Origin of the sequence: Hydrogenophaga sp. (assembly GCF_965657535.1) — a bacterium.
Taxonomy (GTDB): Bacteria; Pseudomonadota; Gammaproteobacteria; order Burkholderiales; family Burkholderiaceae_C; genus Hydrogenophaga.
Genome location: NZ_CBFHOP010000012.1, coordinates 1 through 55358, shown reverse-complemented (window position 1 = coordinate 55358; position 55358 = coordinate 1). Strand labels below are relative to the sequence as shown.

The window sequence follows — 55358 nt, the reverse complement described above, 5'->3', positions numbered from 1 at the left end:
CAGAAAACGGCGGTGTTGGGCTTCGTCTTCCGGGCGAATGGGGCGCAGCGTGATCGCTTCGCCCTGCCAGGCCCAGCTTTCCACCAGATGCTGCGGGTAGGGCTGAATGGCAAAGTGCGCCGCACCCGCCGGCCGTGCGGCCGACAGGCGCACCCGCGCGTCCAGCGCCACTGCGCCCTCGTGGTTGGCCAGCAGGGGGTTGATGTCCAGCTCGGCCAGTTCGGGCACATCAACCAGCAGCTGCGAAACAGCCACCAGCACCTGTGCAATGCCGTTCACGTCGGCGGCGGGCTCGTCTCGGTAGCCCTTCAGCAGTTTGGCAATGCGGGTGCGCTGAATTTGCGCCAGCGCCAGCGGGGTGTTGAGCGGGGGCAGGGCGAGTGCGCGGTCGGCCAGCACTTCCACCGCCGTGCCGCCAGCGCCAAACAAGATGACGGGGCCAAAAATGGGGTCCACGCTGGCGCCGATGATGAGTTCGTGGGCGTGTTTTTTGCGCACCATGGGCTGCACGGTGAAGCCCTGCACTTCGGCATCGGGCCGCAGCGCGCGCACACGCTCCAGCATGGCGGCGCACACCTCGCGCAGCTCGCTGGCGTTGCCAATGTTCAGGCGCACGCCACCCACGTCGCTCTTGTGGCTGATGGTGTGCGACAAAATTTTGACCACCACGGGGTAGCCCATGGCGTCGGCGGCGGCCACGGCGTCAGTGGGGTCGGTGCCGACGATTTGGGTGGGCACCACCGGCAGGCCAGCTGCCGCCAGAAAGTCTTTGGCTTCGGGCTCGGTCAGCAGTTCGCGACCGCTGCTGAGCACGGCTTCGACGATGGCGCGCAGGCGCGGCAGGTCCACCGGCTGGGCGGCGCTGCGCGCGGGTGGGGTCTGCAGCAGCGCTTCCTGGTGAAGGCGGTAGGTGCGCAGAAACGAAAACGCGCGCACCGCTTCTTCGGGCGTGTTGAAGTCGGGCACGCCCGCCTGGCGAAAGGTGTGGCGCGCCTGGGCCACCGCGGTGTCGCCCAGCCAGCAGCCCATCACCCGCCGGGGCTGCGCCGTGACTTGCGGCAGCAGCGCCTGCGCAATGTTGGTGCTGGGCACGATGGCGGTGGGTGCGTGGATGAACAGCACGGCGCTGTCGGTCTCGTGCGAGAGCGCTTCCAGCGCAGCCTGGTAGCGCGTGGCGGGCGCGTCGCCAATGATGTCCACCGGGTTGGCTCGCGACCAGTTGGCGGGCAACACGGCATTCAGGCGGGCCAGCAAGGCGTTGTCCAGCTCGGCCAGCGGCACGCCCTCTGCGGCCGCAGCGTCGGCCGCCATCACGCCGGCGCCGCCGCCGTTGGTGAGCACGATCAGTTGGCCGGAGGGGCCGTCGCGAAAGCGCGAAAGCGTTTCAGCAGCCAGAAACAGCTCGTGCAGCGTGTCTACGCGCAGCATGCCGGCGCGGGCAATGGCCGCGTCAAACACGGCGTCAGACCCGGCGAGCGCGCCGGTGTGCGAAGCGGCGGCCTGCTGGCCCGCCGCCGAGCGCCCGGCCTTGACCACGATCACCGGCTTGTTGCGGGCGGCGGCGCGCGCGGCCGACATGAATTTGGGTGCCTCGTTGATGCTTTCGATGTAAAGCAGGATGGAGCGGGTTTTGGGGTCGCTGCCCAAAAAGTCGAGCATGTCGCCAAAGTCCACGTCGGCGCGTTCGCCCAGCGAGACGAAATGCGAAAACCCGATGCCGCGCGAGCCGGCCCAGTCGAGCATGGCGGTGACCAGCGCGCCCGACTGCGACACAAAGGCCAGGTCGCCCGGTAGCGCGCCCATGTGCGCGAAGCTGGCGTTCAGGCCCAGGTGGGGCACCAGCATGCCGATGCAATTGGGCCCGAGGATGCGCAAGGTGTGCACCCTGGCGGCGTCCAGCATGGCTTGTTTTTGGGCTTTGTCGAGCCCGGCGGTGACCACAATGGCGGCGCGTGTGCCGCGCGCACCGAGGGCCGCAATGAGCGGCGCCACAGTGCTCGCAGGGGTGCAGATCACGGCCAGGTCGGGCGCCTCGGGCAGGGCTTCTGCGCTGGGGTAAGCGGCGCTGCCATTCAAGTGGCTGTGTTTGGGGTTGACCGGGTAGAGCCGGCCGCGGTAGCCGCCGCTGCCCACCAGGTTGCGCCACACCGTGCCGCCCACGCTACCAGGGCGCTCGGAAGCGCCAAAAACCGCCACCGAGGCGGGGGCAAACAGGGCGTCGAGGTGGCGGATGCTCATGGTTGGGCGCTTTCCTGGGGGGCTGGGTTTCCGCTGCCTTTTTCGCTGCGGTTGGAGGACATGAAGGCGATCAGCGCCGAGCGCATGGCTTCCTCCACCGTCATGTCGATCGGGGTGGTCCAGCTACGTGGCACAAACACGGTGTACCCGCCGATCATGTAACCCATGGGCAGGTACACGGCCACATGGTCTTCCAGCTCGTTCAGCCCTCGGGCCAGGCCCTTCATGGACTGGCGCGTGACCAGGCCCACGGTGGACAGTTCACCACCCGGCATGCGCAGCAGCACCACTTGCTGGGCGTCTTTTTCGTGCGGGGCGAAATAGTCGGCAAAGTTCTTCAGCGACGAATAAATGCTTTTCACCACCGGCAGGTTGGTGAACGGCAATTCCACCCAGGAGAGCAGTCGCGCGGTGTAGGGCTGCGAGATCAGAAAACCCAGCCCCATGATGAGACCGGCGCCCAGCACAATGCCCAGCCCGGGCAGGTAGAACTCCCCGATCACGGGCCGGATCAGGGCCATGGCCACGCCCTCGGTCCAGGTGACAAACAGGAACAGCACGTAAACCGTCAATGCCAGAGGCAAAAACGTGATCAGGCCGCGAAAAAAGTATTGGTAAATCGGTTTCATGACAGGCAGTAAAAAAGCCACGCGCCGAATGCGCGCAGCCATTTCTCAGCATATCAGCCGGTCACCTTGCCCGCATGACAGACCGCTGCGCGGTGCTCTCAAGCACCGCTTACCGCGCCGTCAGGGCGTGCCGCGTACCAGGTCGAGGGTGGCGGTCATGCGCCCGGCAAACACCAGGTCAAGTTGTGCGCCGGTGCGGCTGTTGTTCACCGTGACGCCGGGTTGTCCTGCCGGTTGGGTGGCTTTTAGGCGCAGCAGGCCGTCTGGCCACTGAAAGGCCAGGCGGGCCTGCATGGGCAGGTAGCCGTCGAGGTAGCGGCGCATCAGCGGCCCGGCGTGCAGGCGCCAGGTGTGTTCGTCCACCCGCTCCAGGGCTTTGGAGGTGAGGTTGATGCAGGCGCTGCCGCCGCGCTTGACCTGGGTCAGTTCCACCAGGTGGCCCTGCACCTGCGCACGCTCCACGCCCTCGGTGGACGCAATTTCAATGCGCTGAACCCGCTGGGGATTGAAGGCGATCACGATTTTGGCGTTCGGGTCGAGTTGGTGGTGGCAGGTGGTCAGCTGCACCACGCCGCTGGAGAGGCTGTCGTCGCTGATCTGTACCTGCGAGGCGTAGTGGTAGGCGCCTGGGTCCGGGCGTTCGCCCAAAAAGCGCAGCTCGCCTTCCAGCGCCACATCGGACAGCTCCAGCGCCTGGACCGCCATGGGCAAGGTCAAGGTCAAGGCCAGTAGCAACAGCGGTCGGTAAAGGCGTTCGGGTCGGGCAAGTGCCATGGGAGACTCCAGAAAATGCTTGCAACCGGGGGGCTTGTCCCCATGTAATAGGTGTTTATGCCTCTGAGCGGTCCATTGTTGGACAAATCGGCCAGCCTTGTGCCGATCCTTGCGGAACTCCACTGGCCCGTCGGGCTCTTTCTACTATGAATGGTTTTTCTGACTTTTTGGGCCGCGTGGTCAGCGGTATCTTCAAGCTGGTGCTTGGTCTGGCGTTCACCATCTTTGTACTGAGCCTTTTGCTGGCCTTGCTGGCGGTGGTGCTGGTGGCGTCGCTGTGGGCACTGTTGACCGGGCGCAAGCCGGCGCCGGTGGTCATGTTCAACCATTTTCGCCAGACCTCGCGGCACTACGCGGGCGGTGTGTGGCCGGGTCGCGCTGGCGCAAGCCACCCCACTGCGCGCGGGGCTGACCTGGGCGATGTGGTGGATGTGCAGGCACAGGAAGTGCCTGAGCCGGCGGCCCCCGGCAGTGCCAGCGGTGCGCCGCGTTCGGGCAATGACCCCATGGCGCGCATGTTGCCTTGAGGCTGCGGCGTCTGCGGTGCGCCCAGGCACCGCAGACCGTTCAGTCGGCTTCAGCCTGACGGTCTTTGCGCCGGGCCAGGGCCGCTTCGTACAGCGTGTTGCGTGGCTGGCCGGTGATGTCGGCACACAGCTTCACGGCGGTTTTCAGCGGCAACTCCGTCAGCAGCAAGTCCAGCGTGCGCTGGGTGGCAGTGTCCAGCGCACCGGCCTCGGCTTTGTCGGCGGCTTGCGGATGCACCAGCAACACAAATTCGCCTCGGGTGCGGTGGGCATTGGCCTGCAGCCATGCCGGGAATGACGCGGCGCTCAGGTGCGCCACTTCTTCAAACTGCTTGGTCAGCTCGCGCCCCACGGTGAGCATGCGCTCGCCCAGGGCGGCCAGGTCTTTGGCCAGCGCTTCAATGCGGTGGGGCGCTTCCAGGAGCACGCAGGCCCGGGCGTCGTCTGCCATGTGCTGCACCTCGCGCTGGCGCTCGGCCGCTTTGGGCGACAAAAAACCCGCAAACACAAACCGACCGTCCCAGCCACCGGTGCGCGGTGAGCCCGCCACGCTCAGCAGCGCGGTGATGCTGCTGGCACCGGGAATGGGCACGCAGCGCAAACCCGCCGCCGTCACGGCCGACACCAGTCGCGCGCCGGGGTCGCTCACGCCGGGCGTACCCGCGTCGCTTACATAGGCCACGCGCTGGCCTTCTTGCAGGCGCTGCACCACGGTTTGCGCGGCCTCGGCTTCGTTGTGTTCGTGCAGTGCCAGCAGTGGCTTGTGCAGCCCGTAGCCTTGCAGCAGGCTGGCGGTGTGGCGTGTGTCTTCGCAGGCCACGGTGTCGGCCAGCGACAGCACCTGCAAGGCGCGCAGCCCGATGTCGGCCAGGTTACCGATGGGCGTGGCGACCATGTACAGCGCGCCCTGCGGATAATGCTGGTGAGCGGCTGCCTCGCGCGCGGCGGCCAACAGGGATGGAGTGCTTGCAGACAATGTGGTTTTCCAGAAAACAGGAGGCACCAGAGCCAGCCTTGACGACAACCAAGGGACTGGGCGATGCCGCAGAAGACATGGCGCTGGCGCATTTGCAGCGCCACGGTTTGGCGCTGGTACAGCGCAATTTCAAAACCCCGGGCCGGGGCGGCGGCGAGGTCGATTTGATTATGCGCGAGCCCGACGGCACGCTGGTGTTTGTCGAGGTGCGCCAGCGGGCCAGCGTCCGCCAGGGCGGTGCCGGTGCCAGCATCACCGCCACCAAACAACGCCGCATCGTGCTGGCAGCGCGGCACTTTTTGCTGCGGCTCGGATCAGAACCCCCATGCCGGTTTGATGTGGTGCTGATCCACGGGCGGCTGGCGCCGCAACCTGATGCGCCAGAGCCCCTGCACATCGACTGGCTGCGTGCGGCTTTTGATGCATCCGCAAGCTTTTGATACACCCCCTGACCGCTATGATCGCCCCATGCTTTTGCAACGAATACAACAACAATTCATCGACAGCGCCGACCTGAAATACCAGTGCGCGCAGTCACTTGCCCCGGTGGTCGAATCGGCCACCACCGCTGTGTTGGTCAGTGTCACCGGCGGTGGCAAGGTGCTGGCGTGCGGCAACGGCGCGTCTGCCGCGGCGGCGCAGCACTTTGCTGCCAGCTTCATGGGCCGCTACGACCGCGAACGCCCCGAGCTGGCTGCGTTTTCGCTCTCGGCCGACGCCGCCGTGCTCACCGGCATTGCCAACGATTTCGATGCCCGTGCCGTGTACGCCCGCCAGGTGCGGGCCTTGGGGCAGGCTGGTGACGTGTTGCTGGTGCTGTCCACCAGCGGCAATTCGGGCAACTTGCTGGCGGCGGTGGAAGCGGCGCACGAGCGCGACATGACCGTGGTGGCCCTCACCGGCGGGCGCGGTGGCCGCCTGGCGCAAATGTTGCGCGACACCGATGTGCTGGTGTGCGTGCCCCACGACGTGCCGGCCCGGATTCTGGAGGTGCACCACATGGTGTTGCACTGTATTTGCGACGGTGTAGACGCCCAGCTGCTGGGGCTGCCCGACGCGTTGAGCAACGAACAGGAGAACCCTGCATGAAGTCCATTGAGCCCACCCGCTGGAGCCGTGTCGCGGCCACCACGCTGACCGCTGTGCTGTTGGGGGCTGCGGTGTCTGCCTGTGCACCGCTCATGGTGGGTGGGGCCATGACCGGCGCTTTTGTGGTCACCGACCGCCGCACCTCGGGCGCCCAGGTGGAAGACCAGGGCATCGAACTGCGGGCGGCCAACCGCTTGCGTGAACAGATTGGCCAACGCGGCAACGTGTCCGTCACCAGCTACAACCGCCAGGTGCTGCTCACCGGCGAGGTGGCCAGCGAGCAAGACAAGGCGCTGGCCGAAACCGTTGTGGCCGGTGTTGAAAACGTGCGCAGCATCGTCAACGAACTGGGTGTGCTGGGCGCTTCTTCGCTCACCCAGCGCTCGTCAGACACCTTGGTCACGGGCCGGGTGAAGGCCGCCATGATCGATGCCCGCGATTTGTCGGCCTCAGCCACCAAGGTGGTGACGACCCGCGGCACGGTGTACCTGATGGGCCGCCTCACCCAGCGCGAGGCCGACCGTGCCACCGAAATCACCCGCAACACCCAGGGTGTGCAGCGCGTGGTGCGCGTGCTGGAAATCATCAGCGAAGAAGAGCTGGCGCGTCTGTTGCCCCAGCCAGCGCCAGCGCCAGTGAAAGATGCGACGCCCTCCAAATAAAGGTCCAAGCGAAGCGACGGTCGCCCGAGGGGATGTTCTGCCAAGGCGTCTTGGAACCGGCTTGGCCGGGCCGCCAGCGCCGCCCCCTGGAGGGTGACGGCGAAGCCGGCGAGGGCGCTCCGTTACTTCAAGCGTTTGATCAGGCTGGACGTGTCCAGTCGGTTCCCGCCCATGGCTTGCACGTCGGCATAAAACTGGTCCACCAGCGCCGTCACGGGCAGCCGCGCGCCGTTGCGCTTGGCTTCATCCAGCACCAGCCCCAGGTCTTTGCGCATCCAGTCCACCGCAAAGCCGAAATCAAACTGGTCGGCCACCATCGTCTTGCCGCGGTTGTCGAGCTGCCAGCTCTGCGCGGCGCCCTTGCCGATCACGTCCAGCACCTGGTTCATATCCAGGCCGGCTTTTTGCCCGAACGCAATGGCTTCCGACAGGCCTTGCACCAGCCCGGCAATGCAGATCTGGTTGACCATTTTGGTCAGCTGGCCTGCGCCGCTATCACCCATGAGGGTGAACGCCCGCGAGAACGCCATGGCCACTGGCTGTACCGCATCAAACGCTTGGGCATCGCCCCCGCACATCACCGTGAGCAGCCCGTTTTGCGCGCCCGCCTGGCCGCCGGAAACAGGCGCGTCCACGAAGGCCAGGCCCAGGTTCTTCGCGGCGGTGTACAGCTCGCGCGCCACGTCGGCCGAGGCGGTGGTGTGGTCCACAAACACCGCACCCGGTTGCATGCCGGCGAAGGCACCGTCCGCTCCCAGCGTGACCGAGCGCAGGTCGTCGTCGTTGCCCACACAGCAGAACACGGCGTCTGCACCGGTGGCCGCTTCACGCGGCGTGCCTTTTGCTGTTCCACCAAACTCGGCCACCCAGGCCTGCGCCTTGGCCGGCGAGCGGTTGTACACGGTGACCGAATGTCCGGCTTTTGCCAGGTGCCCGGCCATGGGATAGCCCATGACGCCCAGGCCCAGGAAAGCGACTTTTTTGGGCGCAATGGTTTCGTAGATTTTGGTGGCGATGCTGCTCATGCAAGAAATCCTGAAGTTAAGGCTAGGAGTATCGCGAAACGCGCGTGCCCAAGTCCAGTCGGCGTGAAATGTTTCAGCCAGCACGCGATGGAACAGGCTCAGCCGGGGCACTCTCCGTGCTCCCCTGAGCAGGTCGCGCGAAGCGCGGCCGGGGTGTAGCTCTAAACAATCGTCAGGTGCTCGGTGCCCGCGGCCAGGTCTTGGGTCTTCGCGCGCTGGCTGTTGAGCTTGATCTGCAGACGCAGGTCGTTGAGCGAGTCGGCGTTGCGCAGGGCGTCCTCAAAGGTGATGATGTTGGCCTCAAATGCATGGAACAACGCCTGGTCAAAGGTTTGCATGCCCATGTTGTTGCTCTTTTTCATGATCTCTTTGATCTCGGCCACATCGCCTTTGAAGATCAGGTCGGAGATCAGGGGCGAGTTCAGCATCACTTCCACGGCGGCGTGGCGGCCTTTGTTGTCCTGGCGCGGAATCAAGCGCTGCGACACCAGGGCGCGCAGGTTGAGCGACAGATCCATCAACAGTTGCGGGCGGCGGTCTTCGGGGAAGAAGTTGATGATGCGGTCCAGCGCCTGGTTGGCGCTGTTGGCGTGCAGCGTGGCCAGGCACAGGTGCCCGGTTTCTGAAAACTGGATCGCGTGCTCCATGGTCTCGCGGTCGCGGATCTCGCCCATCAGGATCACGTCGGGCGCCTGGCGCAACGTGTTCTTCAGTGCCGCCTCCCAGCTGTCGGTGTCCAGGCCCACCTCGCGCTGCGTGATCACGCAGTTTTTGTGCGGGTGCACGAACTCCACCGGGTCTTCAATGGTGATGATGTGGCCGTGGGTGTTTTCGTTGCGCCAGTCGACCATGGCCGCAAGCGTGGTGGATTTACCAGATCCCGTGGCTCCCACGATGATGCACAAACCGCGTTTGGACAGCACCACGTCTTTCAGCACTTGGGGCAGGCCCAGCTTGTCGATGGTGGGCAACACGGCGGGAATGGTTCGCAGCACCATGCCGACCTTGCCTTGCTGAATGAAGGCGCTCACGCGGAAGCGGCCGATGGCCGGCGGCGAGATGGCGAAGTTGCATTCTTTGGTGCGTTCGAACTCCGCCGCCTGCTTGTCGTTCATGATGGCGCGCGCCAGCGCCAGGGTGTGCAGCGCGTTCAGTGGCTGAGGTGACACCTTCACCACCTTGCCGTCCACCTTGATGGCGGGCGGGAAGTCGGCGGTGATGAACAGGTCGCTACCGGCTCGGCTCAGCATGAGCTTGAGCAGGTCGTTGATGAATTTGGATGCCTGGTCGCGTTCCATGAAGGACTACCTTGTTTGAAAAACCTTGTTCACGTCCCGGAGCGTGGGACATGCTGGAAGCAGGTACGCCAGCCCAGAACGCGGCGGAACCGGATTTGCCTGGCTGCACGCGTGGCCCCCTGGGGGTATGCGGCTACGCGCAGCGAGCAAGCAACGGGGGATAGCACATCTACCCCGGGAAATTCTCAGGAATCTTGGCCTTGCTGCGCGCTTCGGCTGGGCTGATCACGTTGCGCTTGACCAGTTCCGAGAGGTTCTGGTCCAGCGTCTGCATGCCCACGCCACTGCCGGTCTGGATGGCCGAATACATCTGGGCCACCTTAGCTTCACGGATCAGGTTGCGAATGGCGCTGGTGCCCAGCATGATTTCATGCGCCGCCACCCGGCCACTGCCGTCTTTCACCTTGCACAGCGTTTGCGAGATCACGGCCACCAGGGACTCGGACAACATGGCGCGCACCATGTCTTTTTCTTCGGCCGGGAACACGTCAATGATCCGGTCAATCGTTTTGGCGGCGCTGGAGGTGTGCAGCGTGCCAAACACCAGGTGGCCGGTTTCGGCCGCCGTCATGGCGAGCCGGATGGTCTCCAGGTCGCGCATCTCGCCCACCAGAATCGCGTCGGGGTCTTCACGCAGGGCCGAGCGCAGCGCGTTGGAAAAGCTCAGCGTGTGTGGCCCCACTTCGCGCTGGTTCACCAGGCACTTCTTGGACTCGTGCACGAATTCCACGGGGTCTTCCACCGTCAGGATGTGGCCGTACTCGGTTTCGTTGAGGTGGTTCACCATGCCGGCCAGCGTGGTGGATTTGCCCGAGCCGGTGGGGCCGGTCACCAGCACCAGGCCGCGCGGACGCAGGGCCAGGTCGCCAAAAATCTTCGGCGCGTTGAGCTGCTCCAGCGTGAGGATCTTGCTGGGAATGGTTCGGAACACCGCACCAGCGCCGCGGTTGTGGTTGAAAGCGTTGACGCGAAACCGCGCCAGACCTTCGATCTCGAACGAGAAGTCGCACTCCAGAAACTCTTCGTAGTGCTTGCGCTGGCTGTCGTTCATGATGTCGTACACCATGCTGTGGACCATCTTGTGGTCCAGCGGTTCGACGTTGATGCGGCGCACGTCGCCATGCACCCGTATCATGGGTGGAAGACCGGCCGAGAGGTGAAGATCGGATGCTTTGTTCTTGACGCTGAAAGCGAGCAGTTGCGTGATATCCATCCCGGGGTCCCGTGCTGTGTTGGTATGACGGACTGATTATGACGACGATTGAAGACAATCTCCAACAGGTACACCGCCAGATGGCAGACGCCTGCGCACAGGCGGGCAGGGACGTGAACGCTGTCACGTTGCTGGCGGTTTCCAAGACGTTCGGACCCGATGCGGTGGCCCAGGCGCTGGCCGCGGGCCAGCACGCGTTTGGTGAAAACTACATCCAGGAAGGCGTGGAGAAAATCCAGACCCTGCGCGCCTTGCACCCTGGCGCGGCCTTGGAATGGCATTGCATTGGCCCGGTGCAAAGCAACAAAACCCGCCTGGTGGCGGCGCATTTTGACTGGGTGCAGTCGGTCGACCGGCTCAAGATTGCGCAGCGGCTGAGCGAGCAACGGCCGCCAGAGCTGCCACCGTTGCAGGTCTGTCTGCAGGTGAATGTGGACGGTGGTCCCACCAAATCGGGCGTGACGCCCGCCGAGCTGCCCGCCCTGGCCGAGGCGGTGGCACAGCTGCCCCGCTTGACGCTGCGCGGGCTCATGTGCATTCCCGAGCCAGCCGACGGTTTTGAGGCCCAGCGGGCGGTGTTTGCGCAGGCCAAAGACTTGTTTGACCGGCTGAACGCTCAGGGTCTGGGGCTGGACACCTTGTCCATGGGCATGACCGACGACCTGGATGCGGCGGTGGCGTCTGGCTCGACGATGGTTCGGGTGGGGCGGGCCATTTTTGGCAGCCGGGCTGCACGGGCCTGAGAAAAAAACGCCCAATCGTGCGTGCTTACAGCGGCAGCCGGCTGCTGTTTTTCACCTCTTCCATCACCGCGTAGGTGCGGGTTTCGCGCACGCCGGGCAGCTGCCAGAGCACGCTGCCGGCAAATTCGCGGTAGGCCGCCATGTCGGCCATGCGGGTCTTGAGCAGGTAGTCAAAGCCGCCAGCCACCATGTGGCATTCCATGATGGTGTCGTGCACCTGTACCGCAGCCTTGAACTCGTCAAACACGTTGTGCGTGGTGCGGTCCAGCGATACCTCTACAAAAACCATCATGCCGCGCCCGAGCTTGAGCGGGTTGAGCCGCGCCTCGTAACCCAGGATGTAGCCCTCGCGCTGCAGCCGCTGCGTGCGGGCGAGCACGGCCGTGGGCGACAGCGCCACCGTTTCGGCCAGCTTCAGGTTGGCAATGCGGCCGTCCGTTTGCAGCACCTTCAAAATGCGCAGGTCGATGCGGTCGAGTTCATGGTTGGCTTCGGTCATGGGTGGTGAATTATCCGGTAAAGCCTAAAAATACAGACAAAAATTCGTGTGTATGGACGTCAAGATCGCGGTATTCACCAACGCCTACCGATTTTCGGAGACCGCCATGCCCCGCACCACCGACCGCCTGCCTTTCCCCTACCGGCCTGAAGTCGCCATCGTCGCCCAGCGCCTCGCCGCGCTGCAGGGCGCGCTGGACTGGGCCACCGCTGCGCAAGTGGCTGCGCCCTGGGTGCGCGCCGTGCGCGACAACCCGCCGCCGTTCTGGGCCATGGAAAGCCTGCTCAAGGAATACCCCATTTCCAGTGCCGAGGGTCTGGCGCTGATGCGCCTGGCCGAAGCGCTGCTGCGCGTGCCCGACGCTGAGACCGCCATTGCGCTGACGGCCGACCAGCTGGGCCGGGCCGACTTTGACGGCGCTGCTGATTCGACGCTGGCGCGCCTGTCGTCCACCGCGATCGCCATGTCCAAACACTTCCTCCCCGGCGCTGGCCAAGAAGCCGGCCTGATGGCCAAGCTGGGCGCCAAGACCGTGGTGGCCGCCACGCTGCGCGCGGTGCAGTTGCTGGGGCGCCAGTTCGTGCTGGGGCAGACGATCGAAGAGGGTATGAAGGAAGCCACATCGGCCCGCAAGAAACAGAGCAACCTGAGCTTCAGTTTTGACATGCTGGGCGAGGGTGCCCGCACCGATGCGGACGCGCTGCGCTACCTGGCCAGCTACCAGAGCGCCTTGGCTGCCATTGCCCGGGGTGCTGACCCAAAAGCCTCGCCGGTGAAAAACGATGGCATATCCATCAAGCTCAGCGCGCTGCACCCACGCTACGAAGACGTGCAGCACGAGCGTGTGATGGAGGAACTGGTGCCGCGCGTGTGGACGCTGTGCCGCGCCGCAGCGGCGGCCAATCTGAACCTCACCATTGACGCCGAAGAGGTGGACCGGCTCGAACTCTCGCTCGACGTGTTCGAGGCGCTGGCGCAGTTGGTGGCCGAGCACTGCCCGCAGTGGACCGGCCTGGGGCTGGCCCTGCAGGCCTACCAGACCCGCGCGGTCGAGCTGATTGAGCACGTGGCTGCGCTGGCCCGCCGCCACAAGATCCAGTTCATGTGCCGCCTGGTAAAGGGCGCTTACTGGGACGCCGAGATCAAGCGCGCGCAAGAGCTGGGCCTGCCCACCTACCCGGTGTTCACCCACAAGCACCACACCGACGTGAGCTACCTCGCCTGCGCGCGTGCGATGCTTGACGCGCCGGACGCGATCTTCCCGCAGTTCGCCACGCACAATGCGGGCACCATTGCCGCCATCCTGCAAATGGCCTCCCGCCACGGTGTGCCGTTTGAACTGCAGCGGCTGCACGGTATGGGCGAAGGCATTTACCGCGAGGTGCTGAAGAACCCGCTGGTGGCCTGCCGCGTGTACGCCCCGGTGGGTGCGCACCGCGACCTGCTGGCTTACCTGGTGCGCCGCCTGTTGGAAAACGGCGCCAACTCGTCTTTTGTGCACCAGCTGGCCGACGAGTCGGTGGGCATGGACGAACTGCTCATTTCGCCGCTGCGGCTGGAGCCCCAGCCCGCGCTGGCGCTGCCGGCGGACCTGTACGGCGCTCAGCGCGCCAACAGCCAGGGCCTCGATCTGGCTGTGGTCTCGATGCGCGAGCCGCTGCTGGCCGCGCTGGCGAGCACGCCGGTGCCGGTGATTCCCGAAGCCAGCACCGCCGACGTGGATGCCGCCTGCGCCCAGGCCATGGCCGCCTTCGCCGGCTGGAACCACACGCCGGTGGCCGAGCGCGCCGCCACCCTGCGCCGTGCTGCCGATGCGCTGCAACAGCAGCTGCCGCGTTTCTGCGCCTTGTTGGTGAGAGAGGCGCACAAGACTTGGGGCGACGCGGTCTCCGAGGTGCGCGAGGCGGTGGACTTTCTGCGTTTTTATGCCGTTGAGGCCGAGCGCGTGATGGCGCCGCAAACCCTGCCGGGGCCGACCGGCGAGAGCAACACGCTGCGCCTGGAAGGCCGCGGCGCCTGGGTTTGCATCAGCCCTTGGAACTTCCCGCTCGCCATCTTCATGGGCCAGGTCGCCGCTGCGTTGGCCACCGGCAACGCGGTGCTGGCCAAACCGGCTGAGCAGACGCCGGCGGTGGCGCTCGAAGCGGTGCAGCTGCTGCACACCGCCGGCGTGCCGACCAACGCTTTGCAACTGCTGCACGGCCCGGGCGAAACCGTGGGCGCGGCGCTGGTGGCACAGCCGGGCGTGGCGGGCGTGGTGTTCACCGGCTCCACGCCTGTGGCCAAAACCATTCAGCGTGCGCTGGCGGCCAAAGACGGTCCTATCGTGCCGCTGATCGCCGAGACCGGTGGCATCAACGCCATGCTGGTGGACAGCACCGCCCTGCCCGAGCAGGTGGCCGACGCGGTGGTGCAAAGCGCCTTCCGCAGCGCGGGCCAGCGTTGTTCGGCGCTGCGCCTGCTGTGCCTGCACGAAGGCATTGCCGACCACGTGATTCAGATGATCCAGGGTGCCGCGAATGAACTGGTGGCGGGCAACCCCGCCGCGCTGGCGACGGACCTCGGCCCGGTGATCGACGCCGAGGCGTTTGAGGGCATCGGCCGCCACCTGCAGCGCCTGCATGCGCAGGCCAAGCCCTTGCTGCCGGTGGCTTTGCCCGCAGCCACGGTGCCCAACCTGATCCCGCCGCAAATGTTCGAGGTGCGAACCATTGCCGATGTGAAAGCCGAAATCTTCGGCCCGGTGCTGCAGGTGGTGCGCTGGGGTGGTGACCCGATGGACGTGATTCGACAGATCAACGCCCTGGGCTACGGCCTCACGCTGGGCATCCAGACCCGCATCGACAGCCGGGCCCAGGCGCTGGCCACAGCCGCCCGCGTGGGCAACGTGTACGTGAACCGCAACATGATTGGCGCCGTGGTGGGTGTGCAGCCTTTCGGCGGCGAAGGCCTGAGCGGCACCGGGCCGAAGGCCGGTGGCCCCAACTACCTGCTGCGCTTTTGCGCCGAGCAAACGCTGACCATCAACACCACGGCGGCCGGCGGCAATGTGGCGCTGTTTGCCGGCCCGGCGCACTGACCGTTCCGCTCCTGCGCCATGCTGCTGCGCAGGACGCAGCCGGTGCCGATTCAGCCTGTCACCACCATGCCAGACGATGGGTTGCGCAAAAACGCCTCCAGCGTTTCGATGGGCAGCGCTGGCGCAAACAGATGGCCCTGGAACTGGTCGCAGCCTTGATAGGCCAGAAAGTCCCGCTGCTCGTGCGTTTCCACGCCCTCAGCCACCACCTGCAAGCCCAGGCTCTGCGCCAGCGCAATGATGGCCCGCGAGATGGCCGCGTCGTTCGGGTCGGTCAGCACGTCGGCCACAAACCCCTTGTCAATTTTCAGTTGGTCCAGCGGCAGGCGCTTGAGGCACGACAACGACGAATAGCCCACGCCGAAATCGTCCAGCGACAGGGTGACACCGAGCTCTTTGAGCATGCCCATCTTCTGGATGGTGATTTCCATGCGGTCGGCCAGCAGGCTTTCGGTGAGTTCGAGTTTGAGTTTGTGCGGTCGAATGCCGGTGCGCGCAATCGCGGCCATGACCATGTCCACAAAGTTGGGGTGGCGGAACTGGTACACGCTCACGTTCACGGCAATGCTCAGACCGGCGGTTTGGGTCCAGTCGGCCCAGGCGGCGAGTTGCTCACAAGCGGTTTCCAACACCCACATGCCCAGCGGCAAAATCAGTCCGGTGTCTTCGGCCACCGGGATGAAATCGGCTGGCCTGATCAGCCCCTTGTTGGGGTGTCGCCAGCGCACCAGAGCTTCCACGCCCGTGATCACGCCCAGGCGGTCCACCTGCGGCTGGTAGTGCACCACAAACTGCTTCTCACGCAAGCCCACGCGCAGCGCTGCGCCCAAGGCAGCATTGGCACTCACGGTGGCTTGCATGTTGGGGTCGAAATAGCACAGCGTGTTGCGGCCCAGGCTTTTGGCCTGGTACATGGCCAGGTCGGCTTGCTTCAGCAGTTCGCTCACATCGCTCTGGTCGCCATTGAAGGCGGTGACGCCTATGCTGGGCGTGGCAAAGTGCTGGTGCCCGGCAATCTGGAACGGCTCGCGCAACATGTCGAGCACTTTTTCGGCCAGTGCGCGCGACTTGTAGGCTGCAGCGTCGGGGTCGGTGCTGAGGTCGTCCACCATCACCACAAACTCGTCGCCGCCCAGGCGCGCTACGGTGTCCGCCTTGCGTACGCTCTGGGTCAAGCGCAAGGCCACTTGCTGCAGCAATTGGTCGCCCATGTGGTGGCCCAGCGTGTCGTTGAGTATCTTGAAGTTGTCCAGGTCAATGAACATCAGCGCGCCATGCTGGCCCGTGCGAGCGCATTGCGACAGCGACTTTTGCAGCCGGTCCAGCAGCAGCTGGCGGTTGGGCAGGTCGGTTAGCGGGTCGTAAAACGCCAGGTGCCGAATCATGTCTTCTGCGGTTTTGCGCTGGGTGATGTCACGCCCCACCGCCACCCAGTGCGTCACCTCTTCGGCGCTCGCCTGCACCGAAACCACTTCCAGCTCAACCCAGAACGAGGCGCCGTTTTTGCGGTGCACCATGAGCTCGGTGCGTACTTGCCGGGTTTCTTGCAGGCCTTCTGCCATTTCACGCAGTTTGACCATGGCCGGGTCCAGCGCCAGCAGCATGCGAGGCGTCTGTCCCAAAACCTCGTCGCGGCTGTAGCCTGTCTGTTTTTCAAAAGCGTCGTTCACAAACACCATGCGCGGTTCGTCATCCGGGCCCAAGCCCGCTTCCGCAATGGCCACGATGTCATTGAGCCGGGCCACACTGGTTTCCAGCAGCATCAGCTGCTCTTGCGAGCGGCGGCGTTCGGTGACGTCGCGAAAGTACACCGCCAGGCCCTCGGCAAACGGGTAGGCGCGCACTTCCAGCCATTTGCCCAGCGAGGGGAAAAAATCCTCCAGCTCGATGCGGTGGTTGCTTTTGAGTGCACGCCCAAGCTGCTCGCGCAGCCGCTGCGCCAGGCCATCGCCGAAGTCGTGCCAGAGTTCCAGGCCCAGCAGATCGGCCGTGGTCTTTTGCAGCAGCCGTTCGCTCTCCTGGTTCAGGTAGGTAAAGCAGCATTGCCGATCCAGCGTCACAAAGGCTTCCGTGATGCTGGCCAGCGTGGTGGTCAGGCGCATCGCCAGGCGCAGGGTTTCCTGTTGCGCCTGCTTGTGCGCTGAAATGTCTTGCACCGCACCCTGAATGCGCAGAATGTGCCCGTCGCCATCGCGCACGGCGTGGCCCACAGTGCGAACCCATTTGGGGCTCATGCTGCTGACCTGCACTTGTATTTCTTCGTCAAACGGCTCACCAGTTTGGGCGCAGCGCTCCAGCCGCTGCTGGATACCGGTGCGCCATTCGGGCGTGTAGCGCTGCACCATGGCCGCCAGATCGCGCATGTGTTCCCCGGGCTCCAGGCCCAGAATGCTGGCGTATTCGTCGGAATGCTGCAGCTGTCCGGTGGCGATATCGACCGACCAGCTGCCCACCCCGCCCGTGTGTTCGGTCAGGTTCAGGCGGCTCTCGCTTTCATGCAACGCTTTGCCCAGGCGCTCTTCCCGTCCTTGCGTCAGGTGGGCCGAACGCTGTTGCTGGCGGGCCAGGTCTTGCAGGTGTCCGGCGTGGGCGGCCATTGCTTGTAAGCCCGGCAAGCGGTCAGCGAGCGCCTCAGGGCTGCGCGGTGTCGTGTCGAGCAGCGCCAGCCAGGTGGGGTTGGTCTCGCTGCTGGAGGGCACCGGGAGCACCAGGCAAAACCGGATGTGGGGTTGCAAACCTGCGAGCGTGTGGGGCTCCGACACGGGGTGCACGTCGGCATCCAGCAGGCACCCATTCAGCGCGGTGTCAGCCGCGATGTGTGTGCACAGCGCCAAAGCGCCGGCCTGCTGGTCGGCCGGCAGGCCGCAGGCACCCAGCAGCACCGGGCCGCCGGGCAGGGCTTGCGCCCACAAGGCCATGGGAACCCCGCCCAAGTGTGTGACCAGATGGGCCAGTGGCGCCCAATCCACGCGCAGCGGCGGTGCTTCCCTGGGCTCGATCCATGGGGTGGCTTGTTCGTCATGGTCGGCTTGGTCGCCGCGATGTCCATGTGGCATGGGGTGCCCGCTTTCGTCGGTTTGGGATTCGAGCATACCGTTTCAAATACATGAATTGGATTTAAAAAACGGGGGTTTGTTGTATGTTGAAGGAACCTTGGGCGCCTGCGCGGCAGAAGCGCATCGGCTGCAAAAGATGGAGAAAAGTCCCACTTCGCCTCTGTTTTTCAGGCTGTGGCGACAGCCACCGTCCTCAAAAGCAGGGCCAAATGGGCTCTTGCCCCACCCGTTTCGCTCTAATGCTTTCTGCTGCGCAGCCTCCTAGAGTTTTTGATGGCGATCAAATAGGATATTTGTAACGTAAATGTGATTATTTGTAGCATATGTACTACCATTGAATGCCGTCCAAAGGCAGACCTCTCCCGCCAATCAAAGACATGGTGCCGGACTGAAATCAAAATTGGGGGTGAACGTGAGCGCTCTGGCAGAACTCCGGCAGCACAGCGATGTGACCAGCTTGAAATCCGCACTGCACCAGTTGTGCAGTGAGTTCGGTCGTATCACGCGGCTGGATATCCTCACGGCCATGCACGAGGGCACCAAGCAGGCCATCTGCTTTCTGCGCATGGAGCACCCCGAGCAGGAGCAGCAGCTGATGAAAACGCTGGGTGTCGGTCGTTTCGGTGGCGAGGTGGTGTTTGTGCTGAACCTCAGTGTCCCAGTCACCACCGAAGACCACGGCCCCTCGTCGCAATGGGCAGACTCCAATCTGTACAAGTAAACTGCGTCGCCCTTGGCAGCGGCGCCCGGCTGTCGCCCGATTGACCGGGCCAAGACCGGACGCCGCTGCAGAATCCGCGCATGAAAGACATGCGCTCACCCCTTCAAGCCCGCATCGTGCAATGGCAGGTAGCTCCCGGAGACTTGGTGTGCGCGGGTGACGTGCTGGTGGTCTTGGAGGCCATGAAAATGGAACACGAGCTGCGTGCCGAGGCCGATGCGTGTGTGGTGGCGCTGCTGTTTGGTGTGGATGACACGGTGCAGGTGGGCGATGTGCTGTTGCACACCGCACCCGTGCCGACAGGCGCGGGCCAGCCTGAGGCCCTGGACGGCCCTCCCGAAGCCGCAACCCCGGCGCAGCCTGCGCAAGAGGCCCAGGGATTGAACCTGCCACGCGCCGACTTGCAGCGGCTGCTGGACCGCCAGGCACTCGCGCTGGATGCGGCACGCCCGGTCGCCGTGGCGCGGCGGCACAGCCGGGGGCAGCGCACCGCCCGCGAGAACATCGCCGATCTCTGCGACGCTGGCAGTTTCATCGAATACGGCGCGCTGGCGGTGGCAGCGCAGCGCAGCCGCCGCACCGAAGAAGACTTGATCGCCAACACCCCGGCCGATGGCATGGTCACCGGCATCGGTTCGGTCAACGCGGCGCTGTTCGGCGGCACTTCGGTCGCGTCCGAAGCAGCCCAGGCCTGCCGCGTGGTCGTGATGGCCTACGACGCCACGGTGCTCGCTGGCACCCAGGGCCTGCGAAACCATGCCAAGACCGACCGGCTGCTCGGCATTGCGCTGGAAAACCGGTTGCCGGTGGTGTTGTTTGCCGAGGGTGGTGGCGGTCGGCCGGGGGACACAGACATGCCCATTGTGGCCGGGCTGCATGTGCCGACATTTGCGTCCTTTGCCCGGTTGTCCGGCCAGGTGCCCGTGGTGGGTATCGCTAGCGGCCGCTGCTTTGCCGGCAACGCTGCGCTGCTGGGGTGCAGCGATGTGATCATCGCAACCCGCAACAGCAATATTGGCATGGGTGGGCCAGCCATGGTGGAGGGTGGCGGCCTGGGCGTGTTTCGCCCGGAAGACATTGGCCCGAGCGCGGTACAGCATGCCAATGGCGTGATCGATGTGCTGGTGGACGATGAGGCGCAAGCCGTGGCGGCGGCCCGCCACTACCTGTCATTTTTTCAGGGCACGGTACCCAGCTGGCAGGCACCCGACCCGATGGCCTTGCGCGGCGTGGTGCCGGAGAACCGCTTGCGCGTTTACGACACCCGCGCGGCCATGGACGGCCTGGTGGACAGTGGCAGCTTGCTGCCCTTGCGCACCGCTTTCGGCGTCGGGATTCATACGGCACTGGCCCGTATCGAGGGGCGCCCGGTGGGGCTGCTGGCCAACAACCCGGCGCACCTTGGCGGTGCCATCGACGCCGATGCGGCCGACAAGGCTGCCCGGTTCTTGCAGCTGTGCAATACCCACGGGGTGCCCATCATCAGCCTGGTGGATACGCCGGGCTTTATGGTGGGGCTGGCCGCAGAAGCGCAAGCCCAGGTGCGCCATGTCAGCCGTCTGTTTGTGGTGGCGGCCCATCTGCGTGTGCCTACCTTTTGCGTGGTGTTGCGCAAAGGCTACGGGCTTGGTGCCATGGGCATGGCGGCGGGCGGTTTTCACGCGCCGGTTTTCACGGTGGCCTGGCCCACCGGCGAGTTTGGTGGCATGGGGCTGGAGGGTGCGGTCCGGTTGGGCTTTCGCAAGGAGTTGGAAGCGCTGCCTCAAGGTCCAGAGCGCGAAGCTTTGTTTGAACGCCTGCTGGCTCAGCAATACGCCAATGGAGCAGCGACACAGATGGCTGCAACGCTGGAAATTGATGCCGTGATAGACCCGGCGCATACCCGGGCCTGGCTGGTGCGGGGGCTGGCCAGTGCGCGCGTGAGGCCCCCTGGCACCCACCGCTTCGTTGACCCCTGGTAATTCAGGGCACATCAACCTGGGGTTGCGTTGCGCGCGAGGCTTGTTCAGTGCCGCAGGGGGTCATGGGCCTGCGCACCAGGCGCAGGCCGACCATCACATCAGCTCGCCAAAATCAGAGCTGCGCAAACCCGCGTTCGAGGTTTGGGGTGCAGTCTGGTTGATGTGGATCCAGAACTCGCACACGTGCTTCATGGCGCTGAGAAACTGGGAAAACTCGGTGGGCTTGGCGATGTAGGCGTTGGTGCCGGCGTCGTAGGCCCGCTGCAAGTCACTGGGCTCTGTGGAGGACGTGAGCACCACCACCGGAATGTTGTGCAAGTGCTCCGAGCCCTTGATTTCCTTGAGCACGCCAATGCCGTCCAGCAGGGGCATTTTCAGGTCCAGCAACACCAGCACAGGGTTGCCGTTGGGGCGGTTGGCGTAGGCGTCGCGCCGGTAGAGGTAGTCCAGCGCTTGCATGCCGTCGGACACATGGGTCACGCGGCCGTCCAGACCGTGCCTGGCAAGCGCCAAGCGGGTCAGCTCAGCGTCATCGGGATTGTCTTCAACGAGAAGAATGGCGTTGGCGTTTTTGTTCATGATTCCAGAGCGGCGTACAGCGAATCTTTGGTCACGTCCGATGACGGCATACTCTCAAAGGGTAGCGAAAAGTAGAACACACTGCCTTCACCCAACTGGCTTTCTGCCCAGATGCCGCCGCCGTGGCGCTCCACGATGCGGCGCGTGAGCGCCAGACCGATGCCGGTCCCTTCAAACTCAGAGGCTCGGTGCAACCTCTGAAATACGCCGAAGAGTTTACCGGCGTATTTTGTATCGAAACCCACACCATTATCACGGACAAAGAAGGTGTAGCCCACCGCCGGGTCGACGCTCCAGCCAATCTCGATGACTGCACGCGCTCTGGGCCGGGTGTATTTGTAGGCATTGCCCAGCAGGTTGGCCCAGACCTCGCGCAACAACAGGGCGTCCCCTTGCACCAGGGGCAGGTCGGGTGCGACTAACCAGTCCACCACACGCCCTTCGGTGTCGTGGGCCAGCTGCCCCACGACATCGCCCACCAGCAGGGCAAAGTCTACGGGTGCCACATTCACGGCCGAGCGACCCAGCCGCGAAAACGCCAGCAGGCCGTCAATCAGCTGGCTCATATGGCGTGCCGAACTCCCAATGGTTCCCAGGTAGCGAGCGCTGACTTCGTCGCACTGTGCGCCCAGGTGCTCTTCGAGCAGGCTCACAAAGCTGGAAATGTGGCGCAGCGGTGAGCGCAGATCGTGTGAAACCGAATACGAGAAGGACTCCAGGTCCTTGTTCGCGGCCAGCAGCTGCTCGGTGCGTTCAGCCACCCGGTTTTCCAGTTCGTCGTTGATGTTGCGCATCAGGTCGTCGAGCCGTTTGGCGTCGGTCATGTCGCGGTTGATCTTGGCAAAGCCACGCAGTTCACCTCCCTCATCGCGCAGCGCAATCAGCAGCGAGTGTGACCAGTACTGGGAGCCATCTTTGCGGGTGTGCCAGTCGTTCAGTTCGTGCTGGCCACGGGAAGCGGCGAGGCGCAGCGTCTGGTTCGCCTTGGACAGGCCTCTCTCGGGGTCGTTTTGGTCGAACAGCAAAGCGTAGTGCCGCCCCAGCATTTCGGTGGGCGAGTAACCCTCCAGGCGCTGGGCGCTGTCGGTCCAGTCGGTGATGAGTCCATCGGCGTCCAGAAAAAAAATGCAGTATTCGCGCAGGTTGTCCACCATGAGGCGAAAGCGTTGTTCGCTGTCCAGCAGCTCAGCCGATCGTTCCTGGATGCGCCGCTCCAGTTCGTCGTTGAGCTGGCTCACCCTTTCTTCAATCCGCTTGCGCTCGGTAATGTCGATGATCTGCACGAACACACCTTGCACCAGTCCTTCGTGGACATCGGGCAGGTAGGTCGCGTTGATGAACATGGGCGTACCGTCCACCGTGCGGCGCCACGCTTCAAACTGCTGTTTGTGACCACCCAGCGCGGCGCGCATACGTGGGGCGGTCTGGGTCCAGACGTCAGGGGGCAGGCATTCGCTGATGTGCAGCCCTGTGATGCGTTGGGGATCCATGCCGTACACGCGCAGGTGCTCAGCATTGGCAAACCGGAACCTGAGCATGGCATCCACGTAGGCGATCAAGCCCGGCACGTGTTCGGTGATGGTGCGCAAGAAGCGCTGGTTGTCGTGCAAGGCCATTTCGGCCTGCTTGCGGTGGGTGATGTTGACCACCGTGGTGTTGCTGCGCAGGAAGCGACCTTCAGCGTCGCGCACCGCAGCGGACGACAGCAGCGCAAAAAACACACTGCCATCGCGGCGGCGCATTTCGTACTCCGCGCCCTCGGTCGCCTTGTCTTCCAGAATGTCTCGCATTCTGCTTTCAAGCAGGCGGTGGTGCTTGGGTGAGATGAAATCGGCGAAACGTTTCTGGTTGACCACCTCCTGGCGGTCGTAGCCCAGCCAGTCAAGCTCTGTGTCGTTGATGGACACATAGACGCCATTTTGGTTGAGTGAGTGGTAGCCGCATGGTGCCTGGTTGTAGAGTGCCTGTGCCTGTCCTAGTGCTTCGTTGAGCTGGCAGTTGGCCTCGCGCACCTGGTCTTCGGCGGCCTTGCGCTCGGTGATGTCGAGCATTTGAATGATGATGCCTCGCACCGCACCGTCTGGGCGATACGGCGTGTATTCGATACTGGCGTAAAAGCTCTCTCCATTGGGAAAAGCTCGGAGCCCTTCGAAGCGCTGAGTCTGACCGGCCAGCGCAGCCGCCAGATGGGTTTGGGCACTGTGGAAGTCTTGGGGCCGGGCAATCTGGCTGAGGTGCAGGCCGATCAAGCTTTCGGGGCTGCTCCGGAGCCAGCGCGCGTAGCTGGCGTTGGCGAAGCGGCAGACCAGGTCGGTGTCATAGAACGCCAGCTGTACCGGTACCGTGTTGGTGATGGCTTGCAGGAAATTTCGCTGCGCCTCCAGTGCCAATTCGGCCACCTTGCGCGCCGTGATGTCGACCAGAGTGTTGTTGGTGCGCACAAACGTCCCTGCGGCGTCGTACACGGCGGTGCTGCTGAGCAGGGCAAGAAAATCGCTGCCATCGCGGCGGCGCATGCCGATTTCAACCGTCTCCAGCTTCTCGTGGCCTTTGAGACGGATGAGCCGGTCTCGAACCAGATCCCGGTATTGGGGCAATACATGGTCGCGAAAATGTTGCTGACCCACCACCTCGTCGCGGGCATAGCCCAGCCAGTCCAGTTCGGTCTGGTTGATCAGCACGTAAACCCCCTGGGCGTTTACCGAGTGGTAGCCGCAGGGCGCCTGGTTGTAGAGGGTTTGCGCTTCATGCAAGGCCACGCCAATCCGCTGGTTCGCGTCGGCCAGCTCCTGTGTCCGTATCTGCACCCTGTTTTCCAGCTGGACATTGAGTTCGCGAATCTCTTCCTGCTGCTGCCGGCTCTCGGTGATGTCGCGCGAGACAGCCAACAGCATCACCGCCTGTCCTTTGGCGTCGCAGATAGGGGACACCACGGTGTCCCACCACTTGGGCGTGCCTTTGAACGTGTCTGCAGGTGCGATGAAGCGCGCACTTTCCCCGCGCCCGGCCGCTTGGATGGCCGCGGTGGCGAGTGCCGCCTGGTCGTCAGGCCACCACTGGGTCCAATCGCTGAGTCGCACTTGCTCAAAATTGTCCACCTCGACCAGCTCGCAGCCCTTGGCCGTCATCTGCAGCACGCGGCCCTGCAGATCGAGCACTTTGGTGCAATCTGGACTGCTGGCAATGATCTGTTGGTTGAGGTCGTCCTTCAGCCGCGCGTCTGCTTCCAGCGTGCGCAGAATGGTGATGTCTTGCACAAACCCCAGCTGGCTTGTGATGTTGCCATTGGCATCGTGTTGCGACACATTGCGCACCAATACGTGGCAAATGGGCTGGTTTGGGCGCGTCAGTCGAAATTCGACGTTGAGTGCCGTGCCTTGTGAAACACCTTGCACCCAGTGCTGTTGTACGCGTTTCAGATCGTCTGGGTGTACCCGTGAGAGCCAGCCGAAATTGGGAAATTCTTGCCGGGCGAGGCCGAAAAGTTGTTGCAGCTTGTCGTCTACGTGGGTCAAAACGCCTGCGTGGTCGACGCGAAAAATGCCAATGGGAAACACGTGGGCCAGCGCCTCGAACAGCGCCTCATATTCCAGCTTGGCAGCCACTGTGGTGGGCGTGGCGCTCAGTTGCTCGCGCAGGGCCGCATCCAGCCGCAGAGGCAGGCTGTCTGCCTCGGGTGCGGGCTGTCCGCGCAGTCCGGATTGAGCGAGGCTGGCTGCGTAGCTTTCCCGCAGGTGGGCGTTTTCTTCGCGCAGCTTTTGGATCTGCAGCAGCAGATCCTGCTCACGCGAAAACACATCCCCATCACGCACCAAAGGCGGCTGGGGTGCATCGCTCGGGGGGTAAAGCGCCTTCATGTCACACTACTGTACCCCAGTGTGTCAAGGTGCAACTGTGAAAGTTGACAGTTAAAACCTGGGCAATTCTGGGTGTGCGAGGCGGCCACCCCGCACCAGCATCTTTCCGTATTCAGCACAACGTTGAAGTGTGGGAATGACTTTTCCGGGATTGAGGAGTTCTTTGGTATCAAACGCGCGCTTCACGGCAAACATCTGCTCGTTTTCTGCGGCGCTGAACTGCACACACATGCTGTTGAGTTTTTCCACGCCCACGCCGTGTTCGCCGGTCACGGTGCCGCCCATGGCCACGCTGGTCTCCAGAATGTCGGCACCAAACAGCTCGCACCGGTGCAACTGGTCGGGGTCGTTGGCATCAAACAGAATCAGTGGGTGCAGGTTGCCATCGCCGGCGTGAAACACGTTGGCGCAACGCAGTTGGTATTTCTTTTCCATCTCGGCAATGGCCAACAGAATGTCGGCCAGGCGCTTGCGCGGAATGGTGGAGTCCATGCACATGTAGTCGGGGCTGATGCGTCCGCTGGCCGGGAACGCGTTCTTGCGCCCGCTCCAGAAACGCAGCCGCTCGGCTTCGTCTTTGCTCACGGCAATGGCGGTGGCGCCGCAACGGCGCAGCACATCGCTCATGCGTCCAATTTCTTCTTCCACTTCTTCCGGCGTGCCGTCGCTTTCGCACAGCAAAATGGCTTCGGCCGACAGGTCGTAGCCCGCGTGCACAAAGTCTTCCACGGCGGCAGTCATGGGCTTGTCCATCATCTCCAGACCGGCCGGAATGATGCCGGCAGCGATCACCGACGCCACGGCGTCGCCGGCTTTGCGGATGTCGTCAAAGCTGGCCATGATGCAGCGCGCCAGCAGGGGCTTGGGCACGAGTTTGACGGTCACTTCGGTGGTCACGGCCAACATGCCTTCGCTGCCGATCACGAGCGATAGCAGATCCAGGCCGGGCGTGTCCAGCGCGTCGCCGCCAAAGGTGACCGGATCGCCTTCAATGGTGTAGCCGCGCACGGCCAGCACGTTGTGCACGGTCAGTCCATATTTCAGGCAGTGCACTCCGCCGGAGTTTTCGGCCACGTTGCCGCCGATGGTGCAGGCGATCTGGCTGCTGGGGTCAGGGGCGTAATACAGGCCGTGCGGTGCGGCCGCTTCAGAAATGGCAAGGTTGCGCACGCCGCCTTGTACGACCGCCGTGCGGGAGCGCGGGTCGATTTTGAGGATGCGGTTGAATTTGGCCAGCGACAGCGTGACACCCAGGGCATGCGGCATGGCGCCGCCCGAAAGGCCGGTGCCAGCTCCGCGCGCCACCACCGGTACGTCCAGCGCATGGCAGGCCTTGAGCACGCCCGCCACCTGGGCTTCGTTTTCGGGAAGCACCACCACCAGCGGGCGTTCGCGGTAGGCGGTGAGGCCGTCGCACTCGTAGGGCACCGTGTCTTCGGCCTGCCAGAGCAGGGCGTGCGCGGGCACCACGGCGCTCAGGGCGCGCACCACCTCGGCCTGGCGGCTGGCTCGGTTGAACTGGGCAACTTCTGCGGGGGCGGTGGGTGCGTTCATGGCGGCTCGGTGGGTGCGGTGGCTGGGCTAAAGCGCAGTTTAGGCCAAAGCGGTTGGCTGGGTTTGAAGAAACTTGCAGCAGGTTGTGAGCGGTTTTGGGTGTTTGGGCGTACTGGAGGCCACACCGTGCTCAGCCGTGGCACCCGAACGGGGGGCCGCCTTCAGCCCACCGCTTTCTTCAGCCATTCGGCAAAGGCCGCGCATTCCCAGCGGTCCATGGTGCCGGTGCGCCAGCACAGGTAGTGGGCGTGTGGGCTGGGCACGTGGCGTTCGTACAGCGGCACCAGCGTACCGTGCTCTAGCCAGGGGGCAGCGAGCTTCAGCCGCACCAGCGCCACGCCCATGCCGGCGGCGGCACCGTCGCACATCAGGCCGATGTCGTTGAACTGCGAGCCGTCCACGGGCTCGGGCCAGTCGAGGTCGTGGGCGGCAAACCAGGTGCGCCAGGGCTCCAGTGGGCTGCGCAGCAACGGAACGCCTTCCAGGTCTTCGGGCGCGTCAAACGGGCCGTGCTCGCGCGCAAAGGCAGGCGAGGCCAGCGGTGTGACTTCGTCCTTCATGAGGCAGACGTGTTCCACGTCGGCGTAGCGGCCGGTGCCGAAACGGATGGTCAGGTCGGCGTCTTCGGCCACCACGTCCAGCAGGGGAATACTCACCTGCAGCGTGAGATCGATTTCGGGATAGGTTTCACTGAACTGCTTCAGCCGTGGCAGCAGGATGGAGCGGGCAAAGGTGGGCGTGACCGCCAGCTTGAGCTTGCGCCGCCCGGGTGTGGCGGCGTTGCTGGGAAATTTTTGCAGGGTGGCCAGGCCCTCGCGCACATGGGCCAGGTATTCGCTGCCTTCGGTGGTGAGCGAAAAGTCGGCCCGCCCAAACAGCTTGGTGCCCAAAATTTGTTCTAACTGCTTGATGCGGTGACTCACTGCGCTGGGCGTGACGCACAGCTCTTCGCTGGTCTGGGTGACGCTGCGCAACCGCGCCAGCGCTTCAAATGTCAGCAGGCATTGAATTGGCGGAATTCTGATGGTCATGCGGTTGCCCCAAGCGCTGCGTCAGAAGGGATGAGATCCAGGCACGACGCGCATGGCCGCACCGAAGCCCCAGTGGGGGGAAGCAGCCCGCAGGGCTGCATCCGGGCGTGTCCTCATTTGAAGACGACCGTCTTGTGGCCGTTGAGCAGCACGCGGTGTTCGCTGTGCCACTTCACAGCGCGGGCCAGCACCTGGCTTTCCGTGTCGCGGCCCAGCGCGGTCAGGTCTTCTACGGTGTCGGTGTGGTCCACCCGGGCTACGTCCTGCTCAATGATCGGGCCTTCGTCCAGGTCGGCCGTCACGTAGTGGGCGGTGGCTCCAATCAGTTTCACGCCCCGGTCGTGCGCCTGGTAGTAGGGCTTGGCACCTTTGAAACTGGGCAAGAAGCTGTGGTGGATGTTGATGGCTTTGCCCGAGAGCTCGCGGCACAGGTCGTTGCTCAAAATCTGCATGTAGCGCGCCAGCACCACCAGCTCGGCACCTTCGCTGCGGATGATGTCGAGCTGCTTGGCTTCGGCCTGGGCTTTGGTGGCACCGGTCACCGGGATATGGTGAAACGGCACGTTGTAGCCGGCGGCGAGCTGGTAGAAATCGCGGTGGTTGCTGACGATGGCGCGGATGTCCAGCGGCAGCAGGCCGCTCTTCCAGCGGAACATCAGGTCGTTGAGGCAGTGGCCTTCTTTGCTGACAAAAATCACCGTGCGCACCGGCTCGGCCATGGGGTGTAGGGTCCACTGCATGGCAAAGGGCTCGGCAAATAGCTTCAGGTGCAGGCGCAAGTCGTCCTGGGTGAGCTGGCCGCAGGCGAACTGCACCCGCATGAAAAACAGGCCGGTGTCGGGGTCGTTGTACTGGGCCGCTTCTTCGATGTTGCCGCCGTTTTCCAGCAGGAAACCCGAGACGGCGTGCACGATGCCAGGGCGGTCCTGGCAGGAGAGGGTGAGAACGTAGGTGTGGTGCATGGCGGTGCGATTGTCGCAGCATGGCCGCCGGTGGGCCTGCCTGCGCCTTGAGCAGTGGAGCCACTGGCAGGGGCGTGTGGTGCCAGAATCTCGCATTTCCCTCTTTAACGGGCCGCACAGGAGACAACCCCATGACCACCCACGAGCTTCGCATGGACAACCAGTGGTTGCCCTTTACCCCCAACCGCAGCTTCCAGAAAGACCCCCGGGTGTTTGTGGCCGCCGACGGCATGCACTTCACCACCCACGACGGGCGCCAGGTGATCGACGGCATTTCCAGCCTGTGGTGCGTGGGCGCGGGCCACAACCGCAAGCCCATCAACGAGGCCATCAAAAAGCAGTTGGACACGCTGGACTACGCCACGGCGTTCAGCGTCAGCAACGACAAGGCGTTTCGCGCCGCCGAGATGATTGCGGCCATGGCGCCAGGCGACCTGAACAAAGTGTTGTTTTGCAATTCGGGTTCAGAGGCGGCCGACACGTCGCTGAAGGTCGCGCTGGCCTACCACCGCGCGCGCGGCGAGGGCCACCGCAACATCTTTATTGGCCGTGAACGCGGTTACCACGGCGTGGGTTTTGGCGGCATGAGCGTGGGCGGCATTCCGGCCAACCGCAAGGTGTACGGCACCAGCTTGCTGCCCCGGGTGGATCACATGCGCTTTATTCACGACCCAGTGAACCACGCGTACATCCACAACGCCGAGCCGGTGTGGGACGAAGACCTGATGATGGAGCTGGAAAACCGCATCTTGCCGCTGCACGACCCCAGCAACGTCGCCGCCGTGATCGTGGAGCCCGTGGCGGGCAGTGCGGGCTGGTATGTGCCGCCGCAGGGCTACCTGAAGCGCTTGCGCGAGATTTGCGACAAGCACGGCATCTTGCTGATCTTTGACGAAGTGATCACCGGCTTTGGCCGTCTGGGCACCGCCTTCGCCTCCGACTATTACGGCGTGCAGCCCGACATGCTGAACTTCGCCAAGGCCGTGACCAATGGCGTGTTTCCGCTGGGCGGTGTGGTCTGCACCGACCGCATCTATGACGCCATGATGGGCGCGCACGGCAGTGCGCCTGAGCATGCCATTGAGTTTTTCCACGGCTACACCTATTCGGGCCACCCCGTGGCCTGCGCGGCGGCCATTGCCACGCTGGACCTGTTCCGCGAAGAAAATCTGTTCGAGCGCGCGGGTGAGATGGCCCCGGTGCTGGGCGACGCCATGCACAGCGCGCTCAAGGGCTTGCCCCATGTGATCGGTATCCGCAGCCTGGGCCTGGCCGCCGCGGTGGAGTTGGCGCCGCTGCCCGGGCTGCCGGGGAAGCGCGCGTTTGATGTGTTCATGGACTGCTACCACCGCGGCGTGCTGGTGCGCAACGCGGGCGACAACCTCGTGTTCGCACCCCCCTTCATCGTGGAAAAGTCGCACATCGACACCATGGTCAATGTGCTGGCCGACGCCATCAAGCGCGTGAAGTAAGCGCCAGGGTGGGGCCGCGTTCAGCGCCCCATCTGCGGCTTCAGGTCGGCGCAGTGGTCGGTGGGCGGGCGAGGGGGCGTGGTCCACACAGTATCGGCCTGGTTGTTGGGTGCGCTTGCGGAGTTTGACCCGGCTTGCGCCATCACCACATGGTGTTGCACACCGGCGGGCAGGTGCTGGGGCACGCCCAGGTCGCGCCGCACATGGCCATTGCCCGCCACCAGCAGCACCGTTTGCCCCGGCCGCAGCGCGGCCACCGCCACGGCGGCCAAGCTGCGGTCGCGGGCGATCTGGATGCGGGTCATCGGTGCGATCTGGCGCTCGGGCAGCAGGTTGCAATGCCCTGCGCGGATGTGGCTTTGCTGCTGCGCCAGTGCGGCGGGTGGCAGCTGCTGGTCCAGGGTGCTGTCTGCCATGGCGCCGCGCATCTGCGCGCGCGGCAGGTTGCCACCCAGCACCGGCACGCCCGCGCCCACCGCAGCCATGACGACCGGGCCGTAAACCGTCCAGGGCCAGCCGTTGTTGGCTTCTTCGTTCCATTGCAAGGCTTGGCGCACCTCGGTTTCGCTGGCGCTGCGTGGCAGGTGGGTGGTCTGGCGGCCATGCTCCAGCATTTCCATCACCACGGCAGCCAGCCGGCCGTCCTGGCTGAGCGCCTGCACGGTCTCGCGTTGCAGGGTCTGGTGCTCGGGTGCGTCGTGCTGTTCGCCCAGCAGCAGCAAAGGCACAACAGCCGGCAGCTGGGCGACCTGCGTGGGACTGGCGCAAGCGGCCAGTGCCGCCGCCAGCAGGGCAGCTGAGAGGGCTCTTTGGACGGCCTTTCGGACCGGGTTGACAGCGCATCGACAGTTCATGCGGGGATACTACGCCGCCCGCCCAGCATGGCGGGCGCCACACCACCAAACCCGAGTGCCGCCTTTGCTTCCCCACCCACCCAACGCCTGGCGCCGCGTGGCCCTAACCCTGCTGCTGGCCTACGCGTCGGCACGCCTGTGTGTCTGGCTGCAAACCCCCATTCCCTGGATGATCGGTCCGCTGGTGGCGACCTCGCTGGTTTCGGTGCTGGGCGCTCGCACCGAAAGCTGGGTGCCGTTTCGCAACGCGGGGCAGTGGGTCATCGGGGCAGCGCTGGGTCTGTATTTCACGCCCGCGGTGGGCGCGCTGGTGGCGGGGCTGTGGTGGGCGATTGCGCTGGGCATTGCCTGGGCGCTGGCGCTGGGGCTGGGTTTTGGCGCCTGGCTGCGCCACCACCACGGCGCGCATCTGTCGTCGCTTACCCCGACCCAGCTGCGCAGCACCACCTACTTTGCGAGCGCGATTGGTGGCGCCTCAGAAATGACGCTGATCGCCGAGCGCCACGGCGCCCGAACCGACCTGGTGGCCGCAGCCCACAGCCTGCGCGTGCTGCTCGTGACGCTGACCATTCCCTTTGCGCTGCAGTTCTGGGGCGTGCAGGGCATTGACCGCCTGCCCGATGCGTTGCGTGAGGTCCATGCCCAAGGCCTGCTCTGGTTGGCGGGTCTGACGCTGTTGGGTGCTCTGCTGATGCAGCGCCTGGGCCGCGCCAACCCCTGGTTCATGGGGGCTTTGTTGGTCACCATGGGGCTCACGTTGTCGGGGGTGGTGCTGTCGGCCATTCCGGTCAGCTTGACCAACGCGGCTCAGTTGGTGATCGGCGTGAGCCTGGGTGTCCGTTTCACACCGGCTTTTGTGCATACCGCGCCGCGCTGGATGGGTTCGGTGGCGTTGGCCAGCGGTGCCATGATGGCGCTTTGTGCGGTCTTTGCCTGGGTGCTCGCCGCGCTCACCGGTTTGCATCCCGCCACCCTGGTGTTGGGCACGTCGCCCGGTGGCATCGCTGAAATGGCCATCACCGCCAAGGTGCTGCAACTGGGCGTGCCCGTGGTCACCGCCTTTCAGGTGTGCCGGCTGGTGGCGGTGTTGGTGCTGGCCGAGCCGGTGTACCGGCTCTGGATGCGGCGGTGGCCTGTCTGAAACAAAGCAGCCCGGAACCAACCGGGCTGCAGGGTAAGCGGGTGTTGAACGGCTCACCCGGCGCTAAAGGTGAGACGGGCGCGGTGGGAAGAGCCCGCGCTCCAGCAACCAGCGGTTGGCTCAATGCATGATCACCGGCATCTGCGCCAAGCTGGCGTAGCCTTCCAGCGTGTCTTCCACCTCTTCTTGAGAAGGGGTGCTTTGTTGCCAGGCGGTGATCTGGATCTGGAACATTTCTGCCCAGGAGCCGTCGAGGTACACCTCTTTGCCTGAGCGCTTGTCCACGATCTCAAAGCCGTGGCGGGGGATTTGGGGGCCGTCGGCGATGACGTTGTCCCTGTCGGTAGGTGCATTGGCCAGGATGTGGACCACGGCAAAGGCATCTGAGTCGTAAAGCATGTGCATGACTGAAATATCCTTTTAAAAGAGAAACCTGTGTTCCTGATGACCTTATATCGGCAATTGGTGGTCGATATGCAGTTCAGACCGTCTTTTAGTTGGATGCGTTCTGGGTGGTTTCAAGATGCGTGTCATTTTCGGCACAGCCGGGCGGTGTTTCAGGGCCTGTGGCTGAGCTGCTGGTCGACGTGGTCGCCGTTGTCTTGCGTGATGAGGATACGCACCGGCAGGTAGGCCAGTTCGGGGGCCAGCCAGATGTCGATGCGGCTGTCGCGGGGCTCTCGGGGTTCGCGCACCAGGCGGCGGGCTTGCAGGTTGCGGGCGGGCAGCTGCAGCGTCTCTTCTTCACCCACCCGAAAGCGCCAGGTTTCCGCGTCGCTGGTGCCCGCCACCTGCAGGCTGATCAACTGCCCAGCGGGGTAGGCGGCGGGTTGGGCTTGGAGCATCCCGGCCAGTTGCATGAAGAGGCTGAGCCGGTCCTGGGCACCTGGCTGCAGGGCTGCCTCGGGGCGGTTGTTGCTGAAACGGATGGTGCGCTGCGCATGGTCAAAGTGGGCGGCGCGCTCGCTGCGGCTCTTGTCGGAGAAGCGTTCGGGCAGCAGGCCGTGGGCCTCTACGCGCCCGGCGCTGGTTTGCACCCGGCTGCCGAGCAAGGGCACGCGCAATTCCATGCGTGCCTCGTAGCGGCCATCGGCAAGGGACCAGGCCAGCGTGCCGCTGGCGCTGTAGTTCAGGCCTCTGATGGTGCCGGCCACGTCGTAAGCGAGCTGCGCACTGGCAGGTGGGCTCGCGGGTGGGAGACGTTCGCTGGCCACCGGGGCGGCCTCAGGCTCGGCCACCGCAGAGGGGGCGTCAGGGGTGGTTTCGGGTGCCACGGTGGCCAACGCCATCGGCAGGGCCTCGGCAGGCTCTGGTGGCTCGGGCCGCGCTGCGTTGCTTGATACGGGTTCTTCATCCTGCGGGGGCATGGCTGGAGCCGCAGGTGCCACGGGGCGTTCAGCGGTGATCGTTTCGTCCACCTGGCGCTGCGCGGGGGTGGGCATCGCCAGCTCGGGCGCTTTTGCTGCGGGGGTAGGTTTTTCAGCGGGTCGGGGCTTAGGGGCCGGTGCATCTGCCATGGGCGCAGGGGCGGCAACGATCCAGCGCACCGTGCTGGTGATGGCGCGGGGTGGTTCTGTATAGGGTGGTGGCGTTGGTGTCGGTGCAGCCTGAACGTTGCCGTGCACCTTGCCGGCGCTCAGTGTCGAGGGTGTGCCCGTGGGCAAGGGTGCGGGCTGGGTTGTCCAGCTGTCCTGCAGCAGCATCAGGTGCAGCCCCAGAACTGCAGCACCCAGCAGGGCCAGTGTGGTCCAGCGTGGTGCTGCGGTGGTGTTGCTGGGCGGTTGGCTCACGGTGGGTCAGGTCTGGGGCTGGTACCCCAGGTCGGCGCTGAGCTGGCGTGCGCAGCGCAGCAAGGCCTGGGCGGGGGCGCCGTCCCATTGGGTGTCAAGCGTGGCCACCGAGCCCAGCACCACCAGGCCCAGCGCCAGCCGGCCTTGGGCGTCGTACACCGGAGCGCAAAAGCCACCCACGCCGGGTACCAGGCTGTGCACCACGCGCGCCAGACCGTGGTGGCGGGTCTCGTTCAGCATGGCTTGCACGGCCTGCTGGGTTTGGGGCACGTCCAGCAAGGGCATGGCGTTGTTGGGCAGCTTTTTCAGACGAACCAGCTCGTCTCGGATCATGGGCGCAATGCGCTGGGCGTCGCGCCCTTCGGTCCCCATGAAGGTGGCAAAGCAGCGGCCAGTGGCCGAGGTCAGCAGCGGCATCACGTCGCCCAGGCGCAGCGTCACCGGTACGGTTTGCGGCGCTTCGGCCCAGTGCACCATGGTGGGGCCCTGGTTGCCCCACACGGCAATGGCGAGCGTGTGGCCCGTTTCCAGCAGCAGCGCGGGCACGCGCTCGCGGGCCAGCTTCACCGCGTCGATGCGGCTCAGGCTGGCCAGGCCCAGGCGCAGGGCAGCTGGCCCCAGGTCGTAGCGGGTGCTCACCGGGTCTTGCATCACCAGGCCCATGCGCTGAAAGCTCACCAGGTAGCGGTGCGCCTTGGCCGCGCTCATGCCGGCAGCCGCAGCCAGGTCGCGCAGCATCAGCGCGCCGGGCGCGTTGGACAGCGCGTTGAGCAGCTCGAACCCCACTTCGACCGACTGGATGCCGGCCCGCAGGTGCTCGCCATCTTCCGGGCTGTCGGTGGCAGCCGGCGTCTTGCGGGGGGTGTCGGCGTCGGGGGGGAGGGCTACGGGCATGGTGTTTGAAAAGCGGTCAACGTTGGACGGGCCTGCGAGTTTCGGTTCCGGCACACAGCTGGCGGCCGTTGCACGCTGGGCAGGGCTTTGCGTCTAGAATTCTATTTTTACGGATAGGTTAACTTATTTCACTATTCGTAATTGCAACGCTGGTGGCGTTCCGTGAGAGACCGGTGGGGTCGTCCCGGGTGCCGTCATGGCCATTCAACGAAGCTGCAGCAGGAGACATGCATGAAACTCGCCACTTACAAAGACGGCTCGCGCGACGGACAACTGGTGGTGGTTTCCCGCGACCTGTCGACCGCGCATTATGCGACCGGCATCGCCAACAAGCTCCAGCAGGCGCTGGACGACTGGAATTTCATCAGCCCGCAGTTGCACGACCTGTACGTGACGCTCAACCAGGGCAAAGCGCGCCATGCTTTCCCGTTTGACCCGGCCATGTGCATGGCGCCGCTGCCCCGTGCGTACCAGTGGGCCGACGGTTCGGCCTATATCAACCACGTGGAGCTGGTACGGGCAGCGCGCAACAGCGAGGTGCCTGAGTCGTTTTACTCGGACCCGCTGATGTACCAGGGCGGCAGCGACGACTTCATGGGTCCCTGTGACGACGTGGTGGTGCCCAGCGAAGACTTTGGCATCGACTTTGAGGCCGAGATTGCCGTGGTGACGGGCGATGTGCCCATGGGCTCCACGCCCGCGCAGGCGCTGGACGGCGTTCGCCTGCTGATGCTGGTCAACGATGTGTCGTTGCGCAACTTGATTCCAGCCGAGCTGGCCAAGGGGTTTGGGTTTTTCCAGAGCAAGCCGGCCAGCGCCTTCAGCCCGGTAGCGGTCACGCCCGACGAGCTGGGTGATGCCTGGCAGGGCGGGCGCGTGCACCTCACGCTGCAAAGCACCTGGAACGGCCGCAAGGTGGGCATGTGCGAGGCCGGCCCTGAAATGACCTTCCATTTCGGCCAGCTCATTGCCCACATCACCAAGACGCGCAACGTGCGCGCCGGCTCCATTGTGGGCAGCGGCACGGTGAGCAACAAGGCGGTTGAAGTGGACGGCCGCAAAGCATGGCCCAAGGGCTACAGCTGCATTGCAGAGAAGCGCGCCATTGAAACCATTCTGGACGGTCAGCCCTCCACCGCGTTCATGAAGTTTGGCGACACCATCCGCATTGAAATGAAAGGCCAAGACGGCCAGACCATTTTTGGTGCCATTGACCAGACCATCGCACCGCAGGACGCTTGATCGGTTGAAGTGGCGCCGCGGAGCGGCGCTTCAGGTGCGCACGCGGCCGTCGCCCGTCAGCATGGACAGTTCCACAAATTTGGATGCCACGTGGTTGCTGGGGCTGAACGATACGTTGAAGCCGCCGATGGAAAAGTCGCGGATGCTTTCCAGTCCGCCAATCAGGCTGTCACGCGTCAGGCGCCCGCTGGCTCGGCGCATGCCTTCGGCAAACAGCTTAGCCGCCATGAAGCCTTCCATGCTGGAAAAGTTGGGCTGCACCTTGCTGCCGCCTTGCGCAATGGCCGCCAGAAACTCGCGGGTGATGGGGCGCGACGTGCTGTAAGGCGTGGGCACCACCTGCGAAACGGCCACGCCGGCGCCTTCTTTGCCCAGCGCGTCGGCCAGGGCCTGCGTGCCCACAAACGACACGTTGTAGAACATGCCACCGTAGCCGGCCGCCCGCGCCGCCCGGATGTAGGCGGCGCATGATGTGTAGGCGCTGATCTGCACCACCGCGTCGGGCTGCGCTGCGTTGAGGGTGCTCACCGCCTGCGCCACGTCCACCGAATTGCGTTCGACTGTGGCCACCGCGACCGGCTTGAGCTGCATCGCATTCAGCGCCAGCGTGACGCCGTCGAGGCCGGCCTTGCCGTAGGCGTCGTTTTGGTGGAAGACCGCGATTTTCTTCAGCCCCAGGTTGGTCAGCTGCTTGACGATCAGCGCGGTCTCGTCGTTGTAGGAAGCGCGCATGTGAAAGGCCATGCGGTTGAACGGCTGGCGCAAGCCCATGGCACCGGTGAAGGGCGCAAAGAAAGGGGTTTGCGCCTGGGTGGCCAGCGGCAGGGCCACCACACTGGTGGGTGTGCCGATGTAGCCGAACAGGGCAAACACGTCGTCGTTCAGCAGCTTGCGGGTGTTGGCTGCGCAGCGCTCGGGCTCGTAGCCATCGTCGAGCTGGCTGATTTCCACTGTGGCCTGGTTCACGCCGCCCTTGGCGTTGAGCTGGTCAAAGTACAGCTTGGCACCGGCATGGAACTGGATGCCCAGTTGGGCTGCGGGCCCACTGAACGCGGCCGACTGCCCCAGCACCAGGCGGCTGGCTGGCTGCGCTCTCAAAGCAGGGGCGCCCAGAGATGCCGCGCTGGCGACCCAGGTGGTGAACCGACGGCGCGACAGGCCGTTGGCCGAGGCGTGAGGAAGGGCGTGAGCGGACAAGCTTGGCATGGGGCACAGAGGGCGTTGGGGCCGGTAGGTTGCGAATGGGCTTCTGCGCCCTGATTCTGGTGCAGCCTGTGCGTTGCGACATGCCGTTGGGTGCTCCAATGCGACCGTTTGGAGCGTTGGCGCTCTGGGTGAGCGCACTGCGTGTGGGGGGTCGCGCGCGCACCGGGGTTTTCTGCGCGCTGCTGTGGTGCGGCCTTTGCCGTTGTGCGGGCGCGCACAACCTTGGGCCTCAGCTTGCAAACACCCCGTCAAGCGACGCGAAGCCTTTGACCTCAATCGGGTTGCCGAACGGATCGCAGAAAAACATCGTCCATTGTTCGCCGCTCTGCCCCGCAAAGCGCAGCTGCGGCGGCAGCACAAAGTCCACGCCAGCGGCTTGCAGCCGCTCAGCCAGTGCCTGCCATGCGGGCAACAACATCACCAGGCCGAAATGCGGCATGGGCACCATGTGATCGCCCACCCGGCCTGTCCGGGTGGTCTTGAAGGGTTCGCCCAGGTGCAGTGAAATCTGGTGGCTGAAAAAGTCGAAGTCGACCCATGTGTCGGTGCTGCGGCCTTCGGTGCAACCCAGCACACCGCCATAAAAGCGGCGTGCCTCGTCCAAGTCGGTCACATGGAAGGCCAAGTGAAACAGGCTGCGGGCGGGAAGGGTGGTGGGCTGGCTGGTGCTCATGCGAGCAGCATAGCAAAGCATGGGCAGGGCCAGGATTCCCCCACCCTCTCGCGCGCTTGCCCATCCACCCGCCAGGGCAGGGGTGGGCTGTTTTGCGGTCGCCTCAGCGCTGTGAGGGGTCTGCCGCAGTTTGGTCGTACTTCAGAAAGTACTGGCGCGCCATGGCCACCACCTGCGCGTCGGTGGGGTGGTCGCTGCTGAGCACGTCGATGATGCACTTGTCCACCGCGTGTGCATGGTGTTTGCAGAAATCGCGGAATTCGATCTTGGCGTTGGCGGGACCGGTGAGCAAGATTTCGCTCACACCCTCCAGCGACTGCGCGATCTGCTGAAAAAATCTTTGTCGGGGCCCACGTGCCCGTGCTTGGGGGTGTGGTGGCTGCGGGCCTTGATGCGCTGGGCTTCCACGTGTTCGCGATCGAACATCAGCACGTGGGCTTCGCTGTGGTCCATCCAGACAACGGCGTGAAAAGTGGTCATGCGGGGTTTCTCCTGAAGTGAAGTGAAAACAAAGGTGGAATCGGTCAACAATCCGGGCGCGCACCCTGGCGGACTTTGCGCCCAGCCAACCGCACGTGGCCTGGTGTCGCCGTTCAGAGAAAAGTGTTCATAGACTGGGCGCTGCCACGCCACCGCCCGCTTTTTCCACTTTTTCCTGGCAGTTCACACACCGCATGGCCGTGGGGTTGGCGTGCAGGCGCGCGGTGGCTATGGCCACGCCGCAGTCCAGGCACAGGCCGTAGCTGCCGTCGGCAATGCGTTTCAGGGCGGCATCAATGGCCACGAGTTCGGCCGACTCGCGCTCGTCCATCGCAAACGCCAAGTCGCGCTCGGAGCCCGCTTGCGCCCAGTCGTCACTTTCGGTGGACCGCTGGTTGGCGGCTGCCTCGGCTCGGCCCACAGCACCGCCGCGCTGGGCGCGCAATTGGGCCAATGTCTCGGTGCGCATTTGCTGCAACTGCTGGGCAAAACTGTCTGAAATGTTCTGGCTCATGGTCGTGTCCTCGGGTGTCGAAACGCTTGCAGGAAATGTCTGCAAACCTCAATGACATGATCCACCCGCTTGTTGTGCGGGGTTTTGACGCACATCAACGAGCGCCAGATCAGGGCCGCGAGGGTCGCGTGGCAGCCCCGAAACGGCCCCGAAAAGCCGCCTTGAAACCCGTCTGAAAAGCGCCCCTGATTGAGACGAAAATCAAACGGTGTGTGCCGCCTGTCGACCCGCCGGTTGCTGGTGGCGGCAAACCGATTCCTTAGCCCAACGCCCTCACCAACAGGAGACCCCATGCAGACCGTGGACTACAGCCGCTACCAGACCCTTGCCATCACCCGCCGCGGCCCCTTGGTGGGTGGTATCCCGTCGGTGCTTGATATCCAGATGCGCGCCGACGGCCCCGGCGGCAATGGCAAGCTGCCCACCGCCGGCCACGAAGGGCATTGGGAACTGAGCGAAATCTGGCGCGACGTGGGCCGCGACGACAGCGTGCGCTGCGCGGTGTTGCGCGGCAGTGGGCTGGGCTTTTCGGGCGGCGGCGACCTGGCGCTGGTGCAAGACATGGCCACCGACTTTGATGTGCGCACCCGGGTGTGGAAAGAAGCGCGCGATCTGGTCTACAACGTGATCAACTGCGACAAACCCATCGTCAGCGCCATGCACGGCCCGGCGGTGGGGGCGGGCTTGGTGGCGGGCTTGCTGGCCGACATTTCCATTGCCGCCAAGAGCGCCAAGATCGTGGACGGCCATACCCGCCTGGGCGTGGCCGCTGGCGACCACGCCGCCATCGTCTGGCCGCTGCTGTGCGGCCTGGCCAAGGCCAAGTACTACCTCATGCTGTGCGATCCCATCAGCGGCGAAGAGGCTGAGCGCATTGGCCTCGTTTCACTCGCGGTGGAAGACGACGCCCTGATTGACAAGGCCTTTGAAGTGGCCGACCGCTTGGCGTCGGGCAGCCAGACCGCCATTCGCTGGACCAAGTATTCGCTCAACAACTGGCTGCGCCAGGCCGGACCGGCTTTTGACACCTCGCTGGCGCTGGAATTCATGGGTTTTGCCGGTCCCGATGTGCGCGAAGGTGTGGCATCCTTGCGAGAGCGTCGGGCACCCCGCTATGGCGTGGACAGCGACGGCAGCGCTGGCTAAGCCACAGGGCCGTGGGCCGGCCTTCAAAACAACCTCCAGGAGACAAGCCATGAGCGACACATCGGGCAGTGGATTCGGCAAATTTGTGCCGGGCTTTGAGTTTCTGCAAAACCTGGCGGGCCAGGCGGCTGGCGGGGTGGCGCAGGGGCTCGGTCAGGGCATACCGCAGTTGCCCAACCTGGGTAACTGGGTGGCGCCCACCTTCAGCGTGGAAGACCTGGAAAAGCGCATTGAAGAACTGAAAGCGGTTCATTTCTGGCTCGACCAGAACGCCAAGGCCCTGGCTGCCACCATCCAGGCGCTGGAGGTGCAGAAAATGACCCTGGCCACGCTGAAAAACATGAACTTCAGCATGGGCGATGTGGCCAACGCGCTGAAGGTGAAAGCAGCCGAAACCTTTGCAGGATTTGCCGGTACCAGCCAGCCCCCGGCGGTGGCGCCCACCCAGTTTGCCGGCCTTGAGATTCCGCCGCGCACCTACGGCACACCCGCGCCCGCGCAGCCCGAAGTCGAGGCGGACGATGAAGCTGACCACGAAGAGGCTTACGAAGACGAACCCGAAGACGAGCCAGCGCCATTGCCGGACAAAGCCTCGTCGCGCAAGCCGCGTGGCAATGCGTCTGCGGGTGGTGTGGTAGACCCGATGCAGTGGTGGGGCGCGCTGTCTCAGCAGTTTCAGCACATCGCCACCAACGCTATGCAAGACGTGGCCAAACAAACCGCGCTCGACACCACCCGCGAAGTGGCCAGCGGCATGACCGAGCAAGCCGTCAAAACGGCCACCAGCATGGCCGGCAAAGTCACCCGGGGGCTCACCGACACGGTGGCGCGCAACGTGGGTGTGGCTGCAGGTGTGGGCAAGGCAGCCGCCCGCGCCGTGAAGCCTGGCAAGGCCAAACCTCAACCCCCTGCAAAGCCAGCCCCCCGGGCTGCAGCCAAGCCGCCAGCCAAGAAGGCGGTGGCGCGCAAGCCCGCTGCCGCCCAGTCCATGGCCCCGGGCGACTGGACCCTGCCGAACGCCTTTTTTCCGGTGCCCGGCTTTTCGCTGAGCGGCGCTGCGGCACCCCCAAAGGCCAGGTCGGCGAAGAAAACGGCCTCAACGGCCAAACAACCTGCTGCCAAAAAAGCCGCAGCCAAGAAAGCCGCAGCCAAGAAAGCAGCGCCGGCCAGCCGGCGCCGCTGAACCCACGGAACCACCGGGCTGTGGCGCGGTCGATCACCCATGAAACGCTTTCCCTACGCCCACGCCACCCACCCCCAATGGCGCATGGCCGCTGCGCTGGTGCTCGCGCAGTTGCGCGCCCAGATGTCGCTGCCCGACCATGCCCAGGCGCCGTCGCTGGCGCTGCTCTACATCACCGACCACTACGCCAATGAGGCCGAAGCGGTGCTGGCCTACCTGAGCGCCGAGCTGCCCGAGGTGACCGACTGGACCGGCACCGTGGGCGTGGGCGTGGCGGCCAACAATGTGGAGTATTTCGACGAACCCGCCTTGGCCGTGATGCTCTGCGACCTGAGCCCCGACCAGTACCGCGTGTTCAGCGGCGTGGCGCCGTTGTCGGCCAGCGGCCGCGTGGCGGGCCCCGGCGGTTTTGTCGCCCACACCGCGCTGGTGCATGCCGACGGCAGCACCCCCGAACTGGCCGAGCTGGTTGCCGAGGTGGCTGAGCGCACCACCAGCGGCTATGTGTTTGGCGGTCTGTCGGCCAGCCGCAGCAGCACGGTACAGTTTGCCTTCAGCAGCGCCGGCAACCTGGGCGGCCAGGGTGCCGCCAGTGGTGTGTTTCATGGCGGGCTGAGCGGTGTGGCGTTTGGGCCGGGGGTGGGCATGGTGTCGCGTGTGACCCAGGGCGCCCAGCCGGTGGCCCGGGAACACACCGTGACCGAAGCCGACGGCAACTTGGTGCTGGCGCTGGATGGCGAACCGGCGCTGGACGTGTTGTTGGGCGAGCTCGCCATTTCGCTGGACCAGCCCGAGCAGGCCATGCCCCGCCTGCGCGCCACCCTGGTGGGCCTCACGCTGCCCACCGGCGAGGCTGCAGATGGCGTGGCGGCGCCACGGCGCGGCCAGTTTGGCCCGGAAGTGATCGTGCGCCACCTGATTGGCCTGGACCCCGGGCGCCGCGGCGTGGCCATTGCCGACCTTGCGCCTGTGGGTACCCGGCTGGCGTTTTGCGAGCGCAACGTGCAGGCCGCACGAGCCGACCTCACGCGGGTGTGCGCCGAGGTCCGCGAAGAGCTGGAGCCCGAAGAATTAAGCCAGTCCATGGCCCCGGCGCTGGCCGCTTCAGAACCCGATGCCGCACTGCACCCGGCCCGGCGCATGGCCGGCGCGGTGTACGTGAGCTGCTCCGGGCGCGGCGGCCCGCACTTTGGCAGCCCCAGCGCCGAACTGCAAATCGTGCGCCGCGCCTTGGGTGACGTGCCGCTGGTGGGGTTTTTCGCCGGCGGTGAAATTGCGCACCATCGGCTGTATGGCTACACCGGCGTGCTCACCGTGTTCACCATGTGAACACGCTCCCCCGGCGGCGCCCAGGTGAAGGCCTTTCATGCCGCCTGAGCGGGCGCTGGCATCAGGCCTGGGCAGGTTTGAGCCTGGCACGGCCCAGGCCGATTCCGCTGGCGCGGGCCCGCTTCAGCAGAAACAGCACGATGCCGATATTGAGCAGGTTGAAGCCGATGCCGTTGATGAACGCGGCCTGGTAGGAGCCGGTCAGGTCGAAGATGGCCCCCGACATCCAGCCGCCCAACGCCATGCCAAACAGCGTGGCCATGAGCACCGTGCCCACCCGCGCACCGGCCTGGGCGGGTGCGAAGTGTTCGCGTACGATCAGCGCGTAGCTCGGCACAATGCCGCCCTGAAACAGGCCAAACATGCCCGAGATCAGGTAGAGCGGCACCAGGCCGTCGAAGGGCAGAAACATGAGCAGCGCCACGCCTTGCAGCACCGAGCCCAGTAGCAGGGTGCGCAGGCCGCCAATGTGGTCCGAGATCCAGCCCGAGATGAGCCGGCTGGCGATGCCCATGCCGAGCATGACCGACAGCATTTCAGCACCGCGTGCGGCGCCAAAGCCCAGGTCGGTGCAATAGGCCACGATGTGCACCTGCGGCATCGACATGGCCACGCAGCACGACACGCCGGCCACGCACAGCAGGGCTTGCAGTGTGCCCGGCGACATGCCCAGTGGCCGTGCGTCGTTCCGGGTGGCGCCGGGCTGGCTGGGCGTGGCCACCTCAGGGGGCGGCAGCTCGGGCGCTCTGCGGCGCAACACCAGCGCCAGCGGCAGCATCACCAGCAGGCAAAAAACGCCAATGCCGGTGTAGGCCTGGCGCCAGCCGCCGTTGTCGATGAAGTGCTGGATCACCGGCGGCCAAATGGCACCCGCAAGGTAGTTGCCGCTCATGCAGATGGCCAGCGCGATACCCCGGCGGCGGGTGAACCAGCGCGAGGTGTCGGCCACCAGCGGCGCAAAGGTGGCCGAGGTGCCCAGCAGCCCGATCAGGATGCCCTGCGCCAGGCTGAACTGCCACAGGCTCTGCGCAGCGCCCGCGGCAATGAAACCCAGGCCCAGACCCACTGCGCCACCGAGCACCGGCACCATCACGCCAAAGCGGTCGGACAGTCGGCCCATGAGGATGCCGCCCACGCCGAAGCCCACCATGGTGAGCGTGTAGGGCAACGAGGCGTCGCCACGAGCGACGTCAAAGTCGGCCTGGATGCGTGGCAGCACCACCGTGACCGAATACATGCCTGCGCCACCCAGCGTCATCAGCGCCAGCGACACCACCAGCCTGAACCACGCGTAGGGCGATTCGGCAGTGGCAGCGGGCGGGCTCGGGGTCATGGGGCAGGTGTTGTCGTCTCGGGTGCAGCGTCGGTGGTTTCGCTGGCCGTTGCGGCCGTGGCCTGGGCTGCGGCGTGCCGCGCCAGCCTGGCGCGCGCCCGCTCCAGGGTGCGGTTGGCGTCCAGCACATGCATGCCGTACATGTCGGCAAAGGCTTCCAGGGTTTTGCCGCTGGCGTCAAAGGCCCGCAACAGCGCTTCTTCGCGTGCGGCGCGGCTGGCGGCCTCGGCCAGTGCGTCGCTGGTGAGTTGGTTCACCTCTTCGTCTCGGCCGTGCACGCGCTGGGCGTACTCGTCGCGCGGCAGGCCCGAGGCTTCATACGCCTGCAAGATGCGCTGGCGCAGCTTGGGGCGCAGGTCTTCGCGGCTGCGGGCGCCACGGCGGCGAAACACCTCAATCAACGCGTGGTGCACCTGTTCGGGGGTCAGGTCTTCCACCGGCTGGCCGCTCAGGTCGTGGCGCGGCAAGCCCGAGGCGACCACCGTGAGGTAGCGCGTGGAGCGCGCGTGCAAACCCAGCGCGGCCTTTAGGCTCTCTTTGTCCAGTGCTTCGGGGTGGGCGGCCAGCAGGTCTTCAAAAATGCCGCGCTTGAGCGGCAGCAGCGTCTCGCCAAACAGCACCGGCACCAGGGTGGCCAGTTGGTCCAGCACCGGGTGCTGGCGCGCGGGCACCGGCCCTGCGGCGCGCTCGGTGGCTGGGCGCTGTGGCCGGCGTCCGCGGTTGGGGCGCTGCCCGCGTGGGGAGCCGCCGGGTGTTGCCGCGCGGGCTTCGGTGGCCGCTGGGGCTGCGTTGTCTGGCGTGTCGTTGGCGGGGGAGTTGTCGGCGGTGGCGTTCATGGAGGCGTGCAAAGCAGAAAAAATAGGGGCCCATTTTTTTGGGCAAGCCCGACATCATGCCAGCCTTGGGCATCGCGCCGGTGCACAAGCCGTTCGCCAGCGGCAAGCCCGTGCGCTGTGGGCCGGACGCAAATAGCAGGCTCTGAGCCGGTTTTACAAGGCCCGTTCAATTGGCGGGGGTTGTTTGCACCAGCAGGTTCAACATGGCCACCGCGCCGCCATCTGGCGCGTTGCGAATTGCCTTGTTCATCAGCCCTTTGGCCACCAGCTGGCACACCTTGCGTTCGCCCGACACAAAAGCGATGGGTGCGTTGTCCCCCATGTGGGTCACTTCAGCCTTGCGCCCCGGGCCGCTGAAGTCCGGCAAGCACATGTCCGGTGCCCGCACGGCCTGTGCCCCTGGCGTGCCATGGTGCAGAGCTGCCTGCGGTCCGTCGTCAATGGGATAGGTGTGACCTTTGTGTACAGGGGGGATAGATTCTGCTGATGTGCCGTTTATGGCGCGCAGGCCTGATGCCGGTGAGGGCTGTCAGACGGGTCTCTTGGTTTCAAGACTGTTGGATTTTTGTGCCATTTTGGGCCCGATGGCCCTCGTTTCCCTCATTGAGCCTAGAAACGGCCGCCGGACAGGCCCGAGTGGGCCGTCCGCAGGCGCCATCCAGGACATTGAGCGCCATGCTGGACAGGGTGGGTGGTGGCGAAGTGCAGGGCGCACAGGCACCGCATTGGTAGAGCAGAGCGTGGCTACAGCCGCAGGCTTCGCGTTTGAACGATGTGCTCCGAACCTTTCGCCTGACCCACCCTTGAGCGCTTTTCAGGGTCGTGGGCGCCGTTCCTCGCGCACCAGCTGGCGCATGGCCCACAGCCCCAGCGCCGGGCCCAGCGCCAGCCAGGGCAGCAGCGCCCCCAGGCTCACGGTTTCTGCGAGGGAAACAAACAGCAAGATGCTCACGATGGAGAGCGCAAAGCCCATGCTGTTGGTGAGCGTGAGCACACTGCCTACCGCCTGAGGTGGCGCGTTGCGGGCGGTCAGCGTTGAAAACTGGGGCGAGTCACCCGCCACGGTGATACCCCACAGCACCAGCCAGCCGTAAAACAGCGCCGCAGGCGCATCGATGACCCAGGGCGTGGCCAGGCAGCAGAGCCCGCTGACGGCCAGCTGGGTGCTGGCCACCCGCGCGCTGCCCCAGCGCAGCGCCACCCAGCCGCCCACGGCGCAGCCCACCGCGCCAGCGCCCAGCACCCAGAACGCGGCCCACGACAGGTCTGTGCCCTGCAGCCGCGTGGCCAGCACCAGCGGCACCATCACCCACATGGTGTACAGCTCCCACATGTGCCCGAAGTAGCCCAGCACCGAGGCGCGCACGCGGGCGTCGGTCCAGACCGTGCCCAGCGCAAGCCACTGCAGCGTGGTCACGCGGGCATGGGCGTGGGGAGGGTCGCTGGTGCCAAAAAACAGCAGCAGCCCGCCCGCCGCCGCCAGCGCGGCCACCCCGAGCATGAGGGTGGGCCAGGGCAGGGCACCGCTGAGCGCGCGCAGCGCATGGGCGCTGGCCGAACCGAGCACCAGCGCGCCAATGAGCAGGCCCAGCGCAGCACCCAGCCCGCTGCCGCCGGGCCGGTTGTACCACTGGGCGGCAATCTTCATACCCACCGGGTAGATGCCGGCCAGGAACACCCCCGTGAGGAAGCGCCAGGCCAGCAGCGCCTCGTAATGCGTCACCGTGGCCCATGCGCCCACCGTGCAGGCGGCTCCCGCCAGCGCGCAAAACAGAAACACCCGGCGCGGCGCAAAGCGGTCGGCAATGGCGAGCAGCGCAAACACCAGCGTGCCCACAATGAAGCCGAACTGCAGCGCCGAGGTGAGTGGCCCCACGGCGCTGGCGGGCCAGCCCAATTCGCGTTGCAAGTCGGGCATGACCGCGTTGACCGCGAACCACAGCGAGGTGCCCGCAAACTGTGCCGCAACCAGCACGGGCAGGATGTGGCGGGGAACGGTAGGTGCGGTCATGGCGCGCAGCTTAAACGGGCGCTTGGCACAAAGCCTGCCGCGAACGCGTCAGTCGCTTAAACGCCGCGTGCGCGGTCCGCCTTGAACTGCGCACGGAAGGCGCCGAAGCGCCCGGCGTCCAGTGCCTCGCGCACTTCGCGCATGAGGTTCAGGTAGTAGTGCAGGTTGTGGATGGTGGCCAGCATGGGCCCGAGCATTTCGCCGCAACGGTCCAGGTGGTGCAGGTAGGCGCGGCTGAAACCGTCGCGCCCGCCCGCGTCCCAGCTCACGCCAGTGCGCCCGGCGGGTGTGTCCTGCGGCCGGCCCGCGCAGGCGTAGCAGGTGCAAGTGGTGTCCAGCGGCTGGTGGTCGGTCTTGTGGCGGGCGTTGCGGATCTTCAGGTCGCCGTAGCGGGTGAACAGCGTGCCGTTGCGCGCGTTGCGCGTGGGCATAACGCAGTCGAACATGTCCACGCCGTCGGCCACGCCCTGCACCAGGTCTTCGGGCGTGCCCACGCCCATCAGGTAGCGCGGCTTGTGCGCCGGCAGGCGGTGCGGCGTGTGCGCCATGATCTGCAGCATTTCGGCTTTGGGCTCGCCCACGCTGACGCCGCCGATGGCATAGCCGGGAAAGTCCATCTCGACCAGGGCATCCAGCGACTCCTGGCGCAGGTGTTCAAACATGCCGCCCTGCACGATGCCGAACAGTGCGTTGGGGTTCTCCAGTCGCGCGAATTCATCCTTGGAGCGCACGGCCCAGCGCCGGCTCATCTCCATGCTCTTGCGCGCCTCAAGCTCGGTGGTGAGGTGGCCGTTGGTCTCGTACGGCGTGCACTCGTCGAGCTGCATGACGATGTCGCTGTTCAGCCCGGTCTGGATCTGCATGCTGACCTCGGGCGACATGAACAGCTTGTCGCCGTTGACCGGGCTGGCGAAGGTCACGCCTTCTTCGGTGATCTTGCGCATGGCGCCCAGGCTCCAGACCTGGAAGCCGCCCGAGTCGGTGAGGATGGGCTTGTCCCACTTTTCGAAACCGTGCAGGCCGCCGAAGCTTTTCATCACCTCCTGGCCGGGGCGCATCCAGAGGTGAAAGGTGTTGCCCAGGATGATCTGGGCGCCCATGTCTTCCAGGCTTGACGGTGCCACGCCCTTGACTGTGCCGTAGGTGCCCACCGGCATGAAGATGGGGGTTTCGACCACGCCGTGGTTGAGTGTGAGGCGGCCACGGCGGGCATGGCTGCCCAGGTAGTCGCCCTCGGGGGCGTCTGTTTTCAGCAGGTCAAATTTCAGCATAGGGGGCTCCAGGCAACGCGGCATTGTACGGACGGGCCCCGCACGCCTTGGGGGCCCGACCGTTGCGCGCATTCCCGGGCCGCGTTGAGCGCGGTCAATGGGGCGGTGGGACGCCGATCCTAGGATTGGTTTGCGGTGGAGGTGCTTCCTGCGGGCGCAACCCCTTCGCAAGGCATTTCAAGACGTCCCAAACACCTATCACAGGAGCCATCCCATGAGTCACCCCACCAAGAGTTCCGCCAGCCGCGCTGTGTTGCTGGCCGTTGGCCTGGCGTTTTGCGGCACGGCAGCCCTGGCCCAGCCCGCTGTGTATGACGCAGGCAAGCTCGAATACATGGACAACTGCGCGAGTTGCCACGGGGTGGACGGCAAGGGCAACGGCCCGCTGGGCAACCTGCTGCAGCGCAGCCCGCCCGACCTGACTCTGCTGGCTAAGAACAACCAGGGCGTGCTGCCCATGAACCGGTTGTACGAGGTGCTGGACGGCGCAAATGTGCCCAGCCACGGCACGCGCGACATGCCGGTGTGGGGCCGCGAATACCGCATTGAAGAGGCGCAGCGGCTGCGTGAAGCGCGGCGCCACTACGACGAGCCTGCCGTGGTGCGGGCGCGCATCTTGACGCTGCTCGAATACATCAGCCGCATTCAGGCGCGCTGACGGGCGCTCCGGTTGTTACCGGGGCGCGTCGAGTGCCAGGATCCAGGCGACCAGGCGGGCAGCGTCCGCTTCGGCAATGGCGGCACGGTGAGACGGCATGTAGGGGCCACTCACCTTGCCTTCCCAGTGGTTTTTGTAGGGGCTGGCGCCCGCGCTGGCGGGGCTGGAGCCGGTCATGATGGTGGCCGTGAGCTGTTGTTGCGCGCCTTTCACGCTCTTGTAGCGCGCCGCTACATCGCGCCAGGCCGGGCCAGTGGGGGCAGCGCCATTCAGGCCTGTGGCGCCCGGCTCCACGTGGTGGCAGGCCATGCAGCCGTGTGCGTTGGCCATGCGCAGCGCGTCGTCGTCGCCGGGCGCGGCCGAGGCTGCGGTCGTCACACAGGCGGCGCTCAGGGCGGTGATGGCGGTCAGGAGCAAAGGTTTCATGGGGGGTATGAGATGAGAGGTTTTGTGAAGGCGCTGGAAGGGCCAAACATGGTGTGCCAGCCTAACCGCTGGTGGTCGCCCGGACTTGATCCGGCGCAAACGAATCCAAGGAGCGTACCGTGCGCGATTTCAAACCGTTGAGGTCGGTGGCCACACTGGCCCTGGTGGCCGCCGTGTCGGCGTGCGCCAACCTTCCGGGGCCTGCTGCCCCATTGCCTGCGGTCACGACCTACCCGGCCGCCGTCGCCCAATGGGGGCGTGTCACCGGGGTTGAGCTGGTCAACACGCAGCCAACGTCGTCGGGCATCGGTGCTGGTGCAGTGGTGGGTGGTTTGGTGGGGGGCTTGCTGGGGCACCAGATTGGCGGTGGCAGCGGGCAAGACATTGCCACCGTGGCCGGTGTCGTGGGCGGCGCACTGATTGGCAATGCCATTGAACAGAACCAGTGGCCAGCCACCGCGAGCCAGATCTACCGCGTGACCGTGCAGCTGGACGGCGGTGTGGTGCGGACCTTTGACTACGCCGCGCAGCCCCATGTGCGGGTGGGTGACCGGGTGCGGGTGGAAAACAACCAGCTGTACCGTTGACCCACGGGCTGCTGGGGCGCTACTGTTTCAGTTCGGCAGGGCTGTGCTGGCGCTGGCTTCAACCAGGGCACGGTCCCTGGACGGGGCTGGGTCAGAACTGTGCCAACCCCAGGCCATCAAGAGGGCCAGGCTCAGCGAAAGCAGCAGGGCCAGGCCCAGGCGTACAAAAATTTCAATCACATTGGCGCTCATTGGACTGCGTGGGGAGATGGGAAGGAATTGTGCCCAGCTCAGCGCGGCCATCGTCTGAAATTCGGTAAAAAGCGTTACAAAAATTTGAGTGCCTGCCAGTTTGTGGCTGGCGCTGTCGTTAAACAGATGCAGGCGCGTCAGATTTTCCGCAGCAGCATCGCGTCGCCGTAACTGAAAAAGCGGTAACCCTTTGCTACCGCGTGGTGGTACAGGTCCATCACCCGCTCAAAGCCGGCAAACGCACTCACCAGCATCATCAGCGTGGACTTGGGCAGGTGAAAGTTGGTCACCAGCAGGTCCACCACCCGAAATTCAAACCCGGGCGTGATGAAAATGTTGGTGTCGCCCTGCGTGTGCCCGGTTTGCGCCCAGCTTTCCAGTGTGCGCACGGTGGTGGTGCCTACCGCTACCACGCGCCCCCCACGGGCTCGGCAGTCCGCAATGGCCCGCAGGGTTTCCGGCGGAATGGCGTAGCGCTCGTGGTGCATCACGTGCTCGCTGATCCGCTCGGTTTTCATGGGTGCAAAGGTGCCTGCACCCACGTGCAGCGTGACGCTGGCGCGCAGCACGCCATGCGCTTGCAGGGCAGCCAGCACGCCTTCGTCAAAGTGCAGCGCAGCGGTGGGCGCGGCCACGGCACCGGGCACGCGGGCAAACACGGTCTGATAGCGGCGTTCGTCGTCGGCGTCGTCGTTGTGCGTGATGTAAGGCGGCAGCGGCACATGGCCGTGGCGCGCCATCAGCTCGTAGGGCGTTTCACCGGCGGCCCCCAGCAGGCGCAGGCGAAAGAGCTGGCCGTTTTGGTCGGGCCAGCGGCCCAGGAACACGGCATCAAAACCACCGCCCTTCAGCCCACCGGCCAGGTGCAGCAAGCCGCCGGGCTGCGGCTTTTTGCTCACGCGGATGTGCGCCACCACCTCTTGTCCCGAGCCGTCCAGCGCCTCGTGCGGCAGCAGCACGCGTTCGATCAATATTTCGAATTTGCCGCCGCTGGCTTTCTCGCCAAACAGCCGGGCCTTGACGACCTGGGTGTCGTTGAACACCAGCAAGTCGCCCGGTTGCAGCAGGCTGGGCAGGTCGCGAAAGATGCGGTCTGCGGCCTGCGGGCCGGTGGCGTCCAGCAGGCGCGAGGCGCTGCGCTCGGTGGCGGGGTGCTGGGCGATCAGGTGTTCGGGCAGCTGGAAATCGAAGTCGGCCACCACAAAGAGGCGTGTCGGGGCGGGAGATGAAGCGTTCATGCTGCTTGAGGGCCGGACAGGGCCCGTTCCAAGAAAAGTCGGTGAACAAGACCGAAAAGGGTGGATAAAAAGACAGGCAGAATTGTCCCATGCCAGCCGATGCGCCCAAGCCCACCCCCCGCAAGGAGCTCTCTGCCCCGCAGAAAGCCCTGCACAAGCTCGGCCTGGTGCGCAGCATCGACCTGGCCTTGCACCTGCCGCTGCGCTACGAGGACGAAACCCGCATCGTGCGGCTGGCCGATGCGCGCGAGGGCCAGACCGTGCAGGTGGAAGGCATGGTGACCCACAGCGAGATCACCCTGCGCCCACGCCGCCAGCTGCTGGTGACGCTGGACGACGGTTCGGACACCTGCACGCTGCGCTTTTTCAGCTTCTACCCCTCGCACCAAAAAGCGCTGGCGGTGGGCGCGCGTGTGCGGGTGCGCGGTGAAATCCGGGGTGGTTTCATGGGCCGCACCATCATGCACCCCGCTTTTCATGCCGCTGGTGGTGAGCTGCCCAACGCGCTCACGCCGGTGTATCCCACCAGCGCTCAACTGCCGCAGGTTTATCTGCGCAAGGTGGTGGCGAGCGGGTTGGCACGGGCCGACCTGAGTGAAACCCTGCCACCCGAGCTGCTGGGCAGCTTGCAAGCGGTGGTGCGCGCGCCGTGGACGCTGCGCGACGCCTTGCGCTACCTGCACCAGCCAGGGCCAGACGTGTCGCTGGACGCGCTAGAAGACCGCAGCCACCCGGCATGGCAACGTTTGAAAGCCGAGGAGTTGCTGGCACAGCAACTGTCGCAGCTGACGGCCAAGCGCGAGCGCGACGCCTTGCGCGCCCCGGCGCTGCGCACCGCGCCTGGCGGCCTGCACGAACAGCTGTTGGGGGTGCTGCCCTTTGCACTGACGGCGGCGCAGCGCCGCGTGGGTGAAGACATTGCCCGCGACCTGGCGCGCCCCGTGCCCATGCACCGGCTGCTGCAGGGCGACGTGGGTTCGGGCAAAACCGTGGTGGCCGCCTTGGCGGCAGCCATTGCCATCGACTCGGGCTGGCAGTGCGCCCTGATGGCGCCCACCGAAATCCTGGCCGAACAGCATTTCGCCAAACTCATTGGCTGGCTGGAGCCCTTGCTGACCCCTTTGGGCAAACGCGTGGCCTGGCTCACCGGCAGCCAGAAGAAAAAACAGCGCACCGAGATGCTGGCGCTCATTGCCAGCGGCGAAGCCGCGCTGGTGGTGGGCACCCACGCCGTGATCCAGGACCAGGTGGTGTTCAAAAACCTGGCGCTGGCGATCATCGACGAGCAACACCGATTCGGCGTCGCGCAGCGGCTGGCGCTGCGCAGCAAGATGAGCCCGGCAGCGGAGGGGGAGCTGAGCCCAGAACGCCGCGGAGCTGGCTTTGCCAGGCCGCCAGCGTTGCCCCTTGAGGGGCGGAGCGGCGACGCGCAGCGAGCGAGCGACGGGGGGGCGCCCCATGCAGAGCCCCATATGCTCATGATGACCGCCACACCCATTCCGCGCACGCTGGCCATGAGCTATTACGCCGACCTGGATGTGTCCACCATCGACGAGTTGCCGCCAGGGCGCACGCCCATCGTCACCAAGGTGGTGTCGGACCAGCGCCGCCATGAGGTGATTGAGCGCATCCGCGCCCAGGTGGCGCAAGGGCGGCAGGTGTATTGGGTGTGCCCGCTGATTGAAGAGAGCGAGGCGCTGGACCTGTCCAACGCCACCGCTACCCACGCCGAACTGAGCGAGGCGCTGAACCGTGGCTCGGTGGCGCCCGCGCCGTTGCCGTTGCTGGCCGAAGAGGTTGAAGCCCCTGCCGAACCGCCTGGAGCGGCGGGCGTGTTGGTGGGGCTGCTGCACTCGCGCATGCCGGTGGCAGAGAAGAAGGCCGTCATGGCCTTGTTCAGCGCCGGGCACATGGGGGTGCTGGTGTCCACCACGGTGATTGAAGTGGGGGTGGACGTGCCCAACGCTTCCCTGATGGTGATTGAGCACGCCGAACGCTTTGGCCTGAGCCAGCTGCACCAGCTGCGCGGCCGTGTGGGACGCGGCGCGGCGGCGTCGGCCTGTGTGTTGCTCTACACCCCGCCCGACGGTGGGCGCCTGGGCGAGACCGCCCGCGAGCGCCTCAAAGCCATGGCTGAAACCAACGACGGCTTTGAGATTGCCCGGCGCGACCTGGACATTCGCGGACCGGGCGAGTTTCTGGGGGCGCGGCAGTCGGGCGCGGCCATGTTGCGGTTTGCCGACCTGGCCACCGATGGCCATCTGTTGGACTGGGCGCGACAGGCCGCTGTGCACATGCTGGCGCAGCATCCACAAGCGGCTGAAAAGCACATTGCCCGCTGGTTGGGCACCAAGGCCGAATACCTCAAGGCTTGAGTCACCCCGCGTCGCAGGCGGTGTAGGGGCATTGCTTTCTATAGGGGCACAATAGAAGCATGACGCTCACCGAACTCAAATACATCGTGGCTGTAGCGCGCGAAAAGCACTTTGGCAAAGCGGCTGAAGCCTGTTTTGTGTCGCAGCCCACACTGTCTGTGGCCATTAAGAAGCTGGAAGAAGAGCTTGAAGTGAAGATCTTCGAGCGCAACGCCAGCGAAATCGCCGTCACGCCGCTGGGCGAAGAGATCGTGCGCCAGGCGCAAACGGTGCTGGAGCAAGCCGCCAGCATCAAGGAGATTGCCAAGCGCGGCAAAGATCCGCTCACCGGCCCGCTGCGCCTGGGGGTGATCTACACCATTGGCCCGTATCTGCTGCCCGATCTGGTGCGTCACGTGATCGACCGCACGCCGCAAATGCCGCTGATGCTGCTGGAGAACTTCACCGTCAAGTTGCTGGAACAGCTGCGTCTGGGCGAGATCGATTGCGCCATCCTGGCCGAGCCGTTTCCGGACACCAACCTGGCCATTGCGCCGTTGTACGACGAGCCTTTCCTGGCGGCGGTGCCGGTCACGCACCCGTTGTCAAAAAACAAAGACATCACCAACGAAGAGCTCAAGCGCGAGACCATGCTGCTGCTGGGCACCGGCCATTGCTTTCGCGACCACGTGCTGGAGGTCTGCCCCGAGTTCGCACGCTTCTCCAGCGACACCGAAGGCATCCGCAAGAGCTTTGAAGGTTCGTCGCTGGAAACCATCAAGCACATGGTGGCCGCCGGCATGGGCGTGACGCTGGTGCCTCGTTTGTCGGTGCCTTCCTCGGCGCTGGAAGGCTCGCTTACCCCCGGCCAAGACTTTGGCGACTCGTCGTATGTGCGCTATTTGCCGTTCAAAGGCGAGGCGCCCACACGGCGCGTGGTGCTGGCCTGGCGGCGCAGCTTCACGCGCTACGAAGCCATTGCCGAACTGCGCAACGCCATCTACGCCTGCGAACTGCCGGGAGTCAAGCGCCTGTCATGACTGCGGTTTCTGTCTCCAAGCCTTCTCGCCTCTCGCTTTACCTGGACCTGATCCGCTGGAACCGGCCCGCTGGCTGGCTGCTGCTGCTATGGCCTTCGCTCTCGGCGCTTTGGGCGGCGGCAGGCGGGTTTCCAGGCTGGCACCTGCTGGGCGTTTTTCTCGCCGGCACCATTCTCATGCGCAGTGCGGGCTGCTGCGTCAACGACGTGGCCGACCGCGAGTTCGACAAACACGTCAAACGCACCGCACAGCGGCCTGTCACCAGTGGGCGTCTGGGCGTGCGGGAGGCCCTGGGCGTGGGCGCCCTGCTGGCCGCTGCGGCCTTTGCCCTCGCACTCACCACCAATTTGGCCACGGTGGTGTGGTCGGGCCTGGGGCTGGTGCTGGCGCTGCTTTACCCCTACGCCAAGCGGGTCGTGTCCATGCCGCAAGCAGTGCTGGGTGTGGCTTTCAGCTTCGGCATTCCCATGGCTTTTGCGGCTGTGCGCGGTGGCCCGGCGCTGGAGCTGTTCAGCGGTGCAGCGCCTTGGAGCGTGCCCGGCTTCTGGGTGGGCGTGTGGCACGGCGTGCCGCCGCTGGCCTGGTTGTTGATGGTGGGCAACCTGTTCTGGGTGCTGGCTTACGACACCGAGTACGCCATGGTCGACCGCGACGACGACCTCAAGATCGGCATGAAGACCTCAGCCATCACACTGGGCGACCGCGATGTGCCGCTGGTGATGGCCTTCTATCTGGTGTTTTTGACCATCTGGACCCTGGCGCTGTGGCACACCGTGAAGCCCTGGGTGTGGAGCGCCATGCTGGTGGTGGCGCTCGCGCAGGTGGCCGGTCACCACAGCCTCATCAAGGGCCGCACCCGCGAAGGCTGTTTCAAGGCCTTTCGCCTCAACCACTGGCTGGGCTTCACGGTGTTTGTGGGCGTGGTGCTGGGCGTTTAACAGGCTGCTGAAATACCTCACGCCGAAACGACCCCGTTCAGTGCAATGAGTCAGTTTCGGTCGATTGGGTCTGTCGC

Annotated in this window: 49 protein-coding genes and 1 pseudogene (1 of these 50 running past the window's edge); 19 read left to right on the top strand and 31 right to left on the bottom strand. The window is 65.1% G+C overall.

All coding sequences use genetic code 11. From position 1 onward, the window contains the following. The 3 genes from ACTG4K_RS17790 to ACTG4K_RS17780 form a co-directional block, all read right to left on the bottom strand. Nucleotides 1-2238, bottom strand: the 5' portion of a protein-coding gene (locus tag ACTG4K_RS17790; protein ID WP_439115560.1) for a bifunctional acetate--CoA ligase family protein/GNAT family N-acetyltransferase. Its footprint begins 462 nt before the window's first position; only the first 2238 of its 2700 coding nucleotides appear in the window; it begins with the start codon at nt 2236-2238; the stop codon falls past the left edge of the window. Continuing rightward, nucleotides 2235-2867 (bottom strand): DUF502 domain-containing protein, encoded by a 633-nt coding sequence (locus ACTG4K_RS17785; RefSeq protein WP_439115559.1) that lies wholly within the window; start codon nt 2865-2867, stop codon nt 2235-2237. The genes ACTG4K_RS17790 and ACTG4K_RS17785 overlap by 4 nt, the downstream gene beginning before the upstream one ends. A 120-nt stretch (nt 2868-2987) precedes the next feature. Continuing rightward, nucleotides 2988-3641, bottom strand: a complete 654-nt coding sequence (locus ACTG4K_RS17780; RefSeq protein WP_439115558.1) for a hypothetical protein — start codon at nt 3639-3641, stop codon at nt 2988-2990. Between the two features lie 146 nt (nt 3642-3787). On the opposite strand from ACTG4K_RS17780, the gene ACTG4K_RS17775 reads away from it, so the two are divergent. Next, the gene (locus tag ACTG4K_RS17775; protein ID WP_439115557.1) at nt 3788-4168 is read left to right on the top strand and encodes a hypothetical protein; all 381 of its coding nucleotides are present in this window, start codon (nt 3788-3790) and stop codon (nt 4166-4168) included. Between the two features lie 40 nt (nt 4169-4208). Here ACTG4K_RS17775 and rsmI read toward each other — a convergent pair whose 3' ends face one another. Continuing rightward, on the bottom strand, nt 4209-5144 hold the full coding sequence (rsmI, locus tag ACTG4K_RS17770; protein ID WP_439115556.1) for a 16S rRNA (cytidine(1402)-2'-O)-methyltransferase: 936 nt from the start codon (nt 5142-5144) through the stop codon (nt 4209-4211). Between rsmI and ACTG4K_RS17765 the strand changes: the two genes are divergently transcribed. Genes ACTG4K_RS17765 through ACTG4K_RS17755 form a run of 3 tightly spaced genes read left to right on the top strand, consistent with a single transcriptional unit; the run spans nt 5144 to nt 6895 of the window. Next, the gene (locus tag ACTG4K_RS17765) at nt 5144-5584 is read left to right on the top strand and encodes a YraN family protein (RefSeq protein WP_439115555.1); all 441 of its coding nucleotides are present in this window, start codon (nt 5144-5146) and stop codon (nt 5582-5584) included. The genes rsmI and ACTG4K_RS17765 overlap by 1 nt on opposite strands. Before the next feature lie 28 nt (nt 5585-5612). Continuing rightward, nucleotides 5613-6233 (top strand): SIS domain-containing protein, encoded by a 621-nt coding sequence (locus ACTG4K_RS17760; protein WP_439115554.1) that lies wholly within the window; start codon nt 5613-5615, stop codon nt 6231-6233. Continuing rightward, nucleotides 6230-6895 (top strand): BON domain-containing protein, encoded by a 666-nt coding sequence (locus ACTG4K_RS17755; protein ID WP_439115553.1) that lies wholly within the window; start codon nt 6230-6232, stop codon nt 6893-6895. The genes ACTG4K_RS17760 and ACTG4K_RS17755 overlap by 4 nt, the downstream gene beginning before the upstream one ends. A 122-nt stretch (nt 6896-7017) precedes the next feature. On the opposite strand, the gene ACTG4K_RS17750 is transcribed toward ACTG4K_RS17755, so the two are convergent. From ACTG4K_RS17750 to ACTG4K_RS17740, 3 genes are all read right to left on the bottom strand, one after another. Then, a complete protein-coding gene (locus ACTG4K_RS17750) occupies nt 7018-7920 on the bottom strand; it encodes an NAD(P)-dependent oxidoreductase (RefSeq protein WP_439115552.1) in 903 nt (300 codons plus the stop codon). Nucleotides 7921-8081: 161 nt separating this feature from the next. Beyond that, nucleotides 8082-9218 (bottom strand): PilT/PilU family type 4a pilus ATPase, encoded by a 1137-nt coding sequence (locus tag ACTG4K_RS17745; protein WP_439115551.1) that lies wholly within the window; start codon nt 9216-9218, stop codon nt 8082-8084. Nucleotides 9219-9387: 169 nt separating this feature from the next. Next, a complete protein-coding gene (locus ACTG4K_RS17740; protein ID WP_439115550.1) occupies nt 9388-10431 on the bottom strand; it encodes a type IV pilus twitching motility protein PilT in 1044 nt (347 codons plus the stop codon). A 38-nt stretch (nt 10432-10469) separates the two neighbouring features. Here ACTG4K_RS17740 and ACTG4K_RS17735 point away from each other — a divergent pair, with 38 nt between their 5' ends. Further along, nucleotides 10470-11174, top strand: a complete 705-nt coding sequence (locus ACTG4K_RS17735; RefSeq protein WP_439115549.1) for a YggS family pyridoxal phosphate-dependent enzyme — start codon at nt 10470-10472, stop codon at nt 11172-11174. Between the two features lie 25 nt (nt 11175-11199). On the opposite strand, the gene ACTG4K_RS17730 is transcribed toward ACTG4K_RS17735, so the two are convergent. Next, nucleotides 11200-11673, bottom strand: coding sequence for an Lrp/AsnC ligand binding domain-containing protein (locus ACTG4K_RS17730; protein ID WP_439115548.1), 474 nt, complete (start codon nt 11671-11673; stop codon nt 11200-11202). A gap of 106 nt (nt 11674-11779) precedes the next feature. On the opposite strand from ACTG4K_RS17730, the gene ACTG4K_RS17725 reads away from it, so the two are divergent. Beyond that, entirely contained in the window at nt 11780-14752 is a 2973-nt protein-coding gene (locus ACTG4K_RS17725; RefSeq protein WP_439115547.1) for an L-glutamate gamma-semialdehyde dehydrogenase, read from the top strand. A 50-nt stretch (nt 14753-14802) separates the two neighbouring features. On the opposite strand, the gene ACTG4K_RS17720 is transcribed toward ACTG4K_RS17725, so the two are convergent. Beyond that, nucleotides 14803-17844, bottom strand: coding sequence for a sensor domain-containing protein (locus ACTG4K_RS17720; protein WP_439115546.1), 3042 nt, complete (start codon nt 17842-17844; stop codon nt 14803-14805). A gap of 412 nt (nt 17845-18256) precedes the next feature. On the opposite strand from ACTG4K_RS17720, the gene ACTG4K_RS17715 reads away from it, so the two are divergent. Next, a complete protein-coding gene (locus ACTG4K_RS17715; protein ID WP_439115545.1) occupies nt 18257-18529 on the top strand; it encodes an RNA recognition motif domain-containing protein in 273 nt (90 codons plus the stop codon). A 98-nt stretch (nt 18530-18627) separates the two neighbouring features. After that, nucleotides 18628-20490 (top strand): annotated as a pseudogene (locus ACTG4K_RS17710) (carboxyl transferase domain-containing protein); the annotation flags it as partial. A gap of 93 nt (nt 20491-20583) precedes the next feature. On the opposite strand, the gene ACTG4K_RS17705 reads toward ACTG4K_RS17710, so the two are convergent. The 5 genes from ACTG4K_RS17705 to purU all read right to left on the bottom strand — a co-directional run bounded on the left by ACTG4K_RS17705 (nt 20584) and on the right by purU (nt 28473). Further along, complete coding sequence (locus ACTG4K_RS17705) at nt 20584-21069, bottom strand: response regulator (protein ID WP_439115544.1); 486 nt, start codon at nt 21067-21069, stop codon at nt 20584-20586. Then, nucleotides 21066-24926 carry a PAS domain-containing sensor histidine kinase gene (locus tag ACTG4K_RS17700; protein ID WP_439115543.1) on the bottom strand — a complete coding sequence of 1287 codons (3861 nt, stop codon included), beginning with the start codon at nt 24924-24926 and terminating at the stop codon, nt 21066-21068. The genes ACTG4K_RS17705 and ACTG4K_RS17700 overlap by 4 nt, the downstream gene beginning before the upstream one ends. Nucleotides 24927-24977: 51 nt before the next feature. Further along, nucleotides 24978-26480 (bottom strand): FAD-linked oxidase C-terminal domain-containing protein, encoded by a 1503-nt coding sequence (locus tag ACTG4K_RS17695; protein WP_439115542.1) that lies wholly within the window; start codon nt 26478-26480, stop codon nt 24978-24980. 161 nt (nt 26481-26641) lie between these two features. Continuing rightward, nucleotides 26642-27511, bottom strand: coding sequence for a LysR substrate-binding domain-containing protein (locus tag ACTG4K_RS17690; RefSeq protein WP_439115541.1), 870 nt, complete (start codon nt 27509-27511; stop codon nt 26642-26644). Nucleotides 27512-27624: 113 nt separating this feature from the next. Further along, nucleotides 27625-28473, bottom strand: coding sequence for a formyltetrahydrofolate deformylase (purU, locus tag ACTG4K_RS17685; protein WP_439115540.1), 849 nt, complete (start codon nt 28471-28473; stop codon nt 27625-27627). A gap of 131 nt (nt 28474-28604) precedes the next feature. Between purU and ACTG4K_RS17680 the strand changes: the two genes are divergently transcribed. Next, the gene (locus ACTG4K_RS17680) at nt 28605-29945 is read left to right on the top strand and encodes an aspartate aminotransferase family protein (protein ID WP_439115539.1); all 1341 of its coding nucleotides are present in this window, start codon (nt 28605-28607) and stop codon (nt 29943-29945) included. Nucleotides 29946-29965: 20 nt separating this feature from the next. Here the strand turns inward: ACTG4K_RS17680 and ACTG4K_RS17675 are convergent, their stop codons facing one another. After that, a complete protein-coding gene (locus ACTG4K_RS17675) occupies nt 29966-30673 on the bottom strand; it encodes a ChaN family lipoprotein (RefSeq protein WP_439115538.1) in 708 nt (235 codons plus the stop codon). A 190-nt stretch (nt 30674-30863) separates the two neighbouring features. Between ACTG4K_RS17675 and ACTG4K_RS17670 the strand changes: the two genes are divergently transcribed. Beyond that, nucleotides 30864-31940 carry an AbrB family transcriptional regulator gene (locus tag ACTG4K_RS17670; RefSeq protein WP_439115537.1) on the top strand — a complete coding sequence of 359 codons (1077 nt, stop codon included), beginning with the start codon at nt 30864-30866 and terminating at the stop codon, nt 31938-31940. Between the two features lie 120 nt (nt 31941-32060). Here the strand turns inward: ACTG4K_RS17670 and ACTG4K_RS17665 are convergent, their stop codons facing one another. From ACTG4K_RS17665 to ACTG4K_RS17655, 3 genes are all read right to left on the bottom strand, one after another. Beyond that, nucleotides 32061-32345 (bottom strand): BTH_I0359 family protein, encoded by a 285-nt coding sequence (locus tag ACTG4K_RS17665; RefSeq protein WP_439115536.1) that lies wholly within the window; start codon nt 32343-32345, stop codon nt 32061-32063. A gap of 152 nt (nt 32346-32497) precedes the next feature. Then, nucleotides 32498-33730 carry a DUF3108 domain-containing protein gene (locus ACTG4K_RS17660; RefSeq protein WP_439115535.1) on the bottom strand — a complete coding sequence of 411 codons (1233 nt, stop codon included), beginning with the start codon at nt 33728-33730 and terminating at the stop codon, nt 32498-32500. Nucleotides 33731-33736: 6 nt separating this feature from the next. After that, the gene (locus tag ACTG4K_RS17655; RefSeq protein WP_439115534.1) at nt 33737-34624 is read right to left on the bottom strand and encodes an IclR family transcriptional regulator; all 888 of its coding nucleotides are present in this window, start codon (nt 34622-34624) and stop codon (nt 33737-33739) included. Between the two features lie 231 nt (nt 34625-34855). Between ACTG4K_RS17655 and ACTG4K_RS17650 the strand changes: the two genes are divergently transcribed. Continuing rightward, nucleotides 34856-35866: a fumarylacetoacetate hydrolase family protein gene (locus tag ACTG4K_RS17650; protein ID WP_439115533.1), complete on the top strand. Its 1011-nt coding sequence runs from the start codon at nt 34856-34858 to the stop codon at nt 35864-35866. A gap of 30 nt (nt 35867-35896) precedes the next feature. Here the strand turns inward: ACTG4K_RS17650 and ACTG4K_RS17645 are convergent, their stop codons facing one another. From ACTG4K_RS17645 to ACTG4K_RS17625, 5 genes are all read right to left on the bottom strand, one after another. Continuing rightward, on the bottom strand, nt 35897-37072 hold the full coding sequence (locus ACTG4K_RS17645; protein ID WP_439115532.1) for an ABC transporter substrate-binding protein: 1176 nt from the start codon (nt 37070-37072) through the stop codon (nt 35897-35899). Between the two features lie 229 nt (nt 37073-37301). Next, complete coding sequence (locus ACTG4K_RS17640; RefSeq protein WP_439115531.1) at nt 37302-37745, bottom strand: VOC family protein; 444 nt, start codon at nt 37743-37745, stop codon at nt 37302-37304. A gap of 103 nt (nt 37746-37848) precedes the next feature. After that, nucleotides 37849-38049: a hypothetical protein gene (locus ACTG4K_RS17635; RefSeq protein ID WP_439115530.1), complete on the bottom strand. Its 201-nt coding sequence runs from the start codon at nt 38047-38049 to the stop codon at nt 37849-37851. Next, nucleotides 38046-38225: a hypothetical protein gene (locus tag ACTG4K_RS17630; RefSeq protein WP_439115529.1), complete on the bottom strand. Its 180-nt coding sequence runs from the start codon at nt 38223-38225 to the stop codon at nt 38046-38048. Before ACTG4K_RS17630 ends, ACTG4K_RS17635 begins: the two co-directional genes overlap by 4 nt. A gap of 127 nt (nt 38226-38352) precedes the next feature. Beyond that, nucleotides 38353-38739 (bottom strand): TraR/DksA family transcriptional regulator, encoded by a 387-nt coding sequence (locus ACTG4K_RS17625; RefSeq protein WP_439115528.1) that lies wholly within the window; start codon nt 38737-38739, stop codon nt 38353-38355. 291 nt (nt 38740-39030) lie between these two features. Between ACTG4K_RS17625 and ACTG4K_RS17620 the strand changes: the two genes are divergently transcribed. From ACTG4K_RS17620 to ACTG4K_RS17610, 3 genes are read left to right on the top strand one after another with little or no spacing between them, the layout of a single operon-like run. Next, nucleotides 39031-39885 carry an enoyl-CoA hydratase/isomerase family protein gene (locus ACTG4K_RS17620; protein ID WP_439115527.1) on the top strand — a complete coding sequence of 285 codons (855 nt, stop codon included), beginning with the start codon at nt 39031-39033 and terminating at the stop codon, nt 39883-39885. 49 nt (nt 39886-39934) lie between these two features. After that, the gene (locus ACTG4K_RS17615) at nt 39935-41068 is read left to right on the top strand and encodes a PhaM family polyhydroxyalkanoate granule multifunctional regulatory protein (protein ID WP_439115526.1); all 1134 of its coding nucleotides are present in this window, start codon (nt 39935-39937) and stop codon (nt 41066-41068) included. A 39-nt stretch (nt 41069-41107) separates the two neighbouring features. Beyond that, a complete protein-coding gene (locus tag ACTG4K_RS17610; RefSeq protein ID WP_439115525.1) occupies nt 41108-42397 on the top strand; it encodes an FIST signal transduction protein in 1290 nt (429 codons plus the stop codon). 61 nt (nt 42398-42458) lie between these two features. On the opposite strand, the gene ACTG4K_RS17605 is transcribed toward ACTG4K_RS17610, so the two are convergent. The 5 genes from ACTG4K_RS17605 to tgt all read right to left on the bottom strand — a co-directional run bounded on the left by ACTG4K_RS17605 (nt 42459) and on the right by tgt (nt 47848). Then, nucleotides 42459-43730 (bottom strand): MFS transporter, encoded by a 1272-nt coding sequence (locus tag ACTG4K_RS17605; RefSeq protein ID WP_439115524.1) that lies wholly within the window; start codon nt 43728-43730, stop codon nt 42459-42461. Continuing rightward, nucleotides 43727-44566 carry a ProQ/FINO family protein gene (locus ACTG4K_RS17600; protein ID WP_439115523.1) on the bottom strand — a complete coding sequence of 280 codons (840 nt, stop codon included), beginning with the start codon at nt 44564-44566 and terminating at the stop codon, nt 43727-43729. The genes ACTG4K_RS17605 and ACTG4K_RS17600 overlap by 4 nt, the downstream gene beginning before the upstream one ends. 166 nt (nt 44567-44732) lie before the next feature. Then, entirely contained in the window at nt 44733-44939 is a 207-nt protein-coding gene (locus ACTG4K_RS17595; protein WP_439115522.1) for a hypothetical protein, read from the bottom strand. A 441-nt stretch (nt 44940-45380) separates the two neighbouring features. Next, nucleotides 45381-46577, bottom strand: coding sequence for an MFS transporter (locus tag ACTG4K_RS17590; RefSeq protein ID WP_439115521.1), 1197 nt, complete (start codon nt 46575-46577; stop codon nt 45381-45383). Nucleotides 46578-46633: 56 nt separating this feature from the next. Beyond that, the gene (gene tgt, locus ACTG4K_RS17585; protein ID WP_439115520.1) at nt 46634-47848 is read right to left on the bottom strand and encodes a tRNA guanosine(34) transglycosylase Tgt; all 1215 of its coding nucleotides are present in this window, start codon (nt 47846-47848) and stop codon (nt 46634-46636) included. 214 nt (nt 47849-48062) lie between these two features. Here tgt and ACTG4K_RS17580 point away from each other — a divergent pair, with 214 nt between their 5' ends. After that, entirely contained in the window at nt 48063-48506 is a 444-nt protein-coding gene (locus ACTG4K_RS17580) for a c-type cytochrome (protein WP_439115519.1), read from the top strand. Between the two features lie 15 nt (nt 48507-48521). Here ACTG4K_RS17580 and ACTG4K_RS17575 read toward each other — a convergent pair whose 3' ends face one another. Continuing rightward, complete coding sequence (locus tag ACTG4K_RS17575; RefSeq protein WP_439115518.1) at nt 48522-48932, bottom strand: c-type cytochrome; 411 nt, start codon at nt 48930-48932, stop codon at nt 48522-48524. Between the two features lie 119 nt (nt 48933-49051). Between ACTG4K_RS17575 and ACTG4K_RS17570 the strand changes: the two genes are divergently transcribed. Next, nucleotides 49052-49519 carry a glycine zipper 2TM domain-containing protein gene (locus tag ACTG4K_RS17570; protein ID WP_439115517.1) on the top strand — a complete coding sequence of 156 codons (468 nt, stop codon included), beginning with the start codon at nt 49052-49054 and terminating at the stop codon, nt 49517-49519. A gap of 27 nt (nt 49520-49546) precedes the next feature. Here the strand turns inward: ACTG4K_RS17570 and ACTG4K_RS17565 are convergent, their stop codons facing one another. Both ACTG4K_RS17565 and queA read right to left on the bottom strand, forming a co-directional pair. Then, nucleotides 49547-49699 (bottom strand): hypothetical protein, encoded by a 153-nt coding sequence (locus ACTG4K_RS17565; protein WP_439115516.1) that lies wholly within the window; start codon nt 49697-49699, stop codon nt 49547-49549. A 149-nt stretch (nt 49700-49848) separates the two neighbouring features. Beyond that, nucleotides 49849-50949: a tRNA preQ1(34) S-adenosylmethionine ribosyltransferase-isomerase QueA gene (gene queA / locus ACTG4K_RS17560; RefSeq protein ID WP_439115515.1), complete on the bottom strand. Its 1101-nt coding sequence runs from the start codon at nt 50947-50949 to the stop codon at nt 49849-49851. A gap of 89 nt (nt 50950-51038) precedes the next feature. Here queA and recG point away from each other — a divergent pair, with 89 nt between their 5' ends. The 3 genes from recG to ACTG4K_RS17545 are packed head-to-tail and all read left to right on the top strand — an operon-like array spanning nt 51039 to nt 55281. Next, nucleotides 51039-53324: an ATP-dependent DNA helicase RecG gene (recG, locus tag ACTG4K_RS17555; RefSeq protein WP_439115514.1), complete on the top strand. Its 2286-nt coding sequence runs from the start codon at nt 51039-51041 to the stop codon at nt 53322-53324. A 59-nt stretch (nt 53325-53383) separates the two neighbouring features. Beyond that, complete coding sequence (locus ACTG4K_RS17550) at nt 53384-54343, top strand: LysR substrate-binding domain-containing protein (RefSeq protein WP_439115513.1); 960 nt, start codon at nt 53384-53386, stop codon at nt 54341-54343. Then, nucleotides 54340-55281 (top strand): 4-hydroxybenzoate octaprenyltransferase, encoded by a 942-nt coding sequence (locus ACTG4K_RS17545; protein WP_439115512.1) that lies wholly within the window; start codon nt 54340-54342, stop codon nt 55279-55281. The genes ACTG4K_RS17550 and ACTG4K_RS17545 overlap by 4 nt, the downstream gene beginning before the upstream one ends. Nucleotides 55282-55358 lie beyond the last annotated feature (77 nt).

What these genes read in the sequence shown, in the direction of transcription:
- ACTG4K_RS17785 (WP_439115559.1), bottom strand. Translation starts at nt 2,867, where the DNA reads ATGAAACCGATTTACCAATACTTTTTTCGCGGCCTGATCACGTTTTTG.
- ACTG4K_RS17780 (WP_439115558.1), bottom strand. Translation starts at nt 3,641, where the DNA reads ATGGCACTTGCCCGACCCGAACGCCTTTACCGACCGCTGTTGCTACTG.
- ACTG4K_RS17775 (WP_439115557.1), top strand. Translation starts at nt 3,788, where the DNA reads ATGAATGGTTTTTCTGACTTTTTGGGCCGCGTGGTCAGCGGTATCTTC.
- ACTG4K_RS17765 (WP_439115555.1), top strand. Translation starts at nt 5,144, where the DNA reads ATGTGGTTTTCCAGAAAACAGGAGGCACCAGAGCCAGCCTTGACGACA.
- ACTG4K_RS17760 (WP_439115554.1), top strand. Translation starts at nt 5,613, where the DNA reads ATGCTTTTGCAACGAATACAACAACAATTCATCGACAGCGCCGACCTG.
- ACTG4K_RS17755 (WP_439115553.1), top strand. Translation starts at nt 6,230, where the DNA reads ATGAAGTCCATTGAGCCCACCCGCTGGAGCCGTGTCGCGGCCACCACG.
- ACTG4K_RS17750 (WP_439115552.1), bottom strand. Translation starts at nt 7,920, where the DNA reads ATGAGCAGCATCGCCACCAAAATCTACGAAACCATTGCGCCCAAAAAA.
- ACTG4K_RS17745 (WP_439115551.1), bottom strand. Translation starts at nt 9,218, where the DNA reads ATGGAACGCGACCAGGCATCCAAATTCATCAACGACCTGCTCAAGCTC.
- ACTG4K_RS17740 (WP_439115550.1), bottom strand. Translation starts at nt 10,431, where the DNA reads ATGGATATCACGCAACTGCTCGCTTTCAGCGTCAAGAACAAAGCATCC.
- ACTG4K_RS17735 (WP_439115549.1), top strand. Translation starts at nt 10,470, where the DNA reads ATGACGACGATTGAAGACAATCTCCAACAGGTACACCGCCAGATGGCA.
- ACTG4K_RS17730 (WP_439115548.1), bottom strand. Translation starts at nt 11,673, where the DNA reads ATGACCGAAGCCAACCATGAACTCGACCGCATCGACCTGCGCATTTTG.
- ACTG4K_RS17725 (WP_439115547.1), top strand. Translation starts at nt 11,780, where the DNA reads ATGCCCCGCACCACCGACCGCCTGCCTTTCCCCTACCGGCCTGAAGTC.
- ACTG4K_RS17720 (WP_439115546.1), bottom strand. Translation starts at nt 17,844, where the DNA reads ATGCTCGAATCCCAAACCGACGAAAGCGGGCACCCCATGCCACATGGA.
- ACTG4K_RS17705 (WP_439115544.1), bottom strand. Translation starts at nt 21,069, where the DNA reads ATGAACAAAAACGCCAACGCCATTCTTCTCGTTGAAGACAATCCCGAT.
- ACTG4K_RS17700 (WP_439115543.1), bottom strand. Translation starts at nt 24,926, where the DNA reads ATGAAGGCGCTTTACCCCCCGAGCGATGCACCCCAGCCGCCTTTGGTG.
- ACTG4K_RS17695 (WP_439115542.1), bottom strand. Translation starts at nt 26,480, where the DNA reads ATGAACGCACCCACCGCCCCCGCAGAAGTTGCCCAGTTCAACCGAGCC.
- ACTG4K_RS17690 (WP_439115541.1), bottom strand. Translation starts at nt 27,511, where the DNA reads ATGACCATCAGAATTCCGCCAATTCAATGCCTGCTGACATTTGAAGCG.
- purU (WP_439115540.1), bottom strand. Translation starts at nt 28,473, where the DNA reads ATGCACCACACCTACGTTCTCACCCTCTCCTGCCAGGACCGCCCTGGC.
- ACTG4K_RS17680 (WP_439115539.1), top strand. Translation starts at nt 28,605, where the DNA reads ATGACCACCCACGAGCTTCGCATGGACAACCAGTGGTTGCCCTTTACC.
- ACTG4K_RS17665 (WP_439115536.1), bottom strand. Translation starts at nt 32,345, where the DNA reads ATGCACATGCTTTACGACTCAGATGCCTTTGCCGTGGTCCACATCCTG.
- ACTG4K_RS17655 (WP_439115534.1), bottom strand. Translation starts at nt 34,624, where the DNA reads ATGCCCGTAGCCCTCCCCCCCGACGCCGACACCCCCCGCAAGACGCCG.
- ACTG4K_RS17650 (WP_439115533.1), top strand. Translation starts at nt 34,856, where the DNA reads ATGAAACTCGCCACTTACAAAGACGGCTCGCGCGACGGACAACTGGTG.
- ACTG4K_RS17645 (WP_439115532.1), bottom strand. Translation starts at nt 37,072, where the DNA reads ATGCCAAGCTTGTCCGCTCACGCCCTTCCTCACGCCTCGGCCAACGGC.
- ACTG4K_RS17640 (WP_439115531.1), bottom strand. Translation starts at nt 37,745, where the DNA reads ATGAGCACCAGCCAGCCCACCACCCTTCCCGCCCGCAGCCTGTTTCAC.
- ACTG4K_RS17630 (WP_439115529.1), bottom strand. Translation starts at nt 38,225, where the DNA reads ATGACCACTTTTCACGCCGTTGTCTGGATGGACCACAGCGAAGCCCAC.
- ACTG4K_RS17625 (WP_439115528.1), bottom strand. Translation starts at nt 38,739, where the DNA reads ATGAGCCAGAACATTTCAGACAGTTTTGCCCAGCAGTTGCAGCAAATG.
- ACTG4K_RS17620 (WP_439115527.1), top strand. Translation starts at nt 39,031, where the DNA reads ATGCAGACCGTGGACTACAGCCGCTACCAGACCCTTGCCATCACCCGC.
- ACTG4K_RS17615 (WP_439115526.1), top strand. Translation starts at nt 39,935, where the DNA reads ATGAGCGACACATCGGGCAGTGGATTCGGCAAATTTGTGCCGGGCTTT.
- ACTG4K_RS17610 (WP_439115525.1), top strand. Translation starts at nt 41,108, where the DNA reads ATGAAACGCTTTCCCTACGCCCACGCCACCCACCCCCAATGGCGCATG.
- ACTG4K_RS17605 (WP_439115524.1), bottom strand. Translation starts at nt 43,730, where the DNA reads ATGACCCCGAGCCCGCCCGCTGCCACTGCCGAATCGCCCTACGCGTGG.
- ACTG4K_RS17600 (WP_439115523.1), bottom strand. Translation starts at nt 44,566, where the DNA reads ATGAACGCCACCGCCGACAACTCCCCCGCCAACGACACGCCAGACAAC.
- ACTG4K_RS17595 (WP_439115522.1), bottom strand. Translation starts at nt 44,939, where the DNA reads ATGTGCTTGCCGGACTTCAGCGGCCCGGGGCGCAAGGCTGAAGTGACC.
- ACTG4K_RS17590 (WP_439115521.1), bottom strand. Translation starts at nt 46,577, where the DNA reads ATGACCGCACCTACCGTTCCCCGCCACATCCTGCCCGTGCTGGTTGCG.
- tgt (WP_439115520.1), bottom strand. Translation starts at nt 47,848, where the DNA reads ATGCTGAAATTTGACCTGCTGAAAACAGACGCCCCCGAGGGCGACTAC.
- ACTG4K_RS17580 (WP_439115519.1), top strand. Translation starts at nt 48,063, where the DNA reads ATGAGTCACCCCACCAAGAGTTCCGCCAGCCGCGCTGTGTTGCTGGCC.
- ACTG4K_RS17575 (WP_439115518.1), bottom strand. Translation starts at nt 48,932, where the DNA reads ATGAAACCTTTGCTCCTGACCGCCATCACCGCCCTGAGCGCCGCCTGT.
- queA (WP_439115515.1), bottom strand. Translation starts at nt 50,949, where the DNA reads ATGAACGCTTCATCTCCCGCCCCGACACGCCTCTTTGTGGTGGCCGAC.
- recG (WP_439115514.1), top strand. Translation starts at nt 51,039, where the DNA reads ATGCCAGCCGATGCGCCCAAGCCCACCCCCCGCAAGGAGCTCTCTGCC.
- ACTG4K_RS17550 (WP_439115513.1), top strand. Translation starts at nt 53,384, where the DNA reads ATGACGCTCACCGAACTCAAATACATCGTGGCTGTAGCGCGCGAAAAG.
- ACTG4K_RS17545 (WP_439115512.1), top strand. Translation starts at nt 54,340, where the DNA reads ATGACTGCGGTTTCTGTCTCCAAGCCTTCTCGCCTCTCGCTTTACCTG.